62 protein-coding genes (2 of these 62 only partly in view) are annotated in these 53,834 nt (G+C 71.9%); 43 read left to right on the top strand and 19 right to left on the bottom strand.

Features of this window, described 5'->3' with window-relative positions:
• From fliF to ABD401_RS04720, 23 genes are all read left to right on the top strand, one after another.
• Positions 1–268, top strand: partial view of a flagellar basal-body MS-ring/collar protein FliF gene (gene fliF / locus ABD401_RS04830; protein WP_344602173.1) — the final stretch only. Its footprint begins 1,334 nt before the window's first position; 268 of the gene's 1,602 nt are visible here — the last part of the coding sequence; the start codon falls outside the window, past its left edge; it ends in the stop codon at positions 266–268.
• Positions 269–338: 70 nt separating this feature from the next.
• Entirely contained in the window at positions 339–1,355 is a 1,017-nt protein-coding gene (fliG, locus tag ABD401_RS04825) for a flagellar motor switch protein FliG (RefSeq protein ID WP_344602171.1), read from the top strand.
• Positions 1,339–2,010, top strand: coding sequence for a FliH/SctL family protein (locus tag ABD401_RS04820; RefSeq protein ID WP_344602169.1), 672 nt, complete (start codon positions 1,339–1,341; stop codon positions 2,008–2,010). Before fliG ends, ABD401_RS04820 begins: the two co-directional genes overlap by 17 nt.
• A complete protein-coding gene (locus tag ABD401_RS04815; RefSeq protein WP_344602167.1) occupies positions 2,007–3,320 on the top strand; it encodes a FliI/YscN family ATPase in 1,314 nt (437 codons plus the stop codon). Before ABD401_RS04820 ends, ABD401_RS04815 begins: the two co-directional genes overlap by 4 nt.
• Entirely contained in the window at positions 3,317–3,745 is a 429-nt protein-coding gene (locus ABD401_RS04810) for a hypothetical protein (protein WP_344602165.1), read from the top strand. The genes ABD401_RS04815 and ABD401_RS04810 overlap by 4 nt, the downstream gene beginning before the upstream one ends.
• Complete coding sequence (locus ABD401_RS04805; RefSeq protein WP_344602163.1) at positions 3,742–4,422, top strand: C40 family peptidase; 681 nt, start codon at positions 3,742–3,744, stop codon at positions 4,420–4,422. The genes ABD401_RS04810 and ABD401_RS04805 overlap by 4 nt, the downstream gene beginning before the upstream one ends.
• A complete protein-coding gene (locus ABD401_RS04800) occupies positions 4,419–5,546 on the top strand; it encodes a flagellar hook-length control protein FliK (RefSeq protein ID WP_344602161.1) in 1,128 nt (375 codons plus the stop codon). Before ABD401_RS04805 ends, ABD401_RS04800 begins: the two co-directional genes overlap by 4 nt.
• 12 nt (positions 5,547–5,558) lie before the next feature.
• A complete protein-coding gene (locus ABD401_RS04795) occupies positions 5,559–5,993 on the top strand; it encodes a flagellar hook capping FlgD N-terminal domain-containing protein (RefSeq protein WP_344602159.1) in 435 nt (144 codons plus the stop codon).
• Between the two features lie 15 nt (positions 5,994–6,008).
• Positions 6,009–7,196 (top strand): flagellar hook protein FlgE, encoded by a 1,188-nt coding sequence (locus tag ABD401_RS04790; protein ID WP_344602157.1) that lies wholly within the window; start codon positions 6,009–6,011, stop codon positions 7,194–7,196.
• A gap of 102 nt (positions 7,197–7,298) precedes the next feature.
• A complete protein-coding gene (locus ABD401_RS04785) occupies positions 7,299–7,580 on the top strand; it encodes a flagellar FlbD family protein (RefSeq protein WP_344602155.1) in 282 nt (93 codons plus the stop codon).
• Positions 7,580–8,347 (top strand): motility protein A, encoded by a 768-nt coding sequence (locus ABD401_RS04780; RefSeq protein WP_344602153.1) that lies wholly within the window; start codon positions 7,580–7,582, stop codon positions 8,345–8,347. Before ABD401_RS04785 ends, ABD401_RS04780 begins: the two co-directional genes overlap by 1 nt.
• Before the next feature lies 1 nt (position 8,348).
• The gene (locus ABD401_RS04775) at positions 8,349–9,317 is read left to right on the top strand and encodes an OmpA/MotB family protein (protein ID WP_344602151.1); all 969 of its coding nucleotides are present in this window, start codon (positions 8,349–8,351) and stop codon (positions 9,315–9,317) included.
• Positions 9,314–9,841 carry a flagellar basal body-associated FliL family protein gene (locus ABD401_RS04770; RefSeq protein WP_344602149.1) on the top strand — a complete coding sequence of 176 codons (528 nt, stop codon included), beginning with the start codon at positions 9,314–9,316 and terminating at the stop codon, positions 9,839–9,841. The genes ABD401_RS04775 and ABD401_RS04770 overlap by 4 nt, the downstream gene beginning before the upstream one ends.
• Before the next feature lie 120 nt (positions 9,842–9,961).
• On the top strand, positions 9,962–10,915 hold the full coding sequence (locus ABD401_RS04765) for a flagellar motor switch protein FliM (protein ID WP_344602147.1): 954 nt from the start codon (positions 9,962–9,964) through the stop codon (positions 10,913–10,915).
• Complete coding sequence (gene fliN / locus ABD401_RS04760; RefSeq protein WP_344602145.1) at positions 10,912–11,745, top strand: flagellar motor switch protein FliN; 834 nt, start codon at positions 10,912–10,914, stop codon at positions 11,743–11,745. Before ABD401_RS04765 ends, fliN begins: the two co-directional genes overlap by 4 nt.
• Before the next feature lie 15 nt (positions 11,746–11,760).
• Positions 11,761–12,249: a flagellar biosynthetic protein FliO gene (locus tag ABD401_RS04755; protein WP_344602143.1), complete on the top strand. Its 489-nt coding sequence runs from the start codon at positions 11,761–11,763 to the stop codon at positions 12,247–12,249.
• Positions 12,246–13,100 carry a flagellar type III secretion system pore protein FliP gene (gene fliP, locus ABD401_RS04750; protein WP_344602141.1) on the top strand — a complete coding sequence of 285 codons (855 nt, stop codon included), beginning with the start codon at positions 12,246–12,248 and terminating at the stop codon, positions 13,098–13,100. The genes ABD401_RS04755 and fliP overlap by 4 nt, the downstream gene beginning before the upstream one ends.
• Before the next feature lie 13 nt (positions 13,101–13,113).
• The gene (locus ABD401_RS04745) at positions 13,114–13,404 is read left to right on the top strand and encodes a flagellar biosynthetic protein FliQ (protein WP_344602139.1); all 291 of its coding nucleotides are present in this window, start codon (positions 13,114–13,116) and stop codon (positions 13,402–13,404) included.
• Positions 13,405–13,408: 4 nt separating this feature from the next.
• Entirely contained in the window at positions 13,409–14,182 is a 774-nt protein-coding gene (fliR, locus tag ABD401_RS04740) for a flagellar biosynthetic protein FliR (protein ID WP_344602137.1), read from the top strand.
• Complete coding sequence (locus ABD401_RS04735; RefSeq protein ID WP_344602135.1) at positions 14,179–15,273, top strand: EscU/YscU/HrcU family type III secretion system export apparatus switch protein; 1,095 nt, start codon at positions 14,179–14,181, stop codon at positions 15,271–15,273. The genes fliR and ABD401_RS04735 overlap by 4 nt, the downstream gene beginning before the upstream one ends.
• 18 nt (positions 15,274–15,291) lie before the next feature.
• Positions 15,292–15,603 (top strand): DUF1272 domain-containing protein, encoded by a 312-nt coding sequence (locus ABD401_RS04730; protein WP_344602133.1) that lies wholly within the window; start codon positions 15,292–15,294, stop codon positions 15,601–15,603.
• A gap of 261 nt (positions 15,604–15,864) precedes the next feature.
• A complete protein-coding gene (flhA, locus tag ABD401_RS04725) occupies positions 15,865–17,847 on the top strand; it encodes a flagellar biosynthesis protein FlhA (protein WP_425566064.1) in 1,983 nt (660 codons plus the stop codon).
• Entirely contained in the window at positions 17,822–18,571 is a 750-nt protein-coding gene (locus tag ABD401_RS04720; protein ID WP_344602131.1) for a hypothetical protein, read from the top strand. Before flhA ends, ABD401_RS04720 begins: the two co-directional genes overlap by 26 nt.
• Here the strand turns inward: ABD401_RS04720 and ABD401_RS04715 are convergent.
• The 4 genes from ABD401_RS04715 to ABD401_RS04700 all read right to left on the bottom strand — a co-directional run bounded on the left by ABD401_RS04715 (position 18,557) and on the right by ABD401_RS04700 (position 22,471).
• Positions 18,557–19,546 (bottom strand): hypothetical protein, encoded by a 990-nt coding sequence (locus ABD401_RS04715; protein WP_344602129.1) that lies wholly within the window; start codon positions 19,544–19,546, stop codon positions 18,557–18,559. The two genes, ABD401_RS04720 and ABD401_RS04715, sit on opposite strands and share 15 nt — an antisense overlap.
• Positions 19,547–19,604: 58 nt before the next feature.
• The gene (locus ABD401_RS04710) at positions 19,605–20,558 is read right to left on the bottom strand and encodes a hypothetical protein (protein ID WP_344602128.1); all 954 of its coding nucleotides are present in this window, start codon (positions 20,556–20,558) and stop codon (positions 19,605–19,607) included.
• Positions 20,559–20,689: 131 nt separating this feature from the next.
• Complete coding sequence (locus ABD401_RS04705) at positions 20,690–21,139, bottom strand: response regulator (protein WP_344602127.1); 450 nt, start codon at positions 21,137–21,139, stop codon at positions 20,690–20,692.
• Between the two features lie 228 nt (positions 21,140–21,367).
• Complete coding sequence (locus tag ABD401_RS04700) at positions 21,368–22,471, bottom strand: hypothetical protein (protein ID WP_344602126.1); 1,104 nt, start codon at positions 22,469–22,471, stop codon at positions 21,368–21,370.
• 190 nt (positions 22,472–22,661) lie between these two features.
• Here ABD401_RS04700 and ABD401_RS04695 point away from each other — a divergent pair, with 190 nt between their 5' ends.
• Genes ABD401_RS04695 through ABD401_RS04655 form a run of 9 tightly spaced genes read left to right on the top strand, consistent with a single transcriptional unit; the run spans position 22,662 to position 31,072 of the window.
• Positions 22,662–24,887: a chemotaxis protein CheA gene (locus ABD401_RS04695; RefSeq protein WP_344602124.1), complete on the top strand. Its 2,226-nt coding sequence runs from the start codon at positions 22,662–22,664 to the stop codon at positions 24,885–24,887.
• A 2-nt stretch (positions 24,888–24,889) separates the two neighbouring features.
• Positions 24,890–25,342, top strand: coding sequence for a chemotaxis protein CheW (locus ABD401_RS04690; RefSeq protein ID WP_344602122.1), 453 nt, complete (start codon positions 24,890–24,892; stop codon positions 25,340–25,342).
• A gap of 48 nt (positions 25,343–25,390) precedes the next feature.
• Entirely contained in the window at positions 25,391–27,337 is a 1,947-nt protein-coding gene (locus tag ABD401_RS04685) for a methyl-accepting chemotaxis protein (protein ID WP_344602120.1), read from the top strand.
• A 52-nt stretch (positions 27,338–27,389) separates the two neighbouring features.
• Positions 27,390–28,526, top strand: a complete 1,137-nt coding sequence (gene cheB / locus ABD401_RS04680; protein WP_344602118.1) for a chemotaxis-specific protein-glutamate methyltransferase CheB — start codon at positions 27,390–27,392, stop codon at positions 28,524–28,526.
• Positions 28,523–29,365, top strand: coding sequence for a CheR family methyltransferase (locus tag ABD401_RS04675; protein WP_344602116.1), 843 nt, complete (start codon positions 28,523–28,525; stop codon positions 29,363–29,365). The genes cheB and ABD401_RS04675 overlap by 4 nt, the downstream gene beginning before the upstream one ends.
• The gene (locus ABD401_RS04670) at positions 29,365–29,742 is read left to right on the top strand and encodes a response regulator (protein WP_344602114.1); all 378 of its coding nucleotides are present in this window, start codon (positions 29,365–29,367) and stop codon (positions 29,740–29,742) included. The genes ABD401_RS04675 and ABD401_RS04670 overlap by 1 nt, the downstream gene beginning before the upstream one ends.
• Complete coding sequence (locus ABD401_RS04665; protein ID WP_344602112.1) at positions 29,739–30,215, top strand: chemotaxis protein CheX; 477 nt, start codon at positions 29,739–29,741, stop codon at positions 30,213–30,215. Before ABD401_RS04670 ends, ABD401_RS04665 begins: the two co-directional genes overlap by 4 nt.
• Positions 30,212–30,574: a response regulator gene (locus ABD401_RS04660; protein ID WP_344602110.1), complete on the top strand. Its 363-nt coding sequence runs from the start codon at positions 30,212–30,214 to the stop codon at positions 30,572–30,574. The genes ABD401_RS04665 and ABD401_RS04660 overlap by 4 nt, the downstream gene beginning before the upstream one ends.
• Before the next feature lie 12 nt (positions 30,575–30,586).
• Entirely contained in the window at positions 30,587–31,072 is a 486-nt protein-coding gene (locus tag ABD401_RS04655; protein WP_344602108.1) for a hypothetical protein, read from the top strand.
• A 19-nt stretch (positions 31,073–31,091) separates the two neighbouring features.
• On the opposite strand, the gene csrA is transcribed toward ABD401_RS04655, so the two are convergent.
• Both csrA and ABD401_RS04645 read right to left on the bottom strand, forming a co-directional pair.
• A complete protein-coding gene (gene csrA, locus ABD401_RS04650) occupies positions 31,092–31,337 on the bottom strand; it encodes a carbon storage regulator CsrA (protein WP_344602106.1) in 246 nt (81 codons plus the stop codon).
• 171 nt (positions 31,338–31,508) lie between these two features.
• Positions 31,509–32,468, bottom strand: coding sequence for a PfkB family carbohydrate kinase (locus tag ABD401_RS04645; RefSeq protein WP_344602104.1), 960 nt, complete (start codon positions 32,466–32,468; stop codon positions 31,509–31,511).
• 30 nt (positions 32,469–32,498) lie between these two features.
• Between ABD401_RS04645 and ABD401_RS04640 the strand changes: the two genes are divergently transcribed.
• On the top strand, positions 32,499–33,047 hold the full coding sequence (locus ABD401_RS04640; RefSeq protein WP_344602102.1) for a shikimate kinase: 549 nt from the start codon (positions 32,499–32,501) through the stop codon (positions 33,045–33,047).
• On the opposite strand, the gene ABD401_RS04635 is transcribed toward ABD401_RS04640, so the two are convergent.
• From ABD401_RS04635 to flgN, 4 genes are read right to left on the bottom strand one after another with little or no spacing between them, the layout of a single operon-like run.
• Complete coding sequence (locus ABD401_RS04635) at positions 33,001–33,426, bottom strand: flagellar assembly protein FliW (RefSeq protein WP_344602100.1); 426 nt, start codon at positions 33,424–33,426, stop codon at positions 33,001–33,003. The genes ABD401_RS04640 and ABD401_RS04635 overlap by 47 nt on opposite strands.
• Positions 33,423–34,319 carry a flagellin N-terminal helical domain-containing protein gene (locus tag ABD401_RS04630; RefSeq protein WP_344602098.1) on the bottom strand — a complete coding sequence of 299 codons (897 nt, stop codon included), beginning with the start codon at positions 34,317–34,319 and terminating at the stop codon, positions 33,423–33,425. Before ABD401_RS04630 ends, ABD401_RS04635 begins: the two co-directional genes overlap by 4 nt.
• 3 nt (positions 34,320–34,322) lie before the next feature.
• The gene (flgK, locus tag ABD401_RS04625) at positions 34,323–35,726 is read right to left on the bottom strand and encodes a flagellar hook-associated protein FlgK (protein WP_344602096.1); all 1,404 of its coding nucleotides are present in this window, start codon (positions 35,724–35,726) and stop codon (positions 34,323–34,325) included.
• The gene (flgN, locus tag ABD401_RS04620) at positions 35,723–36,223 is read right to left on the bottom strand and encodes a flagellar export chaperone FlgN (RefSeq protein WP_344602094.1); all 501 of its coding nucleotides are present in this window, start codon (positions 36,221–36,223) and stop codon (positions 35,723–35,725) included. The genes flgK and flgN overlap by 4 nt, the downstream gene beginning before the upstream one ends.
• A 271-nt stretch (positions 36,224–36,494) precedes the next feature.
• Here flgN and ABD401_RS04615 point away from each other — a divergent pair, with 271 nt between their 5' ends.
• The 6 genes from ABD401_RS04615 to ABD401_RS04590 all read left to right on the top strand — a co-directional run bounded on the left by ABD401_RS04615 (position 36,495) and on the right by ABD401_RS04590 (position 41,645).
• Positions 36,495–37,319 (top strand): sigma-70 family RNA polymerase sigma factor, encoded by an 825-nt coding sequence (locus ABD401_RS04615; RefSeq protein WP_425566063.1) that lies wholly within the window; start codon positions 36,495–36,497, stop codon positions 37,317–37,319.
• Between the two features lie 94 nt (positions 37,320–37,413).
• Positions 37,414–38,640, top strand: coding sequence for a flagellin N-terminal helical domain-containing protein (locus ABD401_RS04610; RefSeq protein ID WP_344602090.1), 1,227 nt, complete (start codon positions 37,414–37,416; stop codon positions 38,638–38,640).
• Positions 38,641–38,756: 116 nt separating this feature from the next.
• Complete coding sequence (gene fliD / locus ABD401_RS04605; RefSeq protein WP_344602088.1) at positions 38,757–40,073, top strand: flagellar filament capping protein FliD; 1,317 nt, start codon at positions 38,757–38,759, stop codon at positions 40,071–40,073.
• Positions 40,074–40,123: 50 nt separating this feature from the next.
• Positions 40,124–40,576: a flagellar export chaperone FliS gene (gene fliS / locus ABD401_RS04600; protein WP_344602086.1), complete on the top strand. Its 453-nt coding sequence runs from the start codon at positions 40,124–40,126 to the stop codon at positions 40,574–40,576.
• 9 nt (positions 40,577–40,585) lie between these two features.
• Positions 40,586–40,942 (top strand): hypothetical protein, encoded by a 357-nt coding sequence (locus tag ABD401_RS04595; protein ID WP_344602084.1) that lies wholly within the window; start codon positions 40,586–40,588, stop codon positions 40,940–40,942.
• A 46-nt stretch (positions 40,943–40,988) separates the two neighbouring features.
• Positions 40,989–41,645 (top strand): hypothetical protein, encoded by a 657-nt coding sequence (locus ABD401_RS04590; RefSeq protein ID WP_344602082.1) that lies wholly within the window; start codon positions 40,989–40,991, stop codon positions 41,643–41,645.
• Positions 41,646–41,649: 4 nt separating this feature from the next.
• On the opposite strand, the gene ABD401_RS04585 is transcribed toward ABD401_RS04590, so the two are convergent.
• Complete coding sequence (locus ABD401_RS04585) at positions 41,650–42,423, bottom strand: DedA family protein (RefSeq protein ID WP_344602080.1); 774 nt, start codon at positions 42,421–42,423, stop codon at positions 41,650–41,652.
• 78 nt (positions 42,424–42,501) lie between these two features.
• Between ABD401_RS04585 and ABD401_RS04580 the strand changes: the two genes are divergently transcribed.
• Positions 42,502–42,750, top strand: coding sequence for a hypothetical protein (locus ABD401_RS04580; RefSeq protein ID WP_344602078.1), 249 nt, complete (start codon positions 42,502–42,504; stop codon positions 42,748–42,750).
• Positions 42,747–44,159: an aromatic ring-hydroxylating oxygenase subunit alpha gene (locus ABD401_RS04575; protein WP_344602076.1), complete on the top strand. Its 1,413-nt coding sequence runs from the start codon at positions 42,747–42,749 to the stop codon at positions 44,157–44,159. The genes ABD401_RS04580 and ABD401_RS04575 overlap by 4 nt, the downstream gene beginning before the upstream one ends.
• A gap of 144 nt (positions 44,160–44,303) precedes the next feature.
• On the opposite strand, the gene ABD401_RS04570 is transcribed toward ABD401_RS04575, so the two are convergent.
• Both ABD401_RS04570 and ABD401_RS04565 read right to left on the bottom strand, forming a co-directional pair.
• Positions 44,304–45,107 (bottom strand): enoyl-CoA hydratase/isomerase family protein, encoded by an 804-nt coding sequence (locus ABD401_RS04570; RefSeq protein ID WP_344602074.1) that lies wholly within the window; start codon positions 45,105–45,107, stop codon positions 44,304–44,306.
• Between the two features lie 21 nt (positions 45,108–45,128).
• A complete protein-coding gene (locus tag ABD401_RS04565; RefSeq protein ID WP_344602072.1) occupies positions 45,129–46,040 on the bottom strand; it encodes an SDR family oxidoreductase in 912 nt (303 codons plus the stop codon).
• 84 nt (positions 46,041–46,124) lie between these two features.
• Between ABD401_RS04565 and ABD401_RS04560 the strand changes: the two genes are divergently transcribed.
• Both ABD401_RS04560 and ABD401_RS04555 read left to right on the top strand, forming a co-directional pair.
• A complete protein-coding gene (locus ABD401_RS04560) occupies positions 46,125–46,652 on the top strand; it encodes a MarR family winged helix-turn-helix transcriptional regulator (protein WP_344602070.1) in 528 nt (175 codons plus the stop codon).
• A 56-nt stretch (positions 46,653–46,708) separates the two neighbouring features.
• Positions 46,709–47,143 carry a hypothetical protein gene (locus ABD401_RS04555; RefSeq protein WP_344602068.1) on the top strand — a complete coding sequence of 145 codons (435 nt, stop codon included), beginning with the start codon at positions 46,709–46,711 and terminating at the stop codon, positions 47,141–47,143.
• Between the two features lie 66 nt (positions 47,144–47,209).
• Here the strand turns inward: ABD401_RS04555 and ABD401_RS04550 are convergent, their stop codons facing one another.
• The 6 genes in view from ABD401_RS04550 to ABD401_RS04525 are tightly spaced (at most 43 nt apart) and all read right to left on the bottom strand, a layout consistent with a single transcriptional unit that may run on beyond the window.
• The gene (locus tag ABD401_RS04550) at positions 47,210–48,298 is read right to left on the bottom strand and encodes a phosphotransferase family protein (protein WP_344602066.1); all 1,089 of its coding nucleotides are present in this window, start codon (positions 48,296–48,298) and stop codon (positions 47,210–47,212) included.
• On the bottom strand, positions 48,295–49,413 hold the full coding sequence (locus ABD401_RS04545) for an Rv3169 family protein (protein WP_344602064.1): 1,119 nt from the start codon (positions 49,411–49,413) through the stop codon (positions 48,295–48,297). Before ABD401_RS04545 ends, ABD401_RS04550 begins: the two co-directional genes overlap by 4 nt.
• A gap of 8 nt (positions 49,414–49,421) precedes the next feature.
• The gene (locus ABD401_RS04540) at positions 49,422–51,017 is read right to left on the bottom strand and encodes a class I adenylate-forming enzyme family protein (protein WP_344602062.1); all 1,596 of its coding nucleotides are present in this window, start codon (positions 51,015–51,017) and stop codon (positions 49,422–49,424) included.
• Positions 51,014–51,826 carry an enoyl-CoA hydratase/isomerase family protein gene (locus tag ABD401_RS04535; RefSeq protein WP_344602060.1) on the bottom strand — a complete coding sequence of 271 codons (813 nt, stop codon included), beginning with the start codon at positions 51,824–51,826 and terminating at the stop codon, positions 51,014–51,016. Before ABD401_RS04535 ends, ABD401_RS04540 begins: the two co-directional genes overlap by 4 nt.
• Positions 51,827–51,869: 43 nt before the next feature.
• Positions 51,870–52,826 carry an acyl-CoA dehydrogenase family protein gene (locus ABD401_RS04530; protein WP_344602058.1) on the bottom strand — a complete coding sequence of 319 codons (957 nt, stop codon included), beginning with the start codon at positions 52,824–52,826 and terminating at the stop codon, positions 51,870–51,872.
• A protein-coding gene (locus ABD401_RS04525; protein ID WP_344602056.1) for an acyl-CoA dehydrogenase family protein crosses the window boundary here: on the bottom strand, positions 52,826–53,834 show its 3' portion. The gene runs 143 nt beyond the window's last position; 1,009 of the gene's 1,152 nt are visible here — the last part of the coding sequence; its start codon lies beyond the right edge, outside the window — the gene reads right to left on this strand; its stop codon occupies positions 52,826–52,828. Before ABD401_RS04525 ends, ABD401_RS04530 begins: the two co-directional genes overlap by 1 nt.

Genomic DNA, 53,834 nt, shown 5'->3' with positions numbered 1-53,834 from the left:
CTTCCTCTGGGGCCGGCGCAAGATGGCTCGGATGTCACGGGTGGCCGAGGACCGCCGCGAGATCGAGGCTCTGCAGCGCGCGCTGGCCGCGCAGCAGGCGGAGGCCGAGCTCACCGCCGTCCCGGGTGGCGTCGCCGCCGGCGCCTACGGCGAGCTCGCCGCGTCGCCGGCCGCCGACGCCCGCCACGACGTCGGTGACCTCGTGAAGACCCAGCCCGACGAGGTCGCGCAGTTGCTGCGCGGCTGGCTCGCGGACCGGCGGTCATGAGCGAGCGAAGCGAGCTCGTCATGAGCACTGAATGCGGCTCCGCGAGGACGAAGTCCGTGGCGGAGACGTCATGAGTACCGATCTGGCGACGCTCTCGGGCGTGACGAAGGCGGCCATCCTGCTGATGCAGGTGCCGCGGGACGACTCCGCGCGGATCCTCGCGCAGATGCGGGAGACCGAGGTCGAGGCCGTGACGGCCGAGATCGTGCGGCTCCAGCACGTGGACCCCGACCTCGCGGACCGGGTCATCACCGAGTTCCAGGAGATGGCCGCGGCCCGGCGGGTCGTGCTCGAGGGCGGCGTGCGCTACGCCCGCGACCTGCTCGCGGGCGCGCTCGGCGAGGAGAAGGCGGACGAGGTCATCGGGCGGATCTCCGCGTCGATGAAGGAGATCCCCTTCGAGTTCCTCCGCCGTGCGGACCCCCGGCAGATCCTGTCCTACCTCGCCGACGAGCACCCGCAGACGATCGCGCTCGTGCTCGCGCACATGAGCGCCGACCAGGCCTCGCTGGTGCTGGGCGGGCTCGCGCCGGCCCTGCAGGCCGACGTCGCGCACCGCATCGCGGTCATGGACCGGACCTCGCCGGAGATCATCACCTCGGTCGAGACCTCGCTGAAGCGGCGCCTGCTCTCGGTGCTCGCGACCAGCGAGTTCTCCGAGGTCGGCGGCATCTCGCCGCTGGTGGACATCATCAGCCGCGCGGACCGTTCGACGGAGAAGCTGATCCTCGAAGGCTTGGAGGGGCGCGACCCCGACCTCGCCGACGAGATCCGGAGCCACATGTTCATGTTCAAGGACATCGTCGGCCTCGACGACCGGAGCGTTCAGCTGGTGCTCCGTCAGATCGACACCAGCACGCTCGCCACCGCGCTCAAGGGCGTCAGCGAGGACGTCAAGGAGAAGATCCTGAAGAACATCTCCGAACGGGCCGCCGAGAACCTCCTCGAGGAGATCGACCTGCTCGGCCCGGTGCGCCTGCGCACGGTGGAGGAGGCGCAGGCCTCGATCGTTCAGAGCATCCGTTCCCTCGAGGAGTCCGGCGAGCTCGTGATGCGACGGGAGTCCGACGATGACTTCGTCTCCTGAGCTCCCGTCCCGCCTGATGCGCGGGACCGCCGCGGCCGACCTGCCCCCGGCACCGCTGGAGGGCCTGCTCGACCCGCTGCAGCGCACGGCGCTCGAGGAGCTGTCCGCGGCGACGCGCGCCGCGGCCCGGGCCGAGGGTTTCGCCGTCGGCTGGGCCCAGGGCCGGCGGGCCGCGGACGAGGCCGCCCGCGAGGAGGCCGCGCGCGTCGCGACCGAGCGCGCGGTGGCTGCGGAGCGTGCCGACCTCGAACTGTTGAACGCGCTGCGGGCGCTCTCGGCGGCCGCCGACGCGCTCGAGACCCGGGCTGTCGTGCCCGCGCAGGAGCTGACCGACGCGATCGTGCGCGGTGCCTTCGAGCTCGCGGAGAGCCTGCTCGGCCGGGAGCTGTCGCTGGCGGCCGACCCCGGGCTGGACGCGATCCGGCGGGCGCTGGACCTGCTCCCCCAGAACCGGCCGGTCACCGCGCGCCTGCATCCTGACGATGCGTCAGCGACGCGGGCCGCGCTCGCCACCGCTGACCTCGGCCGTGAGGTGCTCGTCGTCGCCGACCCCAACGTCGAGCGCGGCGGGGCGGTCGTCGACTGCGACGCCACCCGCGTCGACGCCCAGCTGGGGCCGGCGTTGGAGCGCGTCCGGGCGGTGCTCGGCCTGTGACCACCGTGTTCGCTCCCGACGTCCTCGCCGCCGCGCGCCCCCGGGCGACCGGCCTGGTGACGGGCGTCGTCGGGCTGGTCGTCGACGTCGTCGGCGTCGAGGCCGCGGTCGGTGAGGTCGTGATGCTCGGCCCGGACGAGATCCCGGCCGAGGTCGTCGCGGTGCGCCCGGCGACGGCCGAGGGCAGCCGCCTGGCGTGCATGCCGCTGGGCTCGACGAACGGGATCCGTGCCGGGCACCCGGCGCGCGGCACCGGTTCCGCGCTGACCGTCGGCGTCGGGGAGGCGCTGCGCGGACGTGTGCTCGACGGTCTCGGCTCGCCGATCGACGGCCGGCCGCTGCCGGCGGGACTGGAGCGCGTTCCCGTCGAGGCCGACGCCCCGCACCCGCTGCTCCGTGGCCGCGTGAACGTGCCGCTGTCGGTCGGCGTCCGCGCCCTCGACACGCTCGTGCCCGTCGGTCGCGGTCAGCGCATCGGCATCTTCGCCGGGTCCGGCGTCGGCAAGTCCTCGCTGCTGTCGATGATCACGCGCGGCACCGAGGCGGCGGTGACCGTCGTGTGCCTGGTCGGCGAGCGTGGCCGTGAGGTCCGCGAGTTCCTGGAGAACGACCTCGGGCCCGAGGGTCTCGCGCGCGCCGTCGTGGTCGTCGCGACCTCGGACGCGCCGCCGATGGTGCGCCTGCGCGCGCCGTTCGTCGCGACGCGGATCGCCGAGCACCTGCGCGACTCCGGCCAGGACGTCCTGCTGCTCATGGACTCCCTGACCCGCCTGGCCTACGCCCAGCGCGAGGTCGGCCTCTCCGCCGGCGAGCCGCCGGCCACGCGCGGCTACCCGCCGTCGGTGTTCGCGCTGCTGCCCCGACTGCTGGAGCGGGCCGGTCCGGGTGAGACCGGGTCGATCACCGGCATCTACACCGTCCTCGTCGACGGCGACGACCACAACGAGCCCGTCTCCGACGCGGCGCGGTCGATCCTCGACGGACACATCACATTGACCCGCCGCCTGGCGACAGCGGGGCAGTTCCCCAGCATCGACGTGTTGGAGTCGGTGTCCCGGGTGTCCGGCGCGGTGACGACGCCGGAGCAGCGCGCGCTCGCGACCGAACTGCGCCGGCTGATGGCTGCGCACCGCGACGCCCGCGACCTCATCGAGATCGGCGCCTACGTGGCCGGCACCAACCCGGTGGTCGACCGGGCGCGCGAGCTCGCCCCGGCGATCGACGCGTTCCTCCGGCAGGACCTGCACGGCCGGACCACCGCCGCCGAGGCATGGGCCGGCCTCGCCGCGCTGCTCGGAGGTGCGGCATGAGGTTTCTGCTCGGCACCGTGCTCAAGGTGCGCAAGCTGCGTGAGGACATCGCGAAGGCCGAGGCCGCCGCGGCGCAGGCCGCGTCCCACCGCGCCGCGACCGACTTCGCCCGCCGCGAGGCGGCCCTCGCCGGTCGCCCCGAGCCGGGCACGGCCGAGGCGTCGCAGTGGCTGGCCGCCCGCGCGGCGCTGCTGACGATGGCCTCCGACGTCGCAGTCGCCCGCGAGGTCGCGGTCGCCCGGGACGCGGACGCCGCCGCGGCGATGAACCGCTTCGCCACCGCTCGGCGCGAGCGCGAGGGCGTCGAGGATCTGGCGCAGCGTCAGAAGGAGGCCGAGCTGCGCGAGCGCGAGGCCGCGGAACAGCGGGAGGCCGACGACCGCGCCGGCGCCCGTCTCTTCGCCGCCCGGGAGGACCAGTCATGAGCATCGCCGACGTGCAGGCCCGCATGGCGGCCATCACCGCGCAGTTCGTCTCCCCGCTGCAGACCGTCGCGGTCGCATCGGCGTCGACGGCCACGGCCTCGGGGTCGACGGCGACCACCTTCGCCGCCGCGCTCGCGGAGGCGACGGCCTCGACGGGAGCGACCGGTTCGACCGGCGCGGGCGCCAAGGCCACCGGCACGGCGGCCGACCTGATCGCCGACGCGAAGCGCTACCTGGGCGTCCCCTACGTCTGGGGCGGCACCAACCCGGACAAGGGCGTGGACTGCTCCGGTCTGACGCAGCTGGTCTACGGCCACTTCGGCATCGACCTGCCCCGCGTCAGCTACCAGCAGGCGAAGGAGGGCACCCCCGTTCACGGGCTCGCCAACGCCAAGCCCGGCGACCTGCTCGCCTTCGACTCCCCCGTCGACCACGTCGCGATCTACCTCGGCGACAACAAGATGATCCACGCCCCCCGGCCCGGGAAGGTCGTCGAGATCTCCGACGTCTACGAGACCCCGACCCACATCCGCCGTCTGCTCCCCGAGACCGCCCCCGTGTCGAACGCGGCCACCAGCACGCTGGCGGCGGCACTTCCGGGCGGGCTGCCGATGGCGAACTCGCTGCTGGCCCAGTACCCGGCCCTCGCCGCCGCCCTCGGAGGGAGCTCGGCATGACGATCCCCACGCTCGGTTCGCTCCCGGTCCCCGTTCCCGCGCCGACCACCGTCCGCACGGCCGCGGACTCCGGGACGGACGCCGACGCCGGCACCGGCTCGGGCTCCGGCTCGGGCGAGGAGTTCGCCGGGATGGTCGCCGACCTCGTCGCGGCCCTGCTCGGCACGCCGACCCCCCACCTCTCCGGCGAGGCGCGCCTTTCCCCGGACCCGGATGGCCGCGGCGCGCCGGAGGAGTTGGCCCTCGCCGCGGGGGCCGTCCCCGCGATCCCGGTTCCGGCTCCGGCCCTGACCGCCACCCCGGGCGCGACCGCGGCGTCGGCGCCGGTCGAGGCGACCGACCCCGGCGAGGCGCGCCTTGCGGCCGCCTCGGACGGGCGCGCCGCGCCTGCGGACATGACCTCGGCCGCGGGACCCGCGGCCCCGGAGGCCCCGGACGCGCCCGCGACCCGGGCCGAAGCCGCCCCGCCCGAGGGACCCGCCGACCCCGCCGGCGGCTCGGACGCCCAGAACCCGCAGCCCAACCCCAACTTCTCCGGCGCGGGGCGGCCATCCCCCGCCGGGGAAGGGCGCGGCGCGCCGGAGAAGTCGGACGGGGTCACCCCGGCCGGCGCGGCTCCGGCCGCTGCGCCCACATCGGCCACCTCGGCCGTGGCCCCCGCGGCCGCGCCGGCGTCCGCGACCCCCGCGCCCCCGACTCTGGCGGCGCAGCTCGCGGCCCCGATCACCGCGGTGCACCAGCGCGGGGCGGAGGGGACGCACGTCCTGTCCGTCGACATCACACCCGAGGAGCTCGGCCCGGTCCGGGTGGAGCTCGAGCTTCGGGACGGCACGGTCGAACTCCGGCTCGCCGGCCAGAGCGAGGCCGCCCGCGACGCCCTGCGCGCGGCCCTGCCCGACCTGCGCCGCGCCCTCGAAGCGGCCGGCATCGGCACGGGCAGCTTCTCGCTCGGCGGGGACGGTGGCGCGCCGCAGCCCGGCCCGGGCAACCCCCAGAACGGGCACGCCCGTCCCGCCTGGGCGGGCGGGGACGGGCGTGTCCCGCACGACATCACCCCGAACGGAGACGCCGGATCGCCCACCGGCGCCCCGGCATCCGCCGGTTCGCTCGACCTGCAGCTGTAGTCAGGAGATACGTTGACCGTCCTTCCCCCCACCCCGATCTCGTCGCTCTTCGAGCCGAAGCCGGCGGCGCCCAGCACGCCGGGCAACACGCTCGGCAAGGACGCGTTCCTGAAGCTGCTCGTCGCGCAGCTGAAGTACCAGGACCCGACCGCGCCGACCGACTCGGCGCAGTTCATGGCCCAGACCGCGCAGTTCACGCAGGTCGAGAAGCTGGAGGAGATCGCCGCGGCGGTCACCTCCTCGCTCACCGCGCAGAGCGTGTTCGGTGTGAGCGCGATGGTCGGACGGACCGTCAGTTGGCTCCAGGCTGACGGAACCGAGCTCTCGGGCGTCGTCACCGCCGCCTCGTTCACCGCCGCCGGCCCCTACCTGACGGTGGAGGACGGCACGCAGGTCGCCATGGGCGACATCACCTCGGTGCGGGCGACTCCCGCGAACCCCCAGTAATCAGGAGGCTCTCCCATGCTTCGCTCGCTCTTCGCCGGCATCTCCGGTCTGCGCTCGCACCAGACGATGATGGACGTCACCGGCAACAACATCGCCAACGTGAACACGACGGGCTTCAAGTCGAGCACGACGGTCTTCCAGGACACGCTCTCGCAGCTGCTCAAGGGCGCGGGTGCGCCGGTCGGCGACAACGGCGGCACGAACCCGGCGCAGGTCGGCCTGGGCACGCGTCTCGCCGCGATCACGACGAACTTCGCACAGGGTTCGGCGCAGTCCACCGGCCGCTCGACGGACCTGATGATCCAGGGCGACGGCTTCTTCGTCGTCCGCAACGGCGGCGAGAACCTCTACACCCGCGCGGGTGCGTTCTCCTTCGACACCGACGGCCGCCTGACCACGCCCGAGGGCGCGGTCGTGCAGGGCTGGTCCGCGGCCAACGGCCTGATCGACACCAACGCCCCGGTCGGCGACATCCGCCTTCCCGTCGGCGCGGTCCTGCCCCCGGTGGCGACGAGCACCGCGTCCCTGGCCGGCAACCTGCCGTCCGACGCGGCGGTCGGCACCGTCGTCCGCACGTCGATCAAGATCTACGACGCGGCCGGCACCCCGACCGACATGGACATCACCGCGACGCTCGACGTCGGTGGCGTCTGGAACCTGACGTCCGGCGTCGGCACGCTCTCCCCGGCGACGCTGTCGTTCACCGGAGCCGGCGCGACCCCGTCCGCCACCTCGCTGACGTTCACCGCCACCAGCGGGCAGGTCATCACCGTCGACACCGGCACGGTCACCGGCTTCGCGGGCCAGAACACCCTCGCCGCGACCGGCCAGAACGGCTCGGCGATGGGCACCCTGCAGGCGTTCACGATGTCGCCGGACGGGACGCTCATCGGCGTCTTCTCCAACGGCCTCAAGAGCCCGCTCGCGCAGGTTGCCCTCGCGAACTTCAACAACCCGCCGGGGCTGGAGAAGGTCGGCGGGTCGATGTACCGCACGACGGTCAACTCGGGCACCGAACAGCTCGGCACCGCCGGCACCGCCGGCCGCGGCCTGCTCTCCTCGGGTCAGCTCGAGATGAGCAACGTCGACCTCGCGGCCGAGTTCACCAACCTGATCGTCGCCCAGCGCGGCTTCCAGGCGAACTCCCGTGTCATCACCACCAGCGACCAGATCCTCGAGGACCTGGTCAACCTCAAGCGCTGATCCCGCGCCAGGGGGGCGCTCAGAACGGGCGCCCCCCTGCCGAACTGACCCATGACGGGCCGACGGATCGGCCCGGCACACGGAACCAAGGATGGTGCCGCAATGATCGTCGTGACCCGCCTCGGCGGACCCGCGTTCGCCGTGAACCCCGATCTCATCGAGCGGGCGGAGGCCAGCCCCGACACGGTCGTGACGCTGGTCGACGGGACGAAGTACGTCATCGCCGAGACGCTCGTCGAGCTGATCGAGCTGATCCGGACGTACCGGGCGTCCGTGATCGCCGCCGCCGCCGTGGCCGAGCACGTCCTGCGTGAGCCCGTGCCGGCGCCGCGTCCGCGCTCCTCCGACGGGACCGTCGTCGCGCTGCCCCACCGGGACCGCTGATGGATCCGGCAACCCTGGTCGGGCTCGGCCTGGCCTTCGGCGCGATCTTCCTCGCCGCGATCCTCGAGGGCGCGGACCCGATGTCGGTGTTCCTGCTGCCCCCGATCCTGCTCGTCTTCGGCGGCACCCTCGGCGCGGGCCTGGCCGGCTCCACCATGAAGGACTTCATGGCCGTCATGAAGGGCCTGCCGAAGTACCTCACCGCGAAGGTGACGCCGCCGGACGAGACCGTCGCGACGCTCGTCGACCTCGCCGGCACCGCCCGCAAGGAGGGTCTGCTCGCGCTCGGCGACAAGGTGCGCCACGTCGAGGACCCCTTCCTCAAGAAGGGCCTGGAGAACGCGATCGACGGCACTGACCCGGACGAGCTCGCCGAGATCCTCGAGGCCGAGATCCGCGCGTTCAAGAAGGACGCGAAGGTCAGCTCGAAGCTGTTCACCGACTTCGGCGGCTACGCACCGACGATCGGCATCATCGGCACCGTCCTGTCCCTGGTCCACGTGCTCGGCATGCTCTCCGAGCCGGACAAGCTCGGCGGCTCGATCGCGGTCGCGTTCCTCGCGACGCTCTGGGGCGTCCTGTCGGCGAACGTCATCTGGCTGCCGATCGCGAAGCGGATCGACCGGATCGTGGAGCTCGAGGCCGCGCGCATGGAGCTCGCCGTCGAGGGCATCCTCGCGATCCAGTCCGGCTCGAACCCGCGTCTGGTCGCGCAGAAGCTGAAGGCCCTCCTGCCGCCGGGGGCACTGGTCGACAAGGCGGCCTGAGATGTCGCACGCCAAGGTTCGCCGGCGCGTCCGGCACGAGGAGCACGAGGAGCACGAGAACCACGAGCGGTGGCTCGTGTCCTACGCGGACATGATCACCGTGCTCATGGCGCTGTTCATCGTGCTGTTCGCGATGTCGACGATCGACGAGACCAAGTTCTGGGAGCTGCGGGCGAGCCTCGCCTCCAGCTTCGGCCACGAGATCACGGCCGTGCAGAGCGGCAAGAGCCCGGTCCCCGGCGACTCCTCGCCGGAGGGCCCGCTCGCGTCCGGACCGATCATGCCCGGCAGCACGGACGTGAAGAACCAGATCGACCAGGCCATCAAGGTCGCGCGCTCGAAGGAGGCGATGGCGCAGGCGCAGGCCACCCGGGCGGAGGTCGAGAAGGAGATCGAGGCGCTGGAGAAGATCCGCAAGGCGATCGCCAAGGCGCTGCAGGGGACGTCGGCCGCGAAGTCGGTCCGATTCCGCTACGACGAGCGGGGCCTGATCGTCTCGGTCATCACCGACGCGGTCATGTTCGCCCCGGACCGCGCGGAGCTCACCGAGACCGGCCGGCAGGTCGTCCACGCGATCGGCCCGGTGCTCCGCTCCGCACCCAACGACCTGCTGATCGAGGGCCACACCAACACCGTCCCGGTGAGCCCGAAGTACTACCCGTCCGAGTGGGAGCTCTCCAGCGCCCGCGCCTCGGCGGTGGTCCGCCGGATGATCGAGGCCGAGGGCATCGCGGCGAACCGGCTCTCCGCGATCGGCTGGGCCGACCAGCGGCCGCTGATCCCCGGCACCTCCACGGAGGCCAACCGCGTCAACCGCCGGGTCGAGATCGTCGTCGGCTCGACCCTCGCCCCGAAGGACCGCTCTCTGCTCGGCACGGTCGCCGCCCAGGAGGTCCCGGAACTCAGTAGCTCGGCCGCCAGCGCCGCAGCGAGCTCACCAGCGACATCTGCAGCGAAGGAGCAGACATGACCACGCCCACCATTCCTCGCCAGGGCAAGGCCGAGGACGGCGCCAAGGACGGCGCCGGAGACCTTGCCGGCAAGAAGGGGAAGGCGGCCAAGGACGGCGCCAAGTCCGGCAGGAAGAAGAAGCTGATCATCGTCCTCGTCGTCCTCGTGGCGGTCGCCGCGGCCTACTTCTTCGTGCTCAAGCCGAAGCCGGCGGCGTCCGGCGAGCCGGAGCCCGGGATGGTCGTCCGGCTCGACCCGCTGACGCTCAACCTCGACGGCGGGCACTACCTCAAGCTCTCGATGGCGCTGCAGTTCACCGCGGCCGCCTCCGCCGGCGGCGGTGGCCACGGCGGCGGGTCCGAGGAGCCCGACGGCTCGAAGGCCCTCGACATCGCGATCGCCCAGCTCTCCAACCGCAAGATCGCCGAGCTCAACACCGCCGCCGCCCGCCAGGCCGCCAAGACCAAGCTCCTGGACGCCATCGCCGAGGCCTACCACCACGACGTGATGGACCTGTACTTCACGGAGTTCGTGATGCAGTAGCCCCCGGGCGATCCCCCACGAAAGCGCAGATCGGTACGCAAATCGGACCGATCTGCGGTACGGATCTGCGCTTTCGTGGGTTTCGCTCAGGCCCACCCGCCCGCTGCCGAACAGAGCACCGTGGCAGACGGGCAGTTCGGTGTGACGACCCTCGGGCGGAATCGCCGTGGGTCGCGGACGGAGCCGCGGGCGTACGACTTCCGCCGGTCGACGAAGCTCTCGCGCAAGCACGTCCGATCCCTGGAGATCGTGTTCGAGACGTTCGCCCGGCAGTGGGGGACGTTGATGACGTCCAGCCTGCGCACGGTGACGACCGTCCACGTCGCCTCGATCGAGGAACTCACCTACGACGAGTACATCTCGCGGCTGAGCAACCCGACGATGGTGAACGTCCTGTCGGTGGAGCCGCTGGCCGGCGCCGGGATCCTCGAGCTGTCGATGACCAGCGCGATGGTCTCGGTCGACCGCCTCCTCGGCGGCCCGGGCACCGGCGAGCAGCCGCAGCGCCCGCTCACCGACATCGAGGTCGGCCTGCTGAGCACGATCGTGACGCGCGTCCTCGGCGAGCTCCGCTACGCGTTCGAGCCGATCGCCCGCATGGAGCCGGACGTCACGGCCATCGAGTACAACCCGCAGTTCGTCCAGGCCGCCGCCGCGGCGGACGTCCTGATCGTCGCCGGCTTCGACCTGCGCATCGGCGAGACCGAGGCGCCCGCGACGCTGTGCCTGCCGTTCGCGAGCCTGTTCCCCCTCCTCGAGGTGGCGATCGGCGCCGGCGCCGACCCGCAGCGGGCGGCCACGCCCACGCCGGTCCCCGTCCGCGTCGAGGAGCGGATCTCCGCGGTCCCGATCGAGGTCTCGGTCGGGTTCGCGCCCACCACCTTCACCCCGCGCACGTTGGTCTCACTCGCCGTCGGGGACGTGCTGCGACTGAACCACCGCGCCGCCGCTCCCCTCGTCGTCACGGCCGCGGACGTCACGTTCGCGCACGCCGTCCCCGGTACCCGCGGTCAGGCCCTGGCCTGCCGCATCGTCGACACCCCGCCCGAGCCCGCCCCCGGGAGCACTTCGTGACCGCACCTTCCGTCCTGCCGAGCGTCGTCTCCACCGTCGCCGCCGCGCTCAGCTCCTCGCTGCCGCTGGCGGCCCCCGCCACCGTCGGCGAGGCCGCCCCGGCCGGGCAGCCGCCGGCCGAGATCTTCGGCCTGCTCCCGCCCGGCGCGAGCACGGTCGTCGTCGCTCCGCTCGAGCCCGAGCGCGGCCTCGTCGCCGTCGTCGTCGGCTCGACGCTGACCGAGGCCCTGGCCGCCAGCCCGCTCGGCGAGCTCGACGTGGCCGCCGCGGTCCAGCCGGCCCTGACCGCCGCCGCGACCGCCGCCGGGGCCACCGCCGGCCCCGCGCGCGCGGTCGACCTCGACTCCGCCGTCCGCGAGCTCTTCTCCCTGCCGGACGCCTGGCTCGTCCCGCTCAACGACCCGGACGGCTGGGTGTGCGCGACGGCGATCGTCGTCGCGGCCCCGGAGGAGTTCGTCGCTGAGGCTCCGTCAGCCCCGGCCGGCACGCAGGGCGTGACCGAGCCGACGGGCACCGCGATCCCGCGCCAGAACGCCCCCGCGCGCTCGGCCGCCGCGCTCGCCGCGGGCGCCGGCCTGGACCTGCTGCGCGACGTCGTCATGGAGGTGACGGTCGAGCTCGGCCGCACGCGCATGACGATCTCCGAGCTGCTCTCGCTCTCCCCCGGCGCGGTCGTCGAGCTCGACCGGGCCGCCGGCAGCCCCGCCGACCTGCTGGTCAACGGCACGCTGCTGGCCCGGGGTGAGGTCGTCGTCGTCGACGAGGACTTCGGCATCCGCATCACCGAGATCGTCGGCCCGGCGGTCTCCGACGCGGCTCGTACGGTCTGAGGCCGGAGTCGTCCCGTGACTGACAACGTCGCCCTGCTGCTGCGGGTCGGGTTCTCCTTCACCCTGGTCCTCGGCCTGATGTGGGTCGCCGCCCGGGTGCTGAAGAACCGCACCTCCGGCCGGCCGACCGACACCGTCGAGGTGCTCGCCCGTACCCAGCTCGGTCGCGGCTCCTCGGTCGCGGTCCTCCGCATCGGGGACCGCGCGCTCGTCCTCGGTGTCACCGAGAAGAGCGTCGTCCAGCTCGGCGAGGAGATCCGCGACCTCTCGTCGCTCCGCGGCCGCACCGTGGCCGAGGTCCTCCCGGCCGCCACTGAACATGACATCTCCACCGTGCGCGCCCTGTTCACTGGAGATGACATCTCCACCGGTTCCCGTTCCGCTGCCCCGTCCGCACCCCAGGCCATGGCCGGCCAGGGTGCGTTGGCGGGCTCGATTCTCTCGCCCGCCACCTGGCGGATGGGCATGGATGCCCTGCGGGAACGGACCGTCCGGAGGGGATGAGCCGCGTCCTCGGGCGCGCTGTCACAGGGCTCCTGCTCTGCCTGACTGCGCTGTTCGCTCTCCAGTTCGCGAGCGCCGGCTCCGCCGCTGCTGCTCCCGTCCCGATCCCCGGGCCCGGCGTCGTCACCATCACGGCGCCGACGGCCCCGGCCGCCCCGGCCGCTCCCACCGCGCCCAACCCGGGTGCGGACGGCGTCACCGTCGACCTCGGCGGGCTGACCGACAAGCCGAGCACGTCGATCACGGTCATCATCGCGATCACGCTGCTGTCGGTCGCGCCGGCGCTGCTGCTGATGATGACGAGCTTCACCAAGATCGTCGTGGTGCTCTCGCTGACCCGCAACGCGCTGGGTCTGCAGGGCATCCCGCCGAACCAGGTGCTCGCCGGCCTGGCGCTGTTCCTGTCGCTGTTCGTCATGGGCCCGGTGCTCTCGCAGGTCAACGACACCGGCATCCAGCCCTACCTGAACGGGACGAAGTCCCAGACGCAGGCGTTCAACGACGGCGTGCAGCCGCTGCGGGAGTTCATGCTCAACCACACCCGCAGCGACGAGCTCGCGATGCTCTCGCAGGTCGCCAACCGCGCGCTGCCGGAGACCCGCGAGGACGTCGAACTGACGACGCTGATCCCGGCCTTCGTGCTCTCGGAGCTGAAGAGCGCGTTCATCATCGGCTTCGTCATCTTCGTGCCGTTCCTCATCATCGACCTCGTCGTCAGCGCGGCGCTGATGTCGATGGGCATGATGATGCTGCCGCCGGTGATGATCTCCCTGCCGTTCAAGATCCTGCTGTTCGTCCTCGTCGACGGCTGGGCGCTGATCATCACCGCCCTCGTCCAGAGTTACGGTTGACGAGGGAGATCTGATGGTGAATCAGGCCCTGACCGACACCCAGGTCATGTCGATCGGCCTCCAGGCGATGATCGTGGCGACCAAGCTGTGCGCGCCGATCCTGGTGACCGCGCTGGTGATCGGCTTCGCGATCTCGCTCTTCCAGTCGGTGACGATGATCCAGGAGGTCACGCTCTCCTTCGTCCCGAAGCTGATCGGGGTCGGGGTCGCGTTGCTGATCAGCGGCAACTGGATGCTCTCGACGATGATTACGTTCACCGAGCAGCTCTTCGAGCAGATCCCGCAGCTGCTCGCGTCGGGGTGACGCCGTGGCCCTCGAGTTCGCGATGCCGACCCTGCTCGGGCTGCTGCTCGGCTCGGTCCGGTCGGCGGCGTGGCTGCTGGTCAGCCCGCCGTTCGCGACGCGCACGATCCCGGGCACGGTCAAGGCGATGCTCGCCGTCGCGCTCGCGCTGCCGGTCGCCTCGCAGATCGGTCCCGCGATCCCCGAGCTCTCGACCGGGGGGCTGATCAGTGCGATCGTCCTGCAGGTCGTCACGGGCGCGGCCCTGGGCTTCGTGACGTACCTGCTGTTCGCGGCGATCCAGGCCGCCGGCGACCTGATCGACCTGTTCGGCGGCTTCACGCTCGCGAGCGCCTACGACCCGATGTCGATGTCCCAGAGCTCGATCTTCGGCCGCTTCCATCAGCTGCTCGGTCTGACGCTGCTCTTCGTCACCGACGCGCATTTGTTGATCGTGTCCGGGTTTCTGCGCTCCTACGACGCCATCCCGGTGACCGAGGGCGTCGCGCTCGACGCGACCGCCGACGCCGTCCTCAAGGGCGTCACGCAGTTCTTCCTCGCGGCGCTGGAGATCGCGGGCCCGATGATCATCGTGCTGTTCCTGGCCGACGTCGCACTCGGTCTGCTCACCCGTGTCTCGCCGCAGCTGAACGCGTTCACCCTCGGCTTCCCGCTCAAGATCTTCCTCACGCTGGCGCTGATCGGGTTCACCTTCCCGCTGCTGCCGGGCGCGATCGACGGTCTGTCCGACGCGGCCACCGACGCGACGCTCTCGCTGTTCGGAGGTGAGAGCGGATGAGTGGGGGCAGCGACGGCGACAAGACCGAGAAACCGACACCGAAGAAGCTGCGCGAGGCCCGCAAGGAGGGCCAGATCCCGCGCTCGCAGGACATCGGCGCCTGGGCCGGTGTGCTCGCCGCGTGCTACCTGCTGCAGTTCACGATCCACCTCGCGAGCCCGCGCCTGCGCGCGCTCTTCCACCGGATCAGCCAGCTCATCGCCGAGCCGACGGAGGAAGCGGCGCTCGCGCTGTTCGTCGACGGGTTCCGCGACATCGCGATCATCCTCGCCCCGCTGATGCTGGGCCTGGCGGTCGTGACGTTCGCCGCGTCCGCGGCCCAGGGCGGTATTCACCTCGCGACCAAGCACGCGAAGCCGAAGTTCAAGCGGATGAACCCGATCCAGGGCTTCAAGCGGATCGCCGGCCCCCAGGCCGGGTGGGAGGCCACGAAGACCGTCCTGAAGACGACGATCGCCGCGCTCATCGCGTACCGCGCGGTGAAGGGCACCTCGGTGCTGCTCACCTCCGGCGGGATGTCGCTGTCCGCGCAGCTCGACGTCGTCTCGGGGACGATGTTCGGCCTGATGCGGGACGTCGCGATCGCCGGTCTGCTCATGGGCGTCGCGGACTACGGCTACCAGCGCCGGCGCGTCGGCAAGCAACTGAAGATGTCGATGCACGAGGTGAAGCAGGAGCACAAGCAGACCGAGGGCGACCCGCACCTCAAGGGCGCGATCCGCTCGAAGCAGATGGCGATGAGCCGCAACCGCATGATGAGCAAGATCGCCCAGGCCGACGTCGTGCTGGTCAACCCGACCCACGTCGCCGTCGCGCTGCAGTACGTCCCGGATCGCGGGGCGCCCCGGGTCGTCGCGAAGGGCGCCGGCCACGTCGCCACCCGGATCCGCGAGGAGGCGACCAAGCACCGCGTCGCGATGGTCTCCGACGTCCCGCTGGCCCGCGCGCTCTACAAGGCCTGCGACCTCGACCAGGAGATCCCTGGGGAGATGTTCGCCGCGGTCGCCGCCGTGCTCGCCTTCGTCCTCTCCCTCAAGGCCCGCGGCAGCGCCGTCGGCACGCACAAGCTCCCGCAACTGCTGGGCCGGTAGATCGGGCAGGATCGCGGCATGGCCCTCGAACTGCGCCCGAACTGCGAGTTCTGCGACGTCGACCTGCCGCCGGACTCCCCCGACGCCCGGATCTGCACCTACGAGTGCACGTTCTGCGCCGCCTGCGTGGAGCACGAGCTCCACGACGTCTGCCCGAACTGCGGGGGTGGCTTCGAGAAGCGGCCGGTCCGCCCCGTCCGCGAGTGGCGGCCGGGGCTGTCGCTCGCCCGGCGGCCGGCGTCGACCGAGCGCCGCTCGCTCTCCTACCCGAAGGACGAGATCGCCGCGTTCAGCACGCGCATCCGGGACATTCCGCCCGCCGAACGCTGAGCTCCAGGTCCGGCTCAGGTCCGGGCACCGCGCGCCGATAAGAACGGCGCCAGGAGGGCACCGCGTACCACCCGCCACGGATTCGGCGTTCGTCGTCTCGACCGGGACGACGTCCGATTCGCGGAGGTTGATGACGTGTCGAGCCCCCCGGCTCTCCCGGGTCCGGCGGCCAGCGGACGTAACGGGAAGTCCGGCACGGTGCCGGCGGGACGACGACTGGCAACGGTCGGAATTCCCGTCGGCATCGTGTCGATCGTCGTCATGCTGGTCGTGCCGCTCCCGGCCGTCATGCTCGACGTCCTCATCGCGTCGAACATCGCCGTCAGCCTGCTGATCCTGCTCGTCGCGATGCAGGTGCAGCGGCCCCTCGACTTCGCCGTGTTCCCGTCGCTGATCCTGGTCGCGACGCTGTTCCGGCTCTCGCTGAACGTGTCCTCGACACGTCTGGTCCTCGACGACGGCTACGCCGGCAAGGTGATCGACGCCTTCGGTCACTTCGTGATCAGTGGCAACCTCGTCATCGGTCTGGTCATCTTCCTGATCCTCGTGGTGATCCAGTTCCTCGTCATCACGAACGGCGCCGGCCGCGTCGCGGAGGTCGGGGCGCGCTTCACCCTCGACGCGATGCCCGGCAAGCAGATGGCGATCGACGCCGACCTCAACGCCGGCCTGATCGACGAGGACACCGCCCGCAAGCGCCGCGAGGAGGTCGCCGCCGAGGCGGACTTCTACGGCGCGATGGACGGCGCCAGCAAGTTCGTCAAGGGCGACGCGATCGCCGGCATCATCATCATCCTGATCAACCTGCTCGGCGGGTTCGCCATCGGCGTCATGCAGAACGGCATGACGATGAGCGAGGCGATCTCCAAGTACAGCCTGCTGACCATCGGCGACGGCCTGGTGACGCAGATCCCCGCGCTGCTGCTCTCGGTCGCGACGGGTCTCATCGTCACGCGGTCGACGACCCGCGGCGGCATGGGCGACGACATCGTGGCCCAGTTCGGTGCACAGAAGCACTCGATGCGCCTCGGCGGCGGGTTCGTCCTCGCGCTCTGTGTGATTCCCGGACTGCCGAAGCTGCCGTTCGTGCTCGTCGGTGGCGCACTGCTGATCGCGGCGCAGCGGGTTCCGGACGCGATGGACCCCCGGCCCGAGCCGGAGGAGGCCGCGCCGCCGGTCAACCCCGACTCCCCCGAGCAGCTCGCCGAGGCGATGCGCATCGACCCGATCGAGCTCGAGCTCGCGGCCGACCTGCTCGACCTCGTCGACGCCGGGGTCGGCGGCGACCTCCTGGAGCGGGTGCGCGCACTGCGCCGCAAGGTCGCGATCGAATTCGGCCTCGTCCTCCCGCGGGTGCGCACACGCGACAACCTGGACCTGCCGATGTCGACCTACGCGGTCAAGCTCAACGGGGTCGAGGTCGCGCGCGGCGAGGCTCCGCCCGGGTGCGTGCTCGCGATCGGTGACGGCCTGTCCGGCCTGCCCGGCCGCGCGACGACCGAGCCGGTCTTCGGCCTGCCGGCGACCTGGGTCCCGATGGAGATGCGCGCCCATGCCGAGGTCGCGGGCGCGACGGTCGTCGACCGCGCGTCGGTGCTGACCACGCACCTCGCCGAGGTGGTCCGGGAGCACGCGTCCGAGCTGCTCGGCCGCGAGGACGTCCGCGCCCTGCTCGACCTGACCAAGCGCACGCACCCCAGCGTCGTCGAGGAACTGACGCCGGCTCTGATGTCGGTGGGCGAGGTGCAGCGCGTGCTGCAGGCGCTGCTCGCCGAGCAGGTCCCGATCCGCGACCTGGTCCGGATCTTCGAAGCCCTGTCGCTGCGCGCGAAGGTCTCCCCGGACCTCGACGGACTGGTCGCCGCGGTGCGCACGGTCCTCGGGCCGGCGATCTGCGCGACCCACCTGGTCGACGGGCGCCTGCCGGTGCTGACGTTCGACCCGCTGCTGGAGCAGTCGCTGCTCGAGACCGTCCGGCAGTCCGAGGCGGGCTGGTACCTGATGCTCGACGGCGCCCGGGTCGAGGCGATCGTCTCCGACGCCGTCCGCGCGACCGAGGCCGCCGAGCGGACCGGCCGCACCCCCGTCCTCGTCTGTTCGCCCCAGCTGCGCGCCGCCGTGCGCCGGCTGATCTCCCCGACCCTGCCGCGTCTCGCGGTGCTGTCCTACAACGAGGTCCCCGCCGGCCTCACGATCGATGCGTTGGGAGTGGTGACCGGTGCCGCGGTTGCTGTTGGAGGGTAGGTCCATCACCGAGCTGCTCGCCCAGGTCCGGGCCGAGCACGGCGACGACGTCACCATCGTCGCCGCCGAGAAGGTTCGATCGGGCGGGATCGCGGGCTTCTTCGCCCGCGAGTCCTACGCCCTCACCGTCGAGGTCCCCGGCGGCCCGGGCGAGGGGAACGCCTCGCTCATGCATGAGCAGGGTGTCGAGGGAACCGGGACGAATCGGGCACAGTTCGACCGTCTGCTCATGCATGAGCAGACGGCGGGGGCTTCTGCCGCAGCCACCCCCGCGGCGGCGGCGCAGGAGCCGGGGACGCTGCTCGACCTGGCCGCGGCGATCGACGCCGCGGAGGCGGCGGAGCAGGGCGTGGTGCTCGGGACCGCGCCGATGCACGCGACCGTCCAGCGCCCGACGCTCTCGACCGCGAGCCCGGAGTTCCAGTCGATCCTCGAGCGGCTGACCGCCCTGGACGCGCCGGGGGCTACGACGGGGCAGCCGGGGCCGGAGACCGCCCCGGTCGACCCGTACACGAAGCTGCGCGAGGCTCTGACCGAGATCGCCCCGCACCTCGACCTCAACTCCGGGGTCCCGCTGGTCCTCGTGATCCCCCCGGCCGCGCTCGCGGACCCGGCAGCGCAGCCGGCCCCGGCAGCGCTCGCGGACCCGACAGCGCAGTCGGCCCCGGCCGTGCCCCCGCAGCGCGGTCGGCACCGCCGCAGCCTGGTCTCAGAGCCGAACTGAGTAGCCGTCGGGAGCGTCGCCCCGGAACCACACCCCGCCACCGATCAGGGTCGGGTTGCTGTCCATGCCGAGGGAGAGCCCGGTCAGACGACGTGGCGCGGTGGGGTCCGCGACGTAGAAGCCCTCCACCATCGGATCGTCTGACTCGTCGCCGACCAGGAGCAGCCTGGACCCGTCCGGGCTGGCCGCGGCCGCCCGATAACCGGGCATCCGGGTGATCCGGCCCGTGGACAGGTTCAGCAGCAGCGTCGTGGCGTCGGTGACCACCCCGTTCCGGGCCGGTGCGGTGGCGGCGATCCACCCGTCCCCGGCGACCATGCGGGTCACGTCCGCACGCAGGGGGTAGGCCGTCGTCCGACCGCGACGGTCGCGGACGACGAACTCGTCGTCCGCACGGCCGTCACCGATCCGAAGCAGCGCGTGACGGCCGCCCGGCATCGGCACGATCCCGCGGACGTCGTCGCTCGACCGGAGGACCTGCGTCGTCGTGTGCCGGTCGAGGTCGAAGCCGACGTACCGGTGCGGCCCTCCGGACTCGCCGCCGTCGGCGTAGTACAGCGTGCGTCCGACGATCGCGACGCTCGTCGCGGCCGGACGCCCCAGGCCCGGGACCGGCAACAGGCCCCCGGCCGCGTTGACGAGTCCGAGCCGATCCTCGCCGCCCTCCGCCGCGGCGACGACGAGCAAGCCCTCCGTCGCGGCGACCGAGGAGACCCGCAGTCCGCGCGTGATGCGGTCAAGGCGGTACGGGTCCAGACGCAGGCCGTAGACGTCGGCTGTTTCCGGCGCGTCCGGCGTTCTGCCGATGACGAACGCGTCGTAGTCCGCCAGCACCGGGAGCCGACCGACGAGGGTTTCCCCGCTCAGCGACGAGATCGACGTGCTGTAATTCGCCCCCTCGGAGCAGCCGGCGAGCAGCCCCAACGAGATGACAGCCGTGACGGTGGCGACCCAGCGCCGACGTGTGTTCCCCATGATGTCCCCCCGGACGATCGAGCAGTTCAGTGATGACGTGCGGTGAGTGAGACTCGCGTCAGGAACGAACGCCTCCGCGGACCCAGGTCCCGCTGTAGATCGCGAGCCCCGGAACCGTCCCCACCTCGGTGACCTCTTGCGATTCCGGATCGATGAGGACGAGCGGGCTCGACCGCGGGTCACCCACCCGCCGAGCGAGCAGCCTCGTCCCGTCCGGGCTCCAGCAGACGTCCTGGAACCCGTCGATGCGCTTCGTCTTCCCGGTCTTCAGATTGAGCAGGATCAGGGCTTCCGGTTTGTCGCCGAATCGGTTGTCCGCCGCGTTGATGGTCCCGGACGTCCACTCCGCCCCGACCCCACCGCCGTACACGCGGACTCCGAAGGAGAGCTCACGTGCCTTTCCGTTCGTGCTTTTCAGCACGACGGTGGTCGGTGCGCCGACTACGTCCTGCACCCGGTTGTACAGGACTGCGCCGGAAGCGAGCGGGTACGGCGCCGCCAGGGTCGTGGAGCGTCCGACGACGGTCCGCTTCCGCTTCGCGAGATCGAAGGCCAGGAACCGGCGCGCGTCGGTGTCAACCTCCGGCGCCTCGTAGTGGAGGACCCCGTCGTGCAACACGGGTGCGAATGCGTACGGTCGGCCGAGCCCCGGGACCGGAACCAGGCTTCCGTCACCCTCGACAAGAGCGAGCCGGTCCGCGTCACCGTCGGCTGCGGCCACAGCCACGTGCTCGTCGTCGGCACTCAGCGTCGAGATGCGACGGACCGTCGTGATCCGCTCCGCAATCAACGGGTCGAACCGTAGCCCGTAGACGTCGGCGAACAGCGGATCGTTCTCCTCGCTGGCGAGCACGAACGCGTCGTAGGACGCAAGATCACGACTGACCCCGGGCGTGGTGGTGGCGGGGGCAGAGCTGTCCGCGTCGCTGTCGGAGCAGCCGGAACTGAGCAGCAGGACCGCAGCCGCGGCCGCGGTCGCGGCGCGTCGAACCCTTCCCCGGAGCGCGATCACGAAGTGCATCTCCCCCCGGAGAACCCACGGAGATGTCCCCCCGACATCGACCGCGCGCCGAGCTTAGGGAAGGGTGCCCGAATTGTCCTGAGAGTCCGCTAAGACCCTCCCCGGCCGGGTCCGAGGCACGTTCAGGCGGCGGAGAGCACCGCGTCGATGACGGCGGGGAGTTCGGTCTCGGCCCCCTTCTCGACGTAACCGCGGGCGCCGGCGGCGAGGGCGTCGGCGCCGAGCTCGGCCACGGCGGACCCGGACATCACGATGACCCGGGTCCGCGGCGCGACGGCGAGGAGCAGCGGCAGGGCCTCGAGCCCACCGAGGCCCGGCATCGCGAGGTCGAGCAGGACCACGTCGGGCTGCAGGAGCTCGGCGAGGCCGATGGCCTCGTTGCCGTCGCACGCACCGACGACGAGGTCGAACCGTCCGGTCCGCTCGAGCGCCGCGGTGACGAGCTTGCGCTGGAACGCGCTGTCGTCCGCGATGAGCACCTGCAGCCCGCACCACGTGGTCAGGGACCCCGGCGGGTCGAGGTGAGCCACGGCCTCCGCCGCGTCGGCACCGGTCTCGATCTGCGTGCGCATGTGCATCCGCCTCCCGAATCGACCCCGGGAGAGCTTCGGCGGACGCGGTGATCCAGTGAACGGGCCGATGGTCCCGACTCGAATCGCCTTGCCTGCACTAGAGATGTCATCTTCAGTGCAGGGGGCGGGCCCGACCGCAAAGAGCCGTTACGTCCGGGAAAATGGTCGCCGGAGCAACCACGTACGGGGACGCAAGCCGTGCACTGGAGATGTCATCTTCAGTGCAGGTCAGTGGCCGCGTTGGCGGGGGACGCCGAGGTGATCGTTGAGGTTCTCGACGACGACGCGGATCGCGCGGACGGCGTCGTCCATGCAGTCGAGGGTCCGCTGGACGGACGCGTCGGGGGCGGAGCCGTCGAGAGCGGTGCGGAGCATCAGCCCGGAGGCGAACAGCGACTGCAGGACGTCGTCGTGGACGGTCAGCACGGCGCGCTGGGAGTCCTCGAGGCTGCCGATGCGCTGCTTCGCCGAGCGCAGCGAGGCGTAACTGCCGCGGATCTCACCGACCAGCTTGGAGTTCAGCGCGACGAGGTCGCGGCGGGCCTGGTCGCGCTGCTCGTCGAGCTCGCGCAGGGAGGTGGCGATGCGGATCAGCAACGTCGAGGTCACCACGACGAGCAAGGTCACGAACGCCGCCTCGGTGACGCGTTCGTCCTCCCAGAACAGCCGCTCGCCCTGCATGTGCAGGAAGGTCAGCGCCGGCAGGCCGAGGACGACGGGCGGCAGTGCCCGGCGCAGCATCGCCGCGCCGGCGTCGCCACCGGACCAGACCCAGGGCACCCAGCCGTTCTTCGTCCGCGCCAGCACGGCGAGGGCGAGCAGCACGACCGCGACCGCGGACGGCACGCTCATCGACGAGTGGGAGAACCGCGTCAGCGAATGGGCACCGTAGGTGTAGCCGATCACCAGGAGACCACCGACGCTGCCGGCGCCGATCGCGGCCAGTTGCCGCAACCACCGCCGCGTCGCGGCCTCCGCGACGACGAGGAGCAGGACGCTCACCGCGGTCGCCATCGACATCCGGCCCGACGGCCCGACCTCCAGGCCCGGGGCGCCGAGGTAGTCGGCCACGCAGGCGACCGCGAGCGCGGCGGCTCCGCCGAGGGCGAGTGTCCGGACCAGGCGCACCCGGACGAGGACCGCGACCGCCACCAGGACCACCGCGGCACACGAGGCGACCTTGATGTCGCCACCGTTCGGCAGCGGTTCGTGGAGAACCTCCACCCCGGTCGCGCGCCCGAGCAGACCGGACACACCGACCGCGGCCGCGCCGGCGGCAGCCGTCGCGGCCCAGCCGCCCAGGCTTGCGCGCCGTGCGATGCGCTCGATCATGTCTCCCCCGACTGCTCCTGGCCTGTCGCTGTGCGTCCCTCAACCAGGTCGGTTCCGCCGGATTCGACCTGATGCGACCAACGAACCGAACCTCCGGGACCTAAGTCACCTCAACCACTCCCCCGCCCTGCCGATCAGAGCGGGACAGGCACCCCAGGGACGGGGTGCAGACGCCCCACGGGAGTGCAGCGTGAGCGATCGGCCGGTGTTCGCCGACGGTTTGGACGACATCGCGCAGGAGTTCCTGATCGAGAGCTACGAGAACCTCGACGAACTCGACCGCGCGTTGGTCGCGCTGGAGCGCGAGCCCGACTCGCAGCCCCTGCTCGCCTCCGTCTTCCGCACGATCCACACGATCAAGGGGACGAGCGGCTTCCTCGCGTTCAACCGTCTCGAGGCGGTGACGCACGTGGGCGAGAACGTCCTGTCCAAGCTCCGCGACGGCGAGCTCGCACTCACCCCGCAGATCACGACCGTCCTGCTGCAGATGGTCGACACCGTCCGCGCGCTGCTCGCCAGCATCGAGACCACCGGCGTCGAGGGTGACATCGACGTCGACGCCGTCTCCGCCGCCCTGGCCGGCTGCCTCGAACCCGCCGCCCCGCTGGTCCCCGCCCCCCGCGACGAGGTCGAGCCCGCCGCCGCGCCCGAGCCCGTCGCCGAGATCACCCCCGAGCCCGCGCCCGAGCCGGTCGCGGTCGTCGAGCCCCCGGCCCCGGTCGCTCCCCTGCTCGCGGAGAACTCCACCGACCACGACGAGGAGAACGCGCGCCGCAGCGTCGCGGACTCCAGCATCCGGGTCGACGTCGGCCTGCTCGACCAGCTGATGCGCATGGTCGGCGAGCTGGTGCTGACGCGTAATCAGGTCGTCCAGTACGTCGGCGAGACGCAGCACACCGAGCTCCAGCGGGCGAGCCAGCGCCTGAACCTGATCGCGACCGAGCTGCAGGAGGGCGTCATGAAGACGCGCATGCAGCCGATCGACCAGGTCTGGTCCCGGCTCCCCCGCGTCGTCCGCGACCTCGGGGCGCAGTGCGGCAAGTCCGTGCGCCTCGTCATGGAGGGCCGCGAGACCGAGCTCGACCGGACCCTGCTCGAAGCGGTGAAGGACCCGCTGACCCACCTGGTCCGCAACGCGATCGACCACGGCCTGGAGGCCCCCGAGGTACGCACCGCGGCCGGCAAGCCCGCCGAGGGCACGTTGAGCCTGCGGGCGTACCACGAGGGCGGCCAGGTCGTGGTCGAGGTCGGCGACGACGGTCGCGGCATCGACCCCGCGAAGGTGGCGGCCAAGGCGATCGAGAACGGCCTGGTCTCCCGCGACCAGGTCTCGCGGATGAGCGAGCGCGAGATCGCCGACCTCGTCTTCCGGCCGGGCTTCTCCACCGCCCCGGCGGTGTCGAACATCTCCGGCCGCGGGGTCGGGATGGACGTCGTCCGCACGAACATCGAGAAGATCGGCGGCACCGTCGACCTCGCGTCCGAGATCGGCATGGGCACCACGGTGCGCGTCCGCATCCCGCTGACGCTCGCGATCATCCCCGCCCTGGTCGTCGGCCAGGCCGGCGACACCTACGCGATCCCGCAGGCGAACCTGCTGGAGCTGGTGCGCCTGGAGGGCGAGGCCGCGGAGTCCGGCATCGAGCACGTCGCCGGCGCCCCGGTCTACCGGCTGCGCGGGACGCTGCTCCCGCTCGTCTACCTCGACGAGCAGCTCGGCCTGCCGGCCCCGGCCGAGCGCGAGGCGCTGAACATCGTCGTCCTCGCCGCGGACAACACGCACTTCGGCCTGGTGGTCGAGGAGATCCGGGACACCCAGGAGATCGTGGTCCGCCCGCTCTCCCGTCAGATCAAGCACGTCGAGACGTTCGCCGGCGCGACGATCACCGGTGACGGCAAGGTCGCGCTGATCCTCGACGTCGCCGGCATCGCGCAGCGCGCGACGCACCAGACGGTGGCCGCGACCGCCGCACGCATGACCGAGTCCGAGCGCAGCCGCACCACCGAGACCACCCGCCTGCTGATCTGCCAGGTCGGCGCCGACCGCCGCCTGGCCCTGCCGATGACCGACGTGGCGCGGCTGGAGGAGTTCAGCGTCGACCAGGTCGAGAAGGCCGGCAACGCCGACGTCGTGCAGTACCGCGGCGACCTGCTCCGCCTCGTCCACGTCGGGCCACTGCTCGGCATGGGCTCGGCGAACGCCGACGCGGAGACCTACTCGGTCGTCGTCCACCGGCACGAGAACGACGCGGCCGTCGGCCTCGTCGTCGACAGCATCCTCGACGTGATCGAGGAGGAGGTCGTCCTCTCCGCCGTCGGCGCCCGCCGCGGCCTGGCCGGCTCCGCGGTCCTGCAGTCGCGGGTCACCGACATCGTCGACGTCCCGGCGCTCGTCGCCGCGACCCAGGAGAACTGACCATGAATCAGCCCCGTCAGCTCTGCACGTTCACCGTCGACGACCTCTACCTGGGCGTGGACGTCATGGAGGTGCAGGAGGTCATCCGCTACCAGGAGATGACCGCGGTCCCGCTCGCTCCCGAGGTCGTGCGCGGTCTGATCAACCTGCGCGGCCAGATCGTCACCGCCCTCGACCTGCGCCGGATGCTCAACCTCCCGCCGCTGGAGGGCGACGAACTGCCGACCAACGTCGTCATCCGCGACGGCGCCGACGAGGCGGTCAGCCTCCTCGTCGACCAGATCGGCGACGTCGTCGACACCGACCCGGCCGACTTCGAACCGCCCCCGCCGACCCTGTCGGGACCGGCCCGCGAACTCGTGCTCGGCGCCTACAAACTCCCGCACACGCTGCTCCTCGTGCTGGACACCGAACGCGTACAGAACTCCCAGCGACCCGCCGCGGCGCGGGTCTGACCCTCCCTCACACCCCACCGCATTCGCCCGCCCTCCCGAGGAGAACCGATGTCCAGCACCACCGCGAACAACCGGGCCCAGTCCGTGCCGGCTCCCGCCCGCAACGGTCGCTCCGCGCCGGCCAAGGCCAAGGCCCCGAGCGGCGAGCTCGACCTCGCCTCCCTCCGTTCGGTGATCGACAACGTCCCGTCGCGCGTCATGCTCTGCGACCGCGACCTGGTCGTCCGCTACGTCAACAAGGCCTCGATGGAGGGGCTGAAGGAGCTCGAGGAGTTCCTGCCGATCTCGGCCGAGGAGGTGCTCGGCGCGAACATCGACATCTTCCACAAGAACCCGGCGTTCCAGCGCGGCGTCCTCGCGTCGCCGGAGAATCTGCCGCGAAAGAACTACATCCAGGTCGGCCCGCAGACCCTCGACCTCGCGGTCCAGCCGATCTTCGACGACAACGGCGTCTACGTCGGCGCGATGGCGTCGTGGGAGAACGTCACCGAGCAGCTCGCCACCGAGGCCGCCCGCCGCGACGCCGAGATCGACGCCGCCGCGGTCAACAAGGTGCTCGCCGGGCTCGCCGGTGCGCGCAGCAACGACGAGGCGATCCAGCTCGCGCTCGACGCCGTCCGCGAGTCGTACGAGTGGGCGTACAGCTCGTTCTGGGCGCTCGACCCGAACGACCGGACGCTGAAGTTCGCGCAGGAGTCCGGCAACGCCGGCGAGGAGTTCGCCCGCGTCACCCGGACCGCCTCGTTCAAGGAGGGCGTCGGCCTCTCCGGGCGCGCGTGGAAGAACCGCGACCTGTTCTTCACCCCGGACATCGGCGAGATGACCGACTGCGTCCGCGCCCCGATCGCGCAGCGCGTCGGCGTCAAGTCCGGCGTCTGCTTCCCGATTCTCGTCGACGGCGAGGTCGTCGGCACGATGGACTTCTTCATGCTCGAGACGCTCGAGCCGAGCCCGCAGCGGCTCGACGCGCTCCGCAACGTGGGCCGTCTGGTCTCGCAGGCGATCGAGCGCATCCGCAAGGAGGAGGCCGACCGCGCCGCGGGCGAGGTGCTCCGCGCGCAGGTCGACCAGATGCTCGACGTCGTCTCCGCGGCCGCCGCCGGCGACCTGACCCGCGACATCACCGTCTCCGGTGACGACGCGATCGGGCAGATGGGCGAGGGCCTGTCCGCGTTCCTCGGCACGCTGCGCTCGTCGATGTCCGAGATCGGGCAGACCGCGCAGGCGCTGGCCGCGGCCGGCGAGGAGCTCTCCGCCGTGTCCGAGCAGATGATCTCCAACGCGACCTCCACGTCCTCGCAGGCCGAGTCGGCGTCGGGCATCTCGTCCGAGGTCGCCTCGAACATCGAGACGGTCGCGACCGCCGCCGAGCAGATGACCGCGTCCATCGCGGAGATCGCCCGCAACGCCTCCTCCGCCGCGGACGTGGCCGGCCAGGCCGTCGAGGGCGCCGCGTCCGCCAACCGCACCGTGTCGAACCTCGGCGACTCCTCCCAGGAGATCGGCAAGGTCATCAAGGTCATCACCTCGATCGCGCAGCAGACCAACCTGCTCGCGCTCAACGCCACCATCGAGGCCGCGCGCGCCGGCGAGGCGGGCAAGGGCTTCGCGGTCGTCGCGAACGAGGTCAAGGAACTGGCCAAGGAGACGGCTCGGGCGACCGAGGACATCTCGGGGAAGATCGAGGCCATCCAGGCCGACACGACCTCCGCCGTCACGGCGATCGGTCAGATCTCCACGGTCATCAACCAGATCTCGGACATCCAGAACACGATCTCCTCGGCCGTCGAGGAGCAGACCGCGACGACGAACGAGATCGCGCGCAGCGTCTCGTCCGCCGCCGGCGGCTCCGGCGAGATCTCCCGCAGCATCGGCACCGTGGCCGAGGCGGCCCAGAGCACCCGCCAGGGCGCCGAGGACAGCCAGCGCGCCGCCGCCGAACTCGCGGCCATGGCCGCCGAGCTGCAGCGCCTCCTGGGCCAGTTCCAGTTCTGAGCCCACGCACGCGAACCAAGCCCGCACGAGCACCCCTTTCCGGAGGAGCCACATGCCACCGATCCGCGTCCTCGTGGTCGACGACACCGTCGTCGTCCGCCGGCTGGTCGCCGACGTGATCGCCGGGGCCGAGGGCATCGAGGTGGTCGGGACGGCGGCGCACGGCCAGCTCGCCCTGGACCAGATCCCGGTGTGCAAGCCCGACGTCGTCACGCTCGACGTCGAGATGCCGGTGATGGACGGGCTGGCCACGCTCGCGGAGATCCGCAAGCGCTGGCCGAAGCTGCCGGTGATCATGTTCAGCACGCTCACCTCGCGGGGGGCGTCGGCGACGCTCGACGCGCTCGCACTCGGCGCGAACGACTACGTCACGAAGCCCACGGCGCTGCGGGACCGGGAGGCAGCGTTGGCCGCAGTGCGGTCGTCGCTGGTCCCGCTGCTCAAGCTGTGGGGCCGGGTCGGCGCTGCGGACGCTCGGCGGAGTGCCGCCGGGCCGACCGCGGCGCCGGCCCCGGACCGGACGGTCCCGGCGGCGCCGGTGGCCCCCGCCCCGCGGCAGCCGGAGCTCGACGGCCGTCCGCCGCTGGGCGTCGTCATCGGCGTCTCCACCGGTGGCCCGGTGGCGCTGTCCACCGTGGTCCCGGCGCTGCCGGCCGACCTCGGCGTGCCCGTGGTGATCGTCCAGCACATGCCGCCGGTGTTCACCAAGCTGCTCGCCGAGCGGCTCGACGCGGCCAGCCCGCTCGACGTCGTGGAGGCGGCGGACCTGATGCCGCTGACGCCCGGCCGGGTCTACATCGCGGCCGGTGGCTTCCACCTCACGATGACAACAGTGCGCGGCATGCAGGTCCTCCGGCTCGACGACGGGCCGATGGAGAACTCCTGCAAGCCCGCCGTGGACGTGACGCTCCGTCACGCCAAGGCGCTGTGGGGCCCGCGGACCCTGACGGTGATCCTCACCGGCATGGGCAGCGACGGCCTCGCCGGAGCGCGGGACCTCCGCGCCGCCGGCGGCCGGGTGATCGCCCAGGACGCCGAGACCTCGGTCGTCTGGGGCATGCCCGGCGCGGTGACCAAGGCCGGCGTCGCCGACTCGGTCCTGCCGCTGTCCCGCATCGCGCCCACCATCGTCGACACGGTGCGCGGCGCCAGAACCGCCGTCCCGACGGCCGCCGGAGTGCTGAGATGACCTCCACCACCGTCACCGAGGCGAGCGCCGCCGACCTGAAGGTCGTCGCGCAGTTCGTCGAGAGCCGCTCCGCGATCCTCTGCCCGGAGGACAAGTACTACCTGTTCGAGGCGCGGCTGCGCCCGGTTCTGCGCAAGCACGACCTGCCCGGTCTGACCGAGCTGGCCGCCGCGCTGCGCAAGGGCCCGCCGCCGGCGCTGGCCGAGGCCGTCATCGAGGCGATGACCACGAACGAGACCTCGTGGTTCCGCGACGTGCACCCGTTCGACGCGATCCGCACCGGGATCCTTCCGGAACTGATCGCCGCGCGGCAGAGCACGCGCAGGCTCGCGGTCTGGAGCGCGGCGTGCTCGACGGGGCAGGAGCTCTACAGCCTCGCGATGATGCTCGACCTCCAGTTCCCCGAGGTCGCGGGCTGGGACGTCGCGCTGCACGGCACCGACATCAACCTCGAGGTGCTCGCGCAGGCGAAGGCTGCGCGGTACTCGGCCCTCGAGGTCAACCGCGGGCTGCCGGCGCAGTACCTCGCGCGGTACTTCGAGCGGGAGGGCGCGTCCTACGTCCTCGCCGAGCGGGTCCGTTCCCGGGCGACCTTCACCCAGCTCAACTTCGTCGGGCCTTGGCCGGTGCTGCCGCGCTTCGACCTGGTGCTCTGCCGCAACGTGCTCATCTACTTCGACATCGAGGTCCGGGCGCGGATCGTCCGGAAGATCCGCGACACCCTCGCCCCCGGTGGCTACCTCGTGCTCGGCAGCTCCGAGACGTCCGTCGGAGACGTCGACGGCTTCACCCGCGTCGTGTTCGGGCGCACCACCGTCTACCGAAAGGAAGCCCGCTGATGCTGGCCATGGTCATCGACGACTCCCGGGCGATGCGCGCCATCCTCCGCCGGATCGTCACCGAACTCGGCTTCGAGTGCACCGAGGCCGGCGACGGCCAGGAAGCCCTCGACAAGATGCGCGCCGGTGAGGTCCCCGAGCTCTGTCTCGTCGACTGGAACATGCCGGTCCTCGACGGTCTCTCGTTCATCCAGGCCGTCCGCGCGACGGCGGAGTGGCGCAACATCACGCTGATGATGGTGACCACCGAGGGCGAGCAGGCGCAGATCGTCCGCGCCCTCGCCGCCGGCGCCCACGAGTACGTCATCAAGCCGTTCACGCCGGACGCCATCGAGGAGAAGCTTCAGCTCCTGGGGCTGGTGGGGGTGCGCGCATGAGCACCCTGATGCTCGCGACCGACGAGCTCCGCGGCCTGATCGACGACATCTGGACCTCGCTGTTCGAGACCCCGCTGGACCAGGACGCCCCGATGCCGGACGACCCGGTCACGGCCTTCGTCGACATCAGCGGCGGCTGGCAGGGCCGCGTCCTCGTCGCCACGACGACCGAGGGCGCGCTGGCGCTCGCCGCGCACATGCTGGCCGTGCCGGAGTCGACGGTCCGCGAGGCCGACCTCGCCGACGCGATCGGCGAGCTGGCCAACATCGTCGGCGGCTCGGTGAAGTCCTGCGTCGACGGGCAGTCGACGCTCTCGCTGCCGAACGTCTCGCGCTTCGCCCCCGGTGCGCCGGGGCCGGACGCGCTGCAGGTCCTCGCGACCTGGCACCACCACCCGCTGTGCATCCGGGTCGCACCCGCGCGCCCGCTGATCCCCGCCCGGCGATCCAGTTCTGAAGGGAGCACGTCGTGAAGGTCCTGATCGTCGACGACAGCCGGGTGATGCGCCAGATCGTGTCGCGCACTCTCCGGCAGGCCGGCTTCGACGACCTCGATCTGGTCGAGGCCGAGAACGGCCGCCAGGGTTGCGAGCAGGTGCGCTCCGAGCGCCCCGACCTCGTCCTGTCCGACTGGAACATGCCCGAGATGAGCGGCATCGAGTTCCTGCGCAACCTCCGCGACACCGGGGACCAGACCCCGTTCGGCTTTGTGACCAGTGAGGGCACCGCCGAGATGCGCGAGACCGCGACCGCCGCCGGGGCCCTGTTCCTCGTCGCCAAGCCGTTCACGCCCGAGGCGTTCGCCGAGGTGCTGTCCCCCGTCCTCGGTTAGGAGTCTTCCGCCATGGCCACCCTGGTCCTGCCCAGCCCGAAGGACGTCCGCGACCTGGTCGAGGGCCTCCTCGGGCGGGACGTCACCGTCTCCCCGGGCCGTCCCGTCGTCCCCACTGCGGACGTGCGGGCGGCCGTCGGCGTCTACGTCGACGACAACCTCAACCTCGCCGCCGCGGCGGCCGCCGACCTCCCGTTCTGCGCGTTCGCCGGCAGCGCCCTGGGCCTGATCCCGGTCGCGCACGCCGAGGGCGCGTCCGAGGAGGGCCTCACGGCCGCGATGTGGGAGAACTTCGCCGAGATCCTCAACGTCGGCGCGGCCCTGCTCAACCGCGACGGGGCCGCCCACCTGCGGCTGTACTCGACGACGTCCCCCGCCGAGCTCCCAGCACCCGACGTCGCCGAGCTCCTGCGCGGGTTCGGCAACCGCATCGACCTGACGATCGACATCGCCGGCTACGGCGCCGGCTCGCTCTCGATCGTCCGGAAGGCCTTCTGACCCTCGTTGCGTCGCTGTGTCAGTCGTGCATCGGCGGCGGGATCTTGAGGTGCTTGCTCAGCTCCGCCTCCGCCGCCGGGTCCGACCCGGCCGCCTCGCGGTTGGCCTGCTCCAGCGCCCGGTAGACCTCTTCGCGGTGGACCTTCACGTCCCGGGGCGCGTCGATCCCGATCCGGACCACGTCCCCACGCACCTCGAGCACCGTCACGACGATGTCGGAGCCGATCATCACGCTCTCGCCCTGGGAGCGACTCAGCACGAGCACCCCTGGTCCCCTTCCCTGGGAGGCGGCGGCACTTCCGTGCGCCGCGCCGTCTGTCCGCGAGCTTAGGGGACGTTGCCCGTGCGTCCGACGATCTGGTCGCTATTGCAACGACTTCTTCGGCCGCATCGCTGCCAAGAAAGGGTGACACCCCTTACTCCGCAGTAAGGGGTGTCACCCCTTTTTTACAGCGGGGAGGGGGCGAATCCGCTTCTGCACCGCGGCGAGGACGGGGGCGAGGGCGGCGGGATCGGGGTAGGACTCCTGGCTCCCGTAGCCGGTGACGGCGCAGGTGGCGGCGGCGACGGCGGAGGCCGCGGCGTCGAGAGCGGACCGGCCGGCGAGCAGGGCGACGGCGAGGGCGCCGGCGAAGGCGTCCCCGGCGCCGGTGGCGTCGACGACCTCGGCGTCCGGAGCCTCGATCAGCGTCACCCCGTCAGCGGTGGCTGTGACGCAGCCACCGCCCGCGAGCTTGACGTGGACGACGGCCGCGCCGCGCGCCCGCAGAGCTTCCGCCGCCCGGGCAGCCTCCGCCGGCCCGGACACCGCGATCCCGGTCAGCTCCTTCGCTTCGGTGTGATCGGGCGTCAGATGATCGGTCAGGGCCAGGAGCTCGTCGCTCACCCGCGTCGGAGGTGCAGGGTCGAGAACCGTGACGAAGCCCCGTTCCCGCGCCGCCTCCAGGGCCGCCCGCACCAGCGCGACCGGGACCTCGCAGTCGACGGTCACGACGCTGCCGTCGGGGGCCGCGTCGACCTCGAGCGCGACCTTGGCCTCGTCCTCACCCCAGGCGTCGTTGGCGTTCGGCACGCGCAGGATCGTCTTTCCCCCGTCGGCGGGGACGACGATGCTCGCGTACCCCGTCGGGCCCGGCCGTCGGCGCACCGCGCGCAGGTTCACCCCCGCGGCCTCGGGTCCACGCAGCGCCTGGGCGGCCAGGTCGTCGTCCCCGACCCCCGCCAGCAGCCGGGCCGGCGCTCCGAGCCGGGCTGCGAGCACGGCACGGTTCCCGGCCTTCCCACCCGAGGTCCGCAGCAGCGAGTGCGCCGCGAGGCTCCCCGGGCCCGCGGGCGAGCTCTCGGTCCGGACGACGAAGTCGGCGTTGACGCTGCCCAGCGCGAGAACGGCACCCATGACGGGCCCCTACCCGGGTAGACGACGGGAATGGGCAACACGCGGCGGATCGCGCTGGTCGGTCTGATGGGCAGCGGCAAGACGACGGTCGGCGAGGCGCTGGCGCAGCGGCTCGCCGTGGCGTACCTCGACAACGACCGGGAGCTCATCGCCCGCTTCGGGGAGACGGCCGCCGGACTGACGGCCCGTTACGGGCTCGACGCCGCGCACGCCGCCGAGGCCGCGGTCCTGCTCGACGTGCTCGCCGGGGACGGCCCCGCGATCGTCACCGCGGCGGCGTCGACGATCGAGAGCGCGGCGTGCCGGCGGGCGCTGGCCGAGCGCGCGTTCGTCGTCTGGCTCCGGGCCGACCCGCAGCATCTCGCCGCGCGCGCGAGCGCCGGCGCCGGCCGGCCCTGGGACGTCGACGTCGAGGCCCAGCTCCGGGCCCAGGTCCGCGGGCGCCACCCGCTCTACGAGCGGGTGGCCGACCTGACGACGGACACGTCCGACCTGGATCCGAGCCAGACCGTCGACCTGCTGGTGCGCCGGATCAGGCGGCGGACAACGAGGCCCTTAGCGGCAGTTCCGGGTCACTGAGCACGACCTGCGCCGCGCGCAGGGTCACGGTGTTGACGATGATCGGCGCCATCAGGTTCGCGGTCGCGTCGGCGATCGAGGCCCCCGCGTTGACGATGACGAGCACCAGCGCGTCCTCGGCCCGCGTCAGGCCGAGGGTCTCCGCCCAGTCGTCGCTGATCTCCGGCGCGTAGTCCGGGAACACCGGACCGGGCGGCATGACGAGGAACCGCACCTCGCGGTCCTCCAGCGACTGCAGCGCGCACACGATCGACGCGGGGTCGATCTCGGTGAGCGCGAAGGACCGGTGCCCGGGGAAGCCCGCGATCGGTCCGACGAACTCCAGCGCCGGGACCGCCTCGTCCTCGGTACCGGGCAGCATCTCCACCGCCGCGGTCATCGGAGGAAGTCCACGAGCGAGGGGGTGACCACCCGTTGGGTGGCGGCCAGGGCGGCCTGCTGGGCGACCTGCGCGAGCGAGAGCTCGACGATGGCCGAGGGCAGGTCCACGTCCTCGACCTCCGAGAGCGACGCCTTCAGGGTGAGGATCCGGTCGTCGGCGGCGGAGCGCATCTGCTCGACCCGGTTGTAGGCGGCGCCGACCTCCGCGACCTTGCCGGCGATGCGCTTCATCGCCGTGTCGAGGTCGCCGAGCCCGGTGTTGAGCGCCGTGTGGTCTCCGGCGCGCAGTGCGGCCGAGATGTCGTCGAGCACCTGGAACAGGTCCGCCCCCGCGGGCCCGAACACCTCCGGCCCGGTCTGGTCGACGCGGACGGTCGCGTTCGCCCCGACCGTGCGCAGGATCGGCGGCGAGGTCGCCGGCCCGACGTAGGTGCCGGACGCGTCGTACGCCTGCGCCCCACCGGTCGTGCCGCCGAACACCGGGCGGTCGAGGTAGCGCGTGTTCGCCAGCCCGATCAGGCCCTGCCGCAGCTGGTCGATCTCCGCGGCCAGCGCCTCGCCCGAGGTGGCCGAGGCCGCCCCGGAGTTCAGGCCGGTCAGCGTGAGGTCCCGCGCGCGCCGGACGGAGGACAGTGCGCTCGTCAGGCTCTGGTCGATGGTGCCGAGCCAGCCGAGGCCGTCGTCGGCGTTGCGCGACCACTGCGTGTTGTCGCGGATCTCGGCGCGCATCTGCATCGCGGAGACCGTGCCCGTCGGCGAGTCCGAGGGCTTCGAGATCAGCTTGCCGCTCGAGAGCTGCTGCTGGATTCCGCTGAGCCGGGTCAGGTTGTTCTGCAACCCCGCCAACGTGGTCGTTGCGATCGAGCGCTGGGTGATGCGTCCGATGGTCATGCGTTACCTCCCCACCAGGCCGGTGCGGTTGATCAGGACGTCGAGCGCCTCGTCGATCGCTGTGATGACGCGCGCGGCCGCCTCGTACGCGCGCTGGTAGCTGAGCAGTCCCACCATCTCCTCGTCGACGTTCACTCCGACCGCGGACTCCAGCGCGGCTGCTGCCTGTGTGGAGACCGACGCCTGAATCTGCTGCCGGCGGTTGGCCGCCTGCGCCGCCGCCCCGACGTCGACCACCAATCGGCGGTAGACGTTGTCAGGTGAGCTCGCGCCGCGACCGATCTCGGCGAGGACGGACGCGTTGCTGCCGTCGAGCGACGGGTCCGGGTTCGGCGCCTGGCCGGAGGCCGCGACCAGCCGCGGGTCCGTCACCAGGTTCGTGATGTCCTTCGCCGTCGCCGTCGCGGAGAACATCGCGACGCCGGCGTTGCCGTCGAGGTCGTAACCGGCGGTGTGCGCGGCGTTGACCGCGTCCCGCAGGGCGAACGCGACCGAGTCCAGGTCGTCGGCGTACTTCGGGATCGTGACGCCGAGCGCCTCGACCTGCCCGCCGAGGCTGCCGCCGAGCACGGCCGGGGTGCCGATCGACGTCCAGGTCACCGCCGGCGCGGGGCTCGAACCGGCGCGCAGGTCGGTCATCGACGTCGCGCCGGTGACCGCCAGCGTCTCCGCCCGCTCGCCGCGGACGAGGGCGATCCCGCCGAGGTAGACGTCGATCGTGCCGTCCTCCCCGGCCCGGGCGACCGCACCGGTGGCGGCGGCGAGGGCGTTGATCAGCTGGTCCCGCTGGTCGCGCAGCTCGTTGACCGGGATGCCGGCCTGCGTGCTGCGCAGGATCGCCTGGTTCAGCTCGGCGACGTTGGCTGCAGTCGTGTTGACCTGGTCGACGGCGACCGCGAGCTGCTCGCGCCCCGCCGTCCACTGGGTGTCGAGCTTGAGGTGTGCGGCGCGGAGTCCGTCGGCGACCGTCGTCGTGCGGGCGAGCAGCTGCGCACGCGCGGCGACGTCACCGGGCCGGTTCGCCACGTCGTGCCACGCGGCCCACAGGTCCGAGAGCTGCGACGCGATGCCGGTGTCCCCCGGCTCCCCGAGCACGGACTCGACGCCGGCCATCGTGGCCTGACGCGCTGTCAGCTGGGCGAGGGTCCCGGACTCGCTCCGGGCCCGCGCGGTGAGGAAGTCGTCCGAGAGGCGTGCGACGTCCGTGACGCGGACGCCGCCCCCGGCGCCGTCGTAGGTCGCCCACAGCGCCGGGACCTCGGGCGCCCCCACCGACTGCTGCACGACCCGTTGCCGGGTGTAGCCGTCGGTGTTGGCGTTCGCGATGTTCTGGCCGGTGACGTCCAGCCCGCGGCGTGCGGCCTGCAGGCCGGTGAGCGCGGTGGACAGGCCGGAGAAGCTGGTCACAGCGTCTCGTTGATCAGCCGGGCCCGGGGCACGGACGCGCTGGCCGTGCCGCTCGGGGAGTAGGTCGGGACGTCGTCGCCCTTGGAGTTCAGGGCCATCAGCATCCGGATGGTCTCCTCCGTCGCCTGCTTGCCGGCGGTGATCAGGTCGCGGTTGCTGTTGGCGAGCGCGGTGATCTCGGCGGTCAGCGCGTGGAAGGAGGTGCGGTGGTCTCGCAGGATGCCGGACCAGGGCTCCGCGCAGGCGTCCGCGAGGGCGGCCAGGCTCGGGTTCGGCGCCAGGCCGAGCGCCTCGGCGGCCTCGTCGACGGCGGTGGCCCGGGCGAGCTCGGTGCGGCGGATCTCCGCCAGCACGATCTCGACCTCCTTCGTCGCGCGCGCCAACCAGCGCGAGCGGCCCGACGTGAGGACCAGCTGCTCCTCCTCGAGCTTGAACAGCAAGAGCTCCAGAAGCTCGCGCTCGCGCCAGAGAATCGTGGAGACCTCCGCGAGACCCATCGCCCCTCACCCTTCACCGGTGTCGTGTCAGCGGACCTATCGGCGCGGGTCCACCCCACCTGAGGGGAACCGCCCCGGCGTGTCGCTCGGGACTTTGGTCCCGAGTTCCGGGCGCAAATCGGGCACTACGGAACGTGACCGGACACGGCCCGTGACCTGGGCCTTCAGTCCCGGGCCTTAAGGGGCCGAGAAGGCCCTCGTGACCAACTCTTTGCTTTCCCCCACCGCGACGCCGCTGCCCCCGTCGGCCCGCTCGATCGACGAAGAGGCCATGGTCCGCGAGAACCTTCCGCTGGTCGGCTACCTGGTCTCGGAAGTCCTCGCGAAGGTTCCCGCGCACGTGTCGCGCGCGGAGCTGACCTCGGCCGGTCTCGCCGCTCTGGCGTTCGCCGTCCGCGCCTACGACGCGGACCGCGGCGTGCCGTTCACCCGGTTCGCGAGCATCCGCATCCGCGGCGCTCTCATCGACGAGCTGCGCAACACCGACTGGGCCTCGCGCTCGGTCCGCGCCAAGGCTCGCCGGCAGGAGACGGTCGTCGCGCAGCTGACGACGGAGCTCGGCCGCACGCCGACCGACACCGAGATCGCCACCGCCCTGGGCGTCGAGGTGTCGGAGATCGCCGACGGCCGACACGACGTCCACCGCGCCGTGGTCCTCTCCCTCGACGGCTTCGCCGACCCGGAGGCCGTGGAGACCCTGGCGCCCTCGTCGGAGGCCGGCCCCGAGGACCAGCTGCTCGCGCACGAGCGCATCGGCTACCTCCACGACGCCGTGTTGACGCTGCCGGAGCGTCTCCGCACCGTGGTCACGCAGTACTACTTCGAGGAGCGCCCGATGGCGGAGACCGCCGCCCAGCTGGGCGTGACGGAGTCCCGCGTCTCGCAGATGCGCGCCGAGGCCCTCACCCTCCTGCGCGGCGGCCTCAACGCCGCCCTGGCCGAGGAGCGGCCGGCACCCGCCGCCGCCACCGGCCGCGCCGCGAAGCGGCACGAGGCGTACTACGCCGCCGTCGCCGCCCGCAGCGACTACCGCTCCCGCCTGTCCGCGCGTCCGGTCGACACCAGCCCGCGCACCGGCGAGCAGAAGACCGCCTGACTCCTCAGGTATCCGCTTCGGCGGCCGAAATCCTCGGTGTCGGGCCACGGACGGCCCCACCGATCACGAGAACCCATCAGGAAAGGACTCCATCATGGGACTCCGCATCAACCAGAACATCTCGGCGATGAACGCCTACCGCAACCTGTCGGTGACGTCGGGTCAGATGGAGAAGTCGCTCGAGCGTCTCTCCAGCGGTTTCCGCATCAACCGCGCAGCGGACGACGCGGCCGGCCTCAGCATCTCCGAGGGCCTGCGCTCGCAGATCGGTGGCCTCAAGGTCGCCGTTCGGAACAGCCAGGACGCCATCTCGGTCGTCCAGACCGCAGAAGGTGCGCTGACCGAGACCACCTCGATCCTGCAGCGCATGCGTGACCTCGCCGTCCAGGCCGCCAACGGCGGTAGCCAGGACGCCAAGGCCCAGGCCGCGGCCCAGACCGAGTTCGCCCAGCTCCAGGGCGAGCTGGACCGCATCGCCAAGACCACGTCGTTCGGTGGCCAGAAGCTGCTCGACGTGGGCGTCAACGGCTCCACCGGTTACTCCGGCAACTTCCAGGTCGGCGCCAACAACACCCTCAACGACCGCATCGACGTCGCCCTCACCGCGGCGGCGTTCGGCACGGCCGTGACGGGTTCGGCGGCGACGGCGGCCACGGTCACCGGCGGCGGCGCGGTTCCCGGCACCTACACCGGCGGCACGCTGTCCCTGTCGGTCGACGGCGGCGCGTCGTTCGACGTCACGGTGGCGAACGACGCCACCGCGGCGACGGTGGTCAGCGCCATCAACACCGCCTACCAGACCGCGACCGGTTCCACCGGGACCATCGCGTCGGAGGCGGCCGGCGTCGTCACGCTGACCTCGGAGACCACCGGCGCATCCTCCAGCATCAACGTGCTGGCGGCCTCGACGGACTCGCTCACCACCGCCCTGGGTCTCGCCGAGACCGCCACGGCCGGTGCCGAGGCCGTTCTCGGCACCGCGACCGGCTTCGACAGCGCCGGCCTCGGCGTCAACGCGGCCAGCCTGAGCAACACCGCGAACGCGCGGTCGGCGATCGACCTCGTCGACAACGCGATCAAGAACGTGTCGACCGCTCGTGCGCAGCTCGGTGCCTACCAGAACCGCTTCGAGCACACGATCAACAACCTCAACGTCGCGGTGGAGAACCTGTCCGCGTCGGAGAGCCGGATCCGCGACACCGACATGGCGGCGGAGATGGTCAGCTTCACCCGGAGCCAGATCCTGTCCCAGGCCGGCACCGCGATGCTGGCTCAGGCCAACTCGGCCCCGCAGGGCGTCCTGCAGCTGCTCCGCGGCTGATCCTTCGGCCGTCCCGCCAGACGCGCGACGCCCCGGGGAGGGGGCCACACCTCCCCGGGGCGAGCGCACCACTCCTGCACCACCCCCAGCTCCACCAGTAGCCGAAGGAGGTCCCGATGGCCGGTATGTCGGTCGACGGACTGATCAGCGGGCTGGACACCACCTCGTTGATCAACCAGCTCATCCAGGCCGAAGCGGCGCCGCAGACGTCGCTCAAGAACAAGGTCAGCGAGGCTCAGGCCGCCGTGTCGGCCTATCAGAGCATCAACACCCGCTACGCCGCGCTCGCGACGGCCGCCGAGGCGATCGCGAACCCCGACACCTGGACCACGCCGGTGACGTCGTCCTCGTCCGCGTCGGTGAAGGCGAGCAGCACCGCCACCGCGACCCTCGGCCGGCTCGACTTCGACGTCACCTCGGTGGCGCGGTCGCACTCGTTGGCGACGGGGACCTTCTCCGACATCAACGACATCGTGCAGACCTGGCCGGTCGTGCTGACCGGCGACAAGGGCGGGATGGCGTTCGCGATCACGGCGACGGACAACTCCGTCTCCGGCCTGATCAACGCGATCAACACCGCGACCGGCGTCAACGGCGCCTCGCTCGACCTGCAGGCCGTCGTCGTCCAGGTCGCCCCCGGTACGTACCGGCTGCAGATCACCGCCAAGGACACCGGCGAGGCGAGCCAGTTCACCCTCGACGGCCTCGGCGCCACCAGCGTCGTCCGCACCGGCACCGACGCCGAGATCGACCTCGGCGGCGGCCTGACGGTGAAGTCGGCCACCAACACGTTCACCGACGTCCTCCCGGGCACCACCTTCACGGTGAGCAAGGAGGAGACGGGGGTGTCGGTGTCCACCGCGGTCACGGCGGAGTCGATCGCCGACAAGGTCGCCGCGATGGTCAACGCCGCCAACGCCGCGCTGGCCGAGGCCGCGAAGCAGTCGACCTACGACACCGCGAGCAAGAAGGGCGCGCCACTGGTCGGCGAGGCCGCGATCCGCACGCTGCAGTCGCAGACGCTCGGCGCGGTCGACGTCGTCGCGGGCGCCGGGGCACCGGGCACCGCGGGCATCGGCCTGGACCGCAACGGCCGGCTGACCTTCGACCGCGCCCGCTTCGTCGAGCTGATGGCCGAGGACCCCGCCCGGGCCCAAGCCCTCGCCGCCGGCGTCGGGGCCTCGCTGGCCGCGGTCGCGAAGGGCGCGACGGACTCGACGTCCGGCTCGGTCACCCTCGCCATTCAGGGCCGCGACGCGGCCATCAAGGACCTCGGGACACGCATCGAGAACTGGGACACCCGGCTCTCCGCGCGCAAGGCCGCCCTGGTGCGGCAGTTCAGCGCGATGGAGACGGCGCTCTCGTCGCTGCGGAACCAGTCCTCCTGGCTGTCCGGCCAGCTCGCGTCCCTGCCGACGTGGGGCTCGCAGTGACGCCACCCCTCCTGACGGACTATTCGGCACCTTCGAACGGGGAGTCCCGGATGAGCAGCGGCCTGACCACGGCGAACGCCTTGGGCCTCAACGGCGGAGCGAGAATCGCCGCCCAGCGGGCGCGCTTCCTCGACGACGCGGTCGCCACCGCCTCGCCCACGCGGCTGGTCACGATGCTCTACGACCGCCTGCTGCTCGACCTGACCCGCGGCGCGGACGCGCAGTCGGTCGGGGACCGGGCCGCCGCGAACACCCACCTGCTGCACGCCCAGGAGATCGTCCTGGAGCTGGCCGGCAGCCTCCGTCCCGAGCTCTGGGAGGGCGGGCCCGCCCTGGCCGCGCTCTACACGTTCCTACACTCCGAGTTGGTCCGGGCGAACGTGTCCGGCGACCCGGAGCGCACCGCGGCCGTCCGGACCCTGGTCGAGCCCCTCGCGGAGGCGTGGCGCGCCGCCGCGCTGGAAGTTTCGGCCGCGGCGGCTTCGGTCGACCGCGTGGGGTAGGGGGTCGTCATGACCGATCGCACCCTGCGGCTCGCCGGCGCGGACACCGCGACCTGGGACGACGCCTGGGCCGACGCCCTGACCGCCCTCGAACTCGACGTCGCCCGGGCCGAGGAGCTCCTCGCCGCGGGTACCCCCGCCGAGCTCCCCGCGCCGCGGCCGGACTGGGTCGCGCCGGAGCTGTCCGGCCCGCTGCCCGAGCGACTGCGGGCCCGCGCCGAGGCCATCGCAGCCCGGCAGCTGCGGGTCGCCGAGGACCTGAGCCGGGCCATCGCCGCCGCCCGGACCGAACTCCGCCTGGCCGAACGACTGCAGTCGAACACGCTCGACCGCAGCACGCCCGCCTTCCTCGACGCGAGCTTCTGAGCCGTACCTCCCCCGTAGGTCGGCCGCGAGTGGGCACAGTAGGGCCATGAGAATCACGGCGGGAAGGGCACGACGGGTCTGCGCGGCGGGCGGTCTCGCCCTGCTGCTGGCGGTGACCGGCTGCGCGGGCGACGAGCAGCAGGAGGACATCCAGGGTCAGCTCAGCCTCGTCCCCGCCGCCGACGACGCCAAGACGCTCGGCGACGCGGCGGGCGGCGGCACGGCGCAGAACGAGCCCGCCGGCGACCACGAGGGCCTGATCAAGGGCGACGACCCGGCCAAGGGCGGCCCGAAGGTCCCCAAGGGCGAGTGCGCCCGCTCGATCGAGGCGTCCAACGCCCTGCTGACCAAGCACGTGATGACGCTGTTCCCGGCGAAGAACCTGCGCCGCATCGAGCGGATGAAGCCCGCCGACACGATGAACTGCGACCCCGCCGAGGGCCCGGACTGGGGCGGCATCGCCGCACTCTGGAAGGGCATGACCGGCGCCGAGGCCATCGAGATCCTGGCGAAGGCCGGCTGGACCCGCAAGGACCCGGCCTCCGGTCCCCCGGCGTGGGCCACGGACAAGCTGAAGCCCGGCAACGGGGACCTCAACCTCGAGCCCGACCCCAAGTTCGTGGTCACCTTCACCGCCACCAAGGCGGGCAAGAAGATGTGGATCGACCTCACCCAGGACGGGATGCGGACCGGGATCGAGTGACCCGCTACTCCACCGGGGTCTTGTCCGGGTCGACGTCCGGCTCGACGTCCGGCTCCGGCGCCGCGTCCTCCGGCGCCGCGTCCTCCGGCGCGCGGCGGGGCGGCGCCGCCCGCAGCTGCTGGCGGGTGTTCCAGATCTGCCGGATCACGATGACGACGATCAGCGCGAGCGTCAGGTAGAGCGTGTAGTCCGCGAACGCCTCGACGGCGTCGACGGCGGACTGCCCGACCCAGTAGCCGAGGCCGGCCAGCACGCTCGTCCACAGCAGCGCGCCGAGGACGTCCAGGATCAGGAACGTCGTGAACCGCATGCCGGCCCAGCCGGCGGCGGCGTAGATCAGCACGGTGGGCAGCGGCGAGTAGTAGGCGGTCAGGACGGCGATCGCGCCGAAGCGGACCGTCAGGCGCTTGACCTTGGCCAGGCGCATCTCGGTCTTGCGGGACTCACCGAGGATCATGTGCAGGCTGCGCTCGCCCCAGCGCTGACCGGCCCACCAGTACGCCCAGTCGAACATGACGGTCGCGGGGAGGCCGACGAACACGGCGGCCCAGAGGCTGACCTCGTCGACCCGGGCGAGCGCCCCGAGGTTGACGATCGCGGTCATCCCGCCGCGGATCGCCGCCAGGGCGACCGGGTGGTTCTGGATCATCCACGGGATCAGCGGCATCGTCGCGAGTCCGTAGATCCCGCTGAGCATGATCGCGGTGACGATGATCTTGTCGGCGGGCTGGGCCTTGCCCTCCCAGGGCAACTTCGGGCCCGGCGCGTGCGAGTTCATCGCGGTCAGGGTCTCACGCCGATCTTGCGCTCGGACGCGGAATCGGCACGGCGATTGGTCTAGAGCTAGACTATTTTCATGGCACACCGCCTCGAGCACCCCTTCAGCGGCGCGATCTACGCCGGGCTGGAGGACGGCCGCGTCGAGGTCACCAAGGGCGACCTCCGCGGGATCTTCGACTACCGCGGTTTCTGGCTCGAGGGCGACCTGCGTACCGCCGACCCGGAGATGTGCCGCTGGGTCGGCACCCACGGGTACACCCCCGCGTCCCGTCACCTGGTCGGGTTCACCCAGCACGACGGCGTGGAAGGCGAGCGATCCGGATGACCGCACCTACTGAGCGACCCGCCGACCGACCCACCGACCGACCCGGCCGGCGACCGGGCCTGTTCGACCAAGCTCGCCCCGACCGCTCCCCCGGCCCGAGCTACCAGGACCTGCTCGACGGGGACACCCACGACGTGCCGGCGTTCCTGCGCGCGGAGGGCGAGTCCGACTTCGGCGTCGCCGACATCCCCGCCCGTTACTACCTGGACCGCGACATCGCGGTGCTGGAGAAGGAGCGGATCTGGAAGACCGTCTGGCAGTTCGCCTGCCGCGAGACCGCGGTCGCGAACCCGGGCGACACGGTCGTCTACGACATCGCGGACCTCTCGATCCTGCTGGTGCGCGGCGAGGACGGCGTCCTGCGCGGGTTCTACAACGCGTGTCTGCACCGCGGCCGTCAGCTGCGGCACGAGGACGGCCCGGCCACCGAGCTCGCCTGCCAGTTCCACGGGTTCTGCTGGGACCTGCACGGCGGCCTCAAGCGCGTGCCGGCGCGGTGGGACTTCCCCCACGTGACCGACGACGGCTTCGCCCTCCCGCAGGTCCGCGTCGACACGTGGGGCGGGTTCGTCTTCGTCTGCCTGAGTGAGGATCAGGTTCCGCTGCGGGACTACCTCGGCCGCCTCACCGAGCTCGACCACTGGGACCTCGAGGGGCGCTACGTCGAGGCGCACGTCGAGAAGCTGCTGCCCTGCAACTGGAAGGTCGCACAGGAAGCCTTCATGGAGAGCTTCCACGTCGTCACCACCCACCCGCAGCTGCTGCGCGGCATCGGCGACGCGAACTCCCAGTACGACGCGTGGGGGTGGATCAGCCGCGCCATCACCCCGCGCGGCACTCCGTCCCCGCACCTGTCGTACGAGCCGACCGAGCAGCAGATCTTCGACGCGATGATGGGTCTCGGCCTCGACGACCCGCGCATCCTCGAACTGCCGGACGACGCCACCGCCCGCACCGTCATCGCCGCGGCGACGCGCAAGCGGATGCGCGAGTCCCTCGGCGAGAAGGCCGAGACGCTGTCGGACTCCGAGTGCGTGGACACGTTCTTCTACACGGCGTTTCCGAACTTCCACCCCTGGGGCAGCTACAACCGGACCTGCTACCGGTTCCGTCCCAACGGTTTCGACCCCGAGACCTGCTTCATGGAGGTCCTCGTCCTCTCCCCGTTCGCCGGCGAGCGCCCCCCGGACGCCCCGGTCCGCCGCCTCGGCCTCGAGGACTCGTTCCTCGACGCGATCGAGCTCGGCCCCCTCGCCCGCGTCTTCTTCCAGGACGAGTTCAACGTCGGCTTCGTTCAGAAGGGCCTCCACACCCTGGTGGAGCACAAGCCCGGCGTCTCCTTCGGCGCCTACCAGGAGACGAAGATCCGCCACTTCTACGCCCTCTACCGCGAGCTCATGGACCTCTGACGTCCCCCCTGTTTCAGTAGGGGTGACACCCCTTTTGGCGCCAGAAAGGGTGACACCCCTTACTGCGCAGTAGGGGTGTCACCCTTTCTTGTTACTGCGCAGTAAGGGGTGTCACCCTTTCTTTACAGCCAGGCGGGGCGGGGGTCAGTCGGCGGCGCGGAAGTCTGGCTTGCGCTTCTCGAAGAACGCCTTGACGCCTTCCTTCACCTCGGAGGCGCGGGCGGCCTGGGCCTGCGCGACCGCCTCCTTCTCCAGCGCGGCGGAGAAGCTGGTCTCGAGCGCGGTGTTGATCTGCGACTTGATCATCGACAGCGCGCGACGGGGGCCGGCCGCGAGGGTCGAGGCCCACTCCGCGACGACGCCGTCGAGTGAGTCCCCCGGAACCGACTTGTTGATCAGCCCGATCGCCGCGGCCTGACTGCCCGTCAGGCTTTGGGCGAAGAACGCGATCTCTTTCGCCTTCTGCGGCCCGACGAGCCGGGGCAGCGACCACGAGCCCCCGCCGTCGAGGCCGAGACCCCGGGCGGCGAAGAGCTCGCCGAACGTCGATTCGTCCGCGGCGAGGACGAGGTCGCAGCACAGCGCGAAGTTCGCCCCGAAGCCGATCGCCGGGCCCCGGACCTTCGCGATCGTCGGGATCGGGAGCTCGTGCAGGTTCCGGCACAGGATGCCGACGCGGCGCATGAACGTCAGCTCGTCGGGCGCCATCGGCTCCACGAGATCCATGCCGGAGCAGAACGCGTTCCCGGCCCCGGTCACGACGAGCACGCGGTTCCGGTGGTCGGACGCGACCTCATCGAGCGCCGTGATCGCGGCGTCCACCATCCCGCGGTGGATCCCGTTCTTCCGGGCCGGGCGGTTCAGGGTCAGCGTCGCGACCCCGTCGTCGTCCCGCTCGAGCAGGATCGTCGGCTCCTCGTCCCGCACGGCGTTCTTCGCGTCAGTCATGCCGGAATCCTCTCAAGGCCGTCAGCCCTTGTCGGGGTTCGCCGTCCAGCCGCTGCCCTGGGGGACGCCGGCCTCGGCGACGGCCTTGGCGAGACCGTCGACGGTCCAGCGGCCGTCGGTGTCGAGCTTCCACTCGCGATCCTTCTCCCACGGCTTGACGCGCTGGACGCGGGAGCCGCCGACGATGAACACCTCGCCGGTGATCTCGCACAGCGGGGAGGCGAGGTAGACCACGAACGGGCTGACGTTCGCCGGGTTGAACCGGTCGAACTTGCCCTCCTTCGGGGCGAGCGCGTCACCGAAGGCGGACTCGGTCATGCGGGTGCGGGCCTGCGGCGCGATCGCGTTGACGCGGACGCCGTAGCGCGCGAGCTCCTTCGACGCGACCTGCGTCAGCGACGCGACCGCGGCCTTGGCGGCGGCGTAGTTCGCCTGGCCCGGGTTGCCGAAGACGCCGGACTCGCTGGTGGTGTTGATGACCGACGCCGCGACCTCGACGCCCGCCTTCGACTGCTCGCGCCAGTAGTTGCCGGCGGCGCGGGTGCAGACGAACGTCCCGGTGAGGTTGACGCGGACCACGAGGTCCCAGTCGTCGTCGGTGAGGTTGATCAGGACGCGGTCGCGCAGGATGCCGGCGTTGTTGACGAGCACGTCGAGGCGGCCGAACGTGTCGACGGCCTGCCGGACGAGGCGCTCGGCACCCGCGGGGTCCGCGACGTCGTCGCCGTTGGCGACGGCCTCGCCCCCGGCCGCGCGGATCTCGGCCGCGACGTCCTCCGCCGGGCCGGCCGCGGCGCCGGTGCCGTCGTGCGCACCACCGAGGTCGTTGACGACGACCTTCGCGCCCTCCGCCGCGAGCAGCAACGCGTGCTCGCGACCGATGCCCCGGGCCGCTCCGGTGACGATCGCGACGCGTCCGTCCAGGTTCCCCATGGCTGCTCCTCCGTGCTCTCCGACAGATGGTCTAGTTGTAAACTATTATGGCATAGACATTTCAGTACGCGATAAGCTGCGCGCATGAGTGCGGAGCCCGCGACCGAGGGCGGAGGCCGGGCGAAACCCCACTCCGACCCCGTCGACTGGGCGCGCCACTACTGGCGCCAGCAGAACCTCGGCGCGGGCGAGGACGCGTTCATCGCGATGAGCTCGGTCCTGCGCTTCCACCGGCTGATGACCGTCGCCGTCGAGGACGAGCTCAAGAAGCACGGCCTCAACCTGACCGACTACATGCTCCTGATGACGCTGGAGCTGTCCGAGACCGGCACCCGGCCGGTCTCCCGCCTCGCCCGCGGCCTGCTCGTCCACGCCACGACGGCGACGCTCGCGACCGACCGCCTCGAGGCCCGCGGCCTGCTCTCTCGCGGCCCGCACCCGTCCGACCGCCGCGCGACCCTGGTCACGATCTCCGACGAGGGCCGGGCCCTGGTCCGCAAGGCCTCCGCCGCCCTCGGGGAATTCGAGTACGGCCTCGCCGGGACCTCCGTCGCCGACCGCGCCGAGCTCGTCGAGGTCCTCGCCCGCCTCCGCGCCGCCGCCGGCGACTGACGGGAAGCGCCTCGCTGCGTCTTCCCACCATCCGCACGGCCACTAGGGTCCCGATCATGTTCGGCTTCCCGTTGTCGCACGAGCGGCTGGCCCACGACATCTCGTCGCTGGAGCACGCCCTCGGAGCCGAGACGCCCCTGCGAAACCTCAGCATGACGAGGCGGGCCCATCGGTTCCTCAACCGCTACGGCCGCGGGGCGCGGGTGCAGCTGCCCGCCGAGTTCGTCCGTCCCGGCGCAGCGCCGCAGCGCGGCCGGCTGAGCCTGACACAGCGTCAGGCGACCCCGTCCTGGAGCGTCGGGCGGTTCCGCGACCGCTCCCCGGCGCCGGTGACCATTCACCCCGGGCCCCCCACGCCCGCTCCGGCCGGCGAGTCGGACAAACTCGTCTCCCTGGCCTGGCGCGCCCGAGTCGGCGAGACGGAGGGGCAGATCGTCGTTCCCGCCGAGTTCGGGATCGCCTTCGCGGCGCACCTGACCGTGCGCCCCTGAAACACCCCGTGACGTCCGAAGAAGTGGTCGCTATTGCAGCCACATCGTCGGACGCAAGGAAGCAGCTCAGGCGATGTCGGCGTTCAGGGTCTCGATGACCCGGTCGATCGGGGGCTTCGGGCCGTCGACGGCGCCGGACTCGACGTTCCGGACGGCGCGGAGCGCGATCACCGCGAGCTTGAAGACCGCGAAGACCTGCCAGAACTTGATCCGCTCGGGCTCGAGCTCGGGGCCGCCGCGCTCGACGTAGCGGGCGAGGAAGTCCTCGACGCCCCAGCCCTCGGGGAAGTGCTCGGTCCGGTAGAGCGAGCAGGTGTACCAGCCGACGTCCTCGGCAGGGTCACCGAGGTGGGCCATCTCCCAGTCGAGCAACGTCGTCGGACGGCCGTCGTCGACGAGGAAGTTCGCCGGCCGGAAGTCACCGTGGACGAGGCTGAGCTCCGGGGAGCCGGGCTGCATGTGAACCTGCAGCCAGTCGCGCGCCGGGGCGAGCAGCCGCTGCGGGTCGAGCTGCTCCTTGTCGACGGCGTAGTCCCACTTGTTGACCTCGCTCATCACCGAGTCGTCCGGGTACGGCAGGACGAGGTCGAGGCTGTGCTCCGCCGGGTTCAGCGCGTGGAGGTCGGCGAGGATGCCGGTCATCGCGCGGGCGAGGTCGACGCGGCCCTCGAGCCCGAGCTTGAACGGGTCCTTGTCGCGGAGCACGGCGCGGTCGGCCTCGCCGCGGCTCTGCTCGAAGATCAGCGTGCGGGTGTCGAACCACGTCGGCGTCAGGTCCGACCACTGCAGCGCGGGGACGGGGACGTCACCGCCGCGCAACGCGTTGAGAATGATCGCCTCGGTCTGCATGTCCGAGTCGACGACGCCGGACGCGGGCTCCTGACGCAGGATCATGTGCCGGCGGATGCGCTTGGTCCCGTTGAACCAGCTGACCGTGAACTTGTAGTGGTGCTTCGAGCTCCCGCCCGCGATCGGCACCGGCGGCGACTCGATCATCGGGCCGGCCTCGTCGTTGAGCTGGTCCTTGAGGAACTCCTTGAGCTGGGCCTTCAGCCCCGAGTCGTCCTCGTCGACCTCGAAGATCTCCTCGTCCGACGGGAGGTCGTCGGTGACGTCGTCCTCGAACAGGTTCTCGGAGAAGTGAGGCTCAGTCATGCGTCCCTCCGGGGAGGCAGGGCCTCGGTGTAGCGGTGGTATCCGGGCAGCACCATGTACTCGACGATGCCATAGCCCGTCTGACCGTTGTGCGTGACCTCGACCAGGTGGTCGCTTCCCGCTTTCGCGTAGCGGTAGAACTGGGCCGGGTCGGTCAGGTCCCAGACGTCGGACTCGGCGGTGTCGTCCCCGCGCCAGTGGCCCTGGAACCAGCCGTTCCAGCCCTCGTACCCGCCGCCGCGCAGGTGCGCGCGGCCCGGCCGGGTCCGCAGGCCGAACTCCAGCGCCCGGCCGTCGGACAGGCGGAGCACGACTGTGCCGCCGGACAATGTCGGGGCCGGGGCGCCCGCGACCCACTCCAGGTCGTGCTCGACGGCGACGATCGCCTCGGGCTCGGGGTCCCGGCCGACCAGCGGCGTCAGGCCCGCGGACAGGTGCACCGCACGCCCGCCCGGCGCCTCCTGCAGGTACAGGTGCAACCCGAACTCCGGCAGCTGCAGCGGCGCGAACAGCAGCATCCGCCACTCGGGGCGCTCCCCCGGCGGCATCCCCGGCGCGCGCGGCAGCGGGCGGGTGCCCCACGAGTGGTCCCGCTCGCCCCACCACGTGTCCTCGGTCAGCGTCGCGTCCAGGCCGGGCGCGGTCAGCCTCCCCGTCGCCCGGCCGTGCTGCACGTAGCGGATCGCGTCGTAGGTGACCCGCGCCCGGCTGATCTGGAAGAACCGGCCCTCCAGCAACGGTTCGGTCCGGGCCCGCCAGTCGATGTCGAACTCGACTCCGCTGGAGTTCGCCTCACACACCAGCCGCAGGTGCCGCAGCGGCTCGACGACCTCGACCCGCAGCGGGCCGACGCTCATCTCCGTCGAGCGCGGCAGCAGGGTGCGCGAGAGCCGCAGGTTGCGCTGGGTGCCGGCGTGCGAGAGCGCGACGAAGGCCTCCATGACGTCGGTGTTGGGGTACTTGCCCAGCCCGATCGTCATCACGGTGTCGCCCCCGGCGACGTCCTGGACACTGATCCAGTACCGCTCCCGCCAGCTCGGGTCGCTGGTCGCGACCATCGCGTGCGGCAGCGAGGTCTGGTGCGTGAAGAACTCGTCGGCCGGGGTCAGCTGCATGCCGTCACTCACTCCGGATCACGGACGAAGGTCGCCTTCAGGGTCTTCTTGTCGATCTTCTCGCCCGCCAGCGTCGGGAGCGGGTCGGTGGTGATCCGCCACGCGGTCGGGACCTCGAAGTAGGCGAGCCGCGCCCGCAGGTACTCGCGCAGCTCGGCCGACGTCGGGGCCTCACCCGCGTGCACGACGACGGCGGCGAGCTCCTCGCCGAGGTCGTCGTGCGGCAATCCGAACACCGCCGCCTCGCGGACCTGAGGATGCGTCAGCAACGTGCCCTCGACGTGGGCGCAGGCGATGTTCTCCCCGCCCCGGATCACGATGTCCTTCGAGCGCCCCAGCAGGTACACGTAGCCGTCGTCGTCGACGCGGCCGAGGTCACCGGTGCGCAGCCAGCCCTCGGCGTCGACGCCGTCGAGCGAGCCGTCGGCGCTCAGGTAGCCGAGCATCACCGTCGGGGCGCGGACGACGATCTCGCCGACGCCGTCGGCGTCCGGGGAGTCGATGCGGACCTCGACGCATGACAGCGGACGCCCGACCGTGCCCGGCCGCTCGGTCAGGTCCGACGCGCCGGCCGCGGTGAGGAACCCGCCGGACTCGGTCATCCCCCAGTTGTTGCCGAGCCCGCCGCGGCGCAGCTGCGGCAGCTTCTCGACCACACGCTCAAGCAGGGCCGCCGGCACCGGGGCGCCGCCCATCGGCAGGGCCCGCAGGGAGCTCAGGTCGCGGCGCGGGAAGTCGTCGTGCTCGATCAGCCGGGCCGCCATCGTCGGGACGCCGGCGAAGCTCTGGACCTTCTCGGCCTCGATCAGCTCGAGCACCTGGCCCGGGTCGAACCGGCCGTGGTTGAAGACCATCTTCGTGCCGATGAGCAGCGCCAGCAGGATGTTGCTGACCCCGCCGACGTGGAACAGCGGTGTGCACACCATCGTCACGGCCTGCGGGCGCGAGGCGTCCAGGTCCTGCGGCAGGCGCCGGGTGCGGAGCATCAGGTTGTGCTGGTTCGCGATCACGGCCCGACGCGAGAGCACCACGGCCTTCGGGACGCCCGAGCTGCCCGAGGTGAACAGGATCAGCGCGGCGGCGTCCTCGTCCCCGGCGCGGGCGCAGGGCCGGTCCGAGGCGGTGCCGAAGGCGGGGGTCAGCGTCGTCAGCTGATGGACCGTCAGCCCTTCGGAATCCCAGTCGGCCCGGTCGGTCAGCGCGAGCACCGGCCGGGTCACCTTGAGCGCGTGCTCGAGCTCGGCCTCGCTCCACCAGCGGTTGCCGAAGACCGGTACCGCCCCGAGCCACCACAGCGCCCAGAGCGCGAGCACGAACTCCGGCGAGTTGTAGGACAGGAGCAGGACGCGGTCGCCCGGGCCGACGCCCGCCGCGGCGAGCCGGTCGGCCGCCGCCGGGATCGCCGCGCGGAACTCCCCGTGGGTGAAGCGCCGGTCCCCCTGGACGAGGAACTCGCGGTCCGCCCACCGCTCCGCGCCGATCAGCAGCTGGTCGAACTCCGTCGGCCGCGGCGAGACCGCGAGGCCGTCGTGCCCGGCGATCGTCGCGGGCCCGATCTCCCGGCCCCAGATCGCCGCGAGCTGCTCGCTGACGTCGGTGCTCATCGGCCGGTCCAGCGGCCGGGACGGCCTTCCTTGAACGCGGTGACGGCCTCGACGACGTCCTCGGTCCGGTTGCTGATCGCCTCGTTCGCGAAGCCGACGTCGAGAAGCTCGTCGACGCGCTTCGCGAGCCCGGCGTTCAGCGTCGCCTTCGTCAGCTGAACCGCGACGGGCGGCAGCGCGGCGACCCGGCCGGCGAGCTCGACGGCGACCTCACGCACCTTGTCCGCGTCCTCGACGAGGTCGGAGACCAGGCCGAGGTCGAACGCCTCCTGCCCGGTCAGCGGCTCGCCCCAGAGCAGGTGGCGCTTGGCCTTGATCAGCGGCAGGTTCACCGACCAGCTGATCGCGCCGCCGTCGCCGGCGACGAGCGCCATGTGCACGTGCGGGTCGGACAGGCGCGCGCTCGGGGTGGTGACGATCGCGTCGGCGAGCAGGACCAGCGAGGTCGCGACGCCGAACGTGTGCCCGTGCAGCGCGACGACCAGCGGCTTGGTGAAGCCGGCGAACGTCCGGTACAGCGTCTTGCCGCGCTCGACGCCGGCGCTCAGGTGCTCCGGGTCGCGGTAGGAGGCGAGGATCTCCTCGGTGTCGCCGCCGGCGGAGAAGTGCTTGCCGGTCGAGGTCCACACGACCGCGCGGACGCCCGGGTCCTCGGCTAGGGAGGTCAGCGCCGGGCCGAGCTCGTCGAGCAGCACCTCGTCGAACCGGTTGAGCAGCTCGGGCCGGGTCAGCCGCAGCTCGGCCACACCCGCGGGCAGGCTGCCGGGCGATCCGTCCGAGGTCAGCACCTCGAGCGCGGTCGGACTCATGACCAGCCTTTCTACCGGGCGGACCTCTCGAACAGGGACAGGGCTACAGCGCCGCGAGGTCGGGCAGTCGCCCGGACTCACAGATCGACGTCCCGATCTCCGCCCGCAGCGCACTCGCGCCGCCGAGCAGGGACTCGAGCACGATCGCGCGCCGCAGGTAGCGGTGGAAGTCGTGCTCCCAGCTGAAGCCCATGCCGCCGAGCAACTGTTGAACGTGCTCGCGCGCGGTCGCGGTGTAGCGGACGGCCGCGGACTTGGCGAGCGTCGCGGCCAGCGGGTCGGTGTCCTCCCACGCCGCCGCGAACGCGAGCTCGGCGACCTCGCCCCAGACGCGGACGTCGGCGAGCTTGTGCCGGACGACCTGGAACGTCGCGAGCGCCTGCCCGAACTGGACGCGGGAGCTGGTGTGCTCGACGGCGAGGTCGAGCATCCGGGTGCCGAGGCCGAGCAGCTCGGCGGCCAGCGCGCGCCGGCCGGCCGCGAGCATGCGCTCCCAGGCGGCGTCACCGCCGACGTGCGCCACCGCGCCGGGATGGACGTCGCCGCGCACCCGCACCCACGGGCGGCCGAGGTCCAGGCCCTGCGCCGCCTTCTGCAGCAGGCCGTCGACGGGGACGGCGAGCACCGCGGTGCCGCCGAGCGCGCGGCACGACACGAGCACCGTGGCGCCGGCCTCGACCGGGCGGGTGAACACCCCGTCGACGCGGACGCCCTCGGAGTCGTAACGGCTGCTCAGTTCCTGACCCGGCAGCGGCAGCACGACCGCGGCGGCCGCGGATCCCTCGATCGCGGCGAGCACGACCTCGTCGAGCAGGGTCTCGTCGGTCAGCCGCTCACCCTGGAGGCGGAACAGCACCTCGACGGCGACGGCCGGGTCCTCGACGAGCAGGTCGGCCCAACCGAAGTCGCGCAGCGCGTCCCGCAGGTCCGCGGGGTGGGCCGTCGCCAGGTCCTCGAGCGCGCCGCGCAGGAGGTCGAGTTCCGTGCGGTCGATGGACATCAGCGCCTCCCCGGCAGCCGCAGGATCCGCCCCGCGATGATGTCGCGCTGGATCTCCGCGGCGCCGCCGTAGATCGACGAGGCTCGCGAGTACAGGTAGTCGTTGCGCCAGCCGGCGGACGTCGGGTCGTCGTCGAACAGGGTCGCGGACCCGAGGTGCTCCAGCGCCGCGGCGAACAGGAACTTCTCCGCCGTCGACATCAGCAGCTTGTCGAACGACGGGGTCGCCCCGATGTCCTCACCGCGCGAGAGCGCGTGGACGGTGCGCCGCGACAGCAGCCGCAGCGCGTGGATGAGCTCGAACGCCTCGCCCGCCACGGCCGGCGGCAGGTCGGGCGCCTGCTTGAGCAGGTCGTGCAGCCGCGCCCGCATCCAGGTCTGGCGCTGCCACGCGGCGGCGCCACGTTCCGAGGCGAGGATCGTCATCGCGACGGCCCAGCCACCCCCGATCTCGCCGAGGGTCCGCGAGCGCGGGATCCGGACGTCGTCGAGGTAGAGCGAACAGAACTCCGCGTCGCCGTTCATGGACACCAGCGGGCGCAGGTCGATGCCCGGGGTGTCCATGTCCATCATCAGCGCGGTGATGCCGCGGGAGCCGGAGTTGGGTTCGCCGGTCCGGGCGAGGAGCAGGCAGCGGTCGGCCACCTGCGCCCAGCTCGTCCAGACCTTCTCGCCGGAGATGACCCAGTCGTCGCCGTCCTCCACGGCCTTGCACCGCAGTGACGCGAGGTCAGATCCGGCGCCGGGCTCGGAGAACCCCTGGCACCAGTACTCCGAGCCGCTGAGCAGCCGGGGCAGCAGGTCGGCCGCCAGCTCCGGCGGCGCGTACCGCGCGATGGCCGGGCCGAGCACCTCCTGCGTCCCGAACGAGAACGGCGGCGGGTAGCCGGCCGAGCAGAGCTCCTCGACGACGACCGCCCGCAGGACCATCTCCCCGCCGAGGCCGCCCAGCTCCGCCGGCCAGCCCAGGCGGATCCAGCCCGAGTCGAACAGCAGCTTCTGCAGCTCG

It is taken from the genome of Sporichthya brevicatena (assembly GCF_039525035.1).
Taxonomy (GTDB): domain Bacteria; phylum Actinomycetota; class Actinomycetes; order Sporichthyales; family Sporichthyaceae; genus Sporichthya; species Sporichthya brevicatena.
Note: the sequence above shows the minus strand (reverse complement) of the source record. Positions and strands in the feature narration are given on the sequence as shown.

Excerpts from the sequence above, each read along its gene's own strand:
- fliP (WP_344602141.1), top strand. The coding sequence starts at position 12,246 with ATGAGCCGCGTCCTCGGGCGCGCTGTCACAGGGCTCCTGCTCTGCCTG.
- fliS (WP_344602086.1), top strand. The coding sequence starts at position 40,124 with ATGAGCAGCGGCCTGACCACGGCGAACGCCTTGGGCCTCAACGGCGGA.
- ABD401_RS04790 (WP_344602157.1), top strand. The coding sequence starts at position 6,009 with ATGCTTCGCTCGCTCTTCGCCGGCATCTCCGGTCTGCGCTCGCACCAG.
- ABD401_RS04700 (WP_344602126.1), bottom strand. The coding sequence starts at position 22,471 with ATGATCGAGCGCATCGCACGGCGCGCAAGCCTGGGCGGCTGGGCCGCG.
- ABD401_RS04590 (WP_344602082.1), top strand. The coding sequence starts at position 40,989 with ATGAGAATCACGGCGGGAAGGGCACGACGGGTCTGCGCGGCGGGCGGT.
- ABD401_RS04540 (WP_344602062.1), bottom strand. The coding sequence starts at position 51,017 with ATGAGCACCGACGTCAGCGAGCAGCTCGCGGCGATCTGGGGCCGGGAG.
- ABD401_RS04545 (WP_344602064.1), bottom strand. The coding sequence starts at position 49,413 with ATGCAGCTGACCCCGGCCGACGAGTTCTTCACGCACCAGACCTCGCTG.
- ABD401_RS04665 (WP_344602112.1), top strand. The coding sequence starts at position 29,739 with ATGAGCACCCTGATGCTCGCGACCGACGAGCTCCGCGGCCTGATCGAC.
- ABD401_RS04570 (WP_344602074.1), bottom strand. The coding sequence starts at position 45,107 with ATGACTGACGCGAAGAACGCCGTGCGGGACGAGGAGCCGACGATCCTG.
- ABD401_RS04715 (WP_344602129.1), bottom strand. The coding sequence starts at position 19,546 with ATGGGGAACACACGTCGGCGCTGGGTCGCCACCGTCACGGCTGTCATC.
- ABD401_RS04610 (WP_344602090.1), top strand. The coding sequence starts at position 37,414 with ATGGGACTCCGCATCAACCAGAACATCTCGGCGATGAACGCCTACCGC.
- ABD401_RS04635 (WP_344602100.1), bottom strand. The coding sequence starts at position 33,426 with ATGACCGCGGCGGTGGAGATGCTGCCCGGTACCGAGGACGAGGCGGTC.
- ABD401_RS04670 (WP_344602114.1), top strand. The coding sequence starts at position 29,365 with ATGCTGGCCATGGTCATCGACGACTCCCGGGCGATGCGCGCCATCCTC.
- cheB (WP_344602118.1), top strand. The coding sequence starts at position 27,390 with ATGCCACCGATCCGCGTCCTCGTGGTCGACGACACCGTCGTCGTCCGC.
- ABD401_RS04580 (WP_344602078.1), top strand. The coding sequence starts at position 42,502 with ATGGCACACCGCCTCGAGCACCCCTTCAGCGGCGCGATCTACGCCGGG.
- ABD401_RS04645 (WP_344602104.1), bottom strand. The coding sequence starts at position 32,468 with ATGGGTGCCGTTCTCGCGCTGGGCAGCGTCAACGCCGACTTCGTCGTC.
- ABD401_RS04640 (WP_344602102.1), top strand. The coding sequence starts at position 32,499 with ATGGGCAACACGCGGCGGATCGCGCTGGTCGGTCTGATGGGCAGCGGC.
- ABD401_RS04565 (WP_344602072.1), bottom strand. The coding sequence starts at position 46,040 with ATGGGGAACCTGGACGGACGCGTCGCGATCGTCACCGGAGCGGCCCGG.
- ABD401_RS04530 (WP_344602058.1), bottom strand. The coding sequence starts at position 52,826 with ATGTCCATCGACCGCACGGAACTCGACCTCCTGCGCGGCGCGCTCGAG.
- ABD401_RS04745 (WP_344602139.1), top strand. The coding sequence starts at position 13,114 with ATGGTGAATCAGGCCCTGACCGACACCCAGGTCATGTCGATCGGCCTC.
- ABD401_RS04785 (WP_344602155.1), top strand. The coding sequence starts at position 7,299 with ATGATCGTCGTGACCCGCCTCGGCGGACCCGCGTTCGCCGTGAACCCC.
- flgN (WP_344602094.1), bottom strand. The coding sequence starts at position 36,223 with ATGGGTCTCGCGGAGGTCTCCACGATTCTCTGGCGCGAGCGCGAGCTT.
- flhA (WP_425566064.1), top strand. The coding sequence starts at position 15,865 with ATGCTGGTCGTGCCGCTCCCGGCCGTCATGCTCGACGTCCTCATCGCG.
- ABD401_RS04770 (WP_344602149.1), top strand. The coding sequence starts at position 9,314 with ATGACCACGCCCACCATTCCTCGCCAGGGCAAGGCCGAGGACGGCGCC.
- ABD401_RS04555 (WP_344602068.1), top strand. The coding sequence starts at position 46,709 with ATGTTCGGCTTCCCGTTGTCGCACGAGCGGCTGGCCCACGACATCTCG.
- ABD401_RS04630 (WP_344602098.1), bottom strand. The coding sequence starts at position 34,319 with ATGACCATCGGACGCATCACCCAGCGCTCGATCGCAACGACCACGTTG.
- ABD401_RS04810 (WP_344602165.1), top strand. The coding sequence starts at position 3,317 with ATGAGGTTTCTGCTCGGCACCGTGCTCAAGGTGCGCAAGCTGCGTGAG.
- fliG (WP_344602171.1), top strand. The coding sequence starts at position 339 with ATGAGTACCGATCTGGCGACGCTCTCGGGCGTGACGAAGGCGGCCATC.
- ABD401_RS04780 (WP_344602153.1), top strand. The coding sequence starts at position 7,580 with ATGGATCCGGCAACCCTGGTCGGGCTCGGCCTGGCCTTCGGCGCGATC.
- ABD401_RS04805 (WP_344602163.1), top strand. The coding sequence starts at position 3,742 with ATGAGCATCGCCGACGTGCAGGCCCGCATGGCGGCCATCACCGCGCAG.
- ABD401_RS04800 (WP_344602161.1), top strand. The coding sequence starts at position 4,419 with ATGACGATCCCCACGCTCGGTTCGCTCCCGGTCCCCGTTCCCGCGCCG.
- ABD401_RS04675 (WP_344602116.1), top strand. The coding sequence starts at position 28,523 with ATGACCTCCACCACCGTCACCGAGGCGAGCGCCGCCGACCTGAAGGTC.
- ABD401_RS04690 (WP_344602122.1), top strand. The coding sequence starts at position 24,890 with ATGAATCAGCCCCGTCAGCTCTGCACGTTCACCGTCGACGACCTCTAC.
- ABD401_RS04595 (WP_344602084.1), top strand. The coding sequence starts at position 40,586 with ATGACCGATCGCACCCTGCGGCTCGCCGGCGCGGACACCGCGACCTGG.
- ABD401_RS04615 (WP_425566063.1), top strand. The coding sequence starts at position 36,495 with ATGGTCCGCGAGAACCTTCCGCTGGTCGGCTACCTGGTCTCGGAAGTC.
- ABD401_RS04820 (WP_344602169.1), top strand. The coding sequence starts at position 1,339 with ATGACTTCGTCTCCTGAGCTCCCGTCCCGCCTGATGCGCGGGACCGCC.
- ABD401_RS04550 (WP_344602066.1), bottom strand. The coding sequence starts at position 48,298 with ATGACTGAGCCTCACTTCTCCGAGAACCTGTTCGAGGACGACGTCACC.
- ABD401_RS04705 (WP_344602127.1), bottom strand. The coding sequence starts at position 21,139 with ATGCGCACGCAGATCGAGACCGGTGCCGACGCGGCGGAGGCCGTGGCT.
- ABD401_RS04535 (WP_344602060.1), bottom strand. The coding sequence starts at position 51,826 with ATGAGTCCGACCGCGCTCGAGGTGCTGACCTCGGACGGATCGCCCGGC.
- ABD401_RS04585 (WP_344602080.1), bottom strand. The coding sequence starts at position 42,423 with ATGAACTCGCACGCGCCGGGCCCGAAGTTGCCCTGGGAGGGCAAGGCC.
- ABD401_RS04735 (WP_344602135.1), top strand. The coding sequence starts at position 14,179 with ATGAGTGGGGGCAGCGACGGCGACAAGACCGAGAAACCGACACCGAAG.
- ABD401_RS04730 (WP_344602133.1), top strand. The coding sequence starts at position 15,292 with ATGGCCCTCGAACTGCGCCCGAACTGCGAGTTCTGCGACGTCGACCTG.
- ABD401_RS04685 (WP_344602120.1), top strand. The coding sequence starts at position 25,391 with ATGTCCAGCACCACCGCGAACAACCGGGCCCAGTCCGTGCCGGCTCCC.
- ABD401_RS04560 (WP_344602070.1), top strand. The coding sequence starts at position 46,125 with ATGAGTGCGGAGCCCGCGACCGAGGGCGGAGGCCGGGCGAAACCCCAC.
- ABD401_RS04775 (WP_344602151.1), top strand. The coding sequence starts at position 8,349 with ATGTCGCACGCCAAGGTTCGCCGGCGCGTCCGGCACGAGGAGCACGAG.
- ABD401_RS04655 (WP_344602108.1), top strand. The coding sequence starts at position 30,587 with ATGGCCACCCTGGTCCTGCCCAGCCCGAAGGACGTCCGCGACCTGGTC.
- fliD (WP_344602088.1), top strand. The coding sequence starts at position 38,757 with ATGGCCGGTATGTCGGTCGACGGACTGATCAGCGGGCTGGACACCACC.
- ABD401_RS04575 (WP_344602076.1), top strand. The coding sequence starts at position 42,747 with ATGACCGCACCTACTGAGCGACCCGCCGACCGACCCACCGACCGACCC.